The organism is Corynebacterium riegelii, assembly GCF_001263755.1.
In the GTDB taxonomy this organism is placed as follows: domain Bacteria; phylum Actinomycetota; class Actinomycetes; order Mycobacteriales; family Mycobacteriaceae; genus Corynebacterium; species Corynebacterium riegelii.
The window spans coordinates 1,915,274-1,972,944 of the sequence record NZ_CP012342.1; the positions used below are offsets into that span (position 1 = coordinate 1,915,274).

The window sequence follows — 57,671 nt, forward strand, 5'->3', positions numbered from 1 at the left end:
TGAAACCGTGGGGAGACCCTATTTCTGTTTACCCGCGTAGTAGCGGCCCAAGAACTCGTCGCGGAAGGCCTCATAGTTGCCGTTATCAATGGCAGCGCGGATGTTGTCCACCAGTCGGACCATGAACTCAACGTTGTGCATGGTGCACAGCGTGCCTGCCAAAAACTCCTTCGCTTTGAGCAGGTGGTGGATGTAGGCGCGCGAGTAGTTCTCAGACACATAGCCGCCGAACTCCTCGTCCACACCGGAAAAGTCACGCTTGAAGCGCGCACCCATCAGGTTCAGGCGCCCATCTAGCGTGTAGACGCCGCCGCGGCGACCCAGGCGGGTCGGCGCCACGCAGTCAAAGGTGTCCGCACCGGCCTCGACGGCGGTAAAGATGTCATCCGGCTCAGAAATCCCCAGCAGGTGGCGCGGTTTGTCCGCCGGAAGCTCATCAGTCACCCAGCCGACAATCGTGCCCAGGTTTTCCTTTTCCAGTGCACCGCCAATGCCGAAGCCGCCGAAGCCACGACGGCCGGCCTCACGCGCCTCGCGGTCTAGCTCCAGAAGGCCACGCGTTGCGTGCCTGCGCAGATCCTCATACTGCGCACCCTGCACCACGCCCCACAACGACTGCTTTGGGCGGTGTGTACGCAGCTCAGTGAGTCGGTGATGTTCATCAAGACAGCGCTTCGCCCAACGACGGGTTCGCTCCACGGAGTGCTCCTGGTACTCGCGGGTGTCCACCAGGGTGGTCAGCTCATCGAAGGCGAACATGATGTCCGCGCCCAGCTGGTGCTGGATCTGCATGCTCACCTCGGGCGTGAAGCGGTGGGAGGAGCCGTCGATGAAAGACTTGAAATCCACCCCGTCATCATCCACACGCGCCATGCGGTCCTTGTTTGCTGCGCGAATGTCGCCCTCCACAAGACCTGCGGTATCCATGGCAAGGACCTTCTTAAACCCAACGCCCAAGCTCATCACCTGGAAGCCACCCGAATCCGTGTAAGTCGGCCCGTGCCAGTTCTCAAAGGCAGCCACGCCACCGGCCTCATCCACAATCTCCGGACCCGGCTGCAAATACAGGTGGTAGGCGTTGGACAGGATCGCCTGCGCGCCGGTGGAGCGGATCTGCTCCGGCGTCAACGTCTTCACCGTTGCCTTCGTGGCAACCGGAATGAACGCCGGCGTTTGAATATCACCGTGCGGGGTATGAATTACGCCCGTGCGGCCATGCTTGCCCGGCTCGTTGTACAGCTCCGTAGTCAGGTCGAATTCTTTCATCGCGCAGCTCCTTCCAGCTCAGGCTCCAGCCCCTCCAGCTCAGTGCCCTCCACGTCTACTTCCGGCAAGACCTTGTCCAGCCACTTCGGTATCCACCACGTGGACGGGCCCATCAAGAACATCGTCGCCGGCACCAACGCCATACGCACAAAGAAGGCATCAAACAAAACGGCGGCACCCAGAGCGAAGCCGAAAATCTGAATAAACGGCAACGGCTGGTTGATGAATGCCACGAAGACCGCGATCATAATAATCGCCGCCGCGGTAACCACGCGCGCGCCCTGGGCGAAGCCTTCGACGGTGGAGTGGACTACGGCGCGTCGATAAGCATGAGGCTCCTTGTCGCGCAAGAGGTGCAAATAATGCTCCCGCATGCGGGTGACTAGGAAAACCTGGTAATCCATGGCCAGGCCGAAGGTGACACCGATGAGGAAGATGGGCAAGAACGACAAGATCGGCGTCGGCGTGTTTACCAGACCCCACAGCCCGTCCTGCCACACCAAGACCGTCAGGCCGAACGCAGCGCCGACGGAGAGCAAGAAACCCAGACCAGCAACCAGCGGAACCAAGATGGAGCGGAACACCACCATCAGCAACACAATGGCCAAACCAACCACAATGGCCAGGTAAAGCGGCATCGCCTTGGCAAGCTCCTCAGTGATGTCCATCTGCACCGCAGTCAGACCCGTCAAGCCGATGTCAACGCCGGTAGCGTCCTCAACCTGCTGGTTGTTCTCCCGCAGACCATGCGCCACCTTCAGCGTGTACTCCTCCTCAGGGCCGCCGTCAGGAGTGGCCATGATCTGCGCGGCAGTGAAATCCTCATTCACATTCACCAACTGCGCATGCACCACGCCACTGACGCTGTTCGCCTCCTGCGCGGCGTAGAGGAAACTAGCCAGCGCCGCCTTCTGCGCGCGGCCACCCGCCTCATCCGGCATCGCCGCCATGTACGGCTGCAGGATCTCCGCATCCGGGTTCACCCCGTGGGCGTCCACCACCAGCAGCAGCGGCGCATTCACGCCAGGGCCGAAGCCTTCCGCCATCAAATCCGCGGACTTACGCTGCGTGGTGTCCAAGTTGGAGGTGGAGTCAGACGGCAACGCCATCTGCAGCCCCAACACCGGGGCGGACATGGCGCCAAGCGCCACAATCACCACGGCCATCACCAACGCCGGGAAGCGGCGCACAAAGTTCACCCAGTTGCGGCCCATGGATCGCTCATTGAGGTGCTCGCCAGCAATCTTGGGAATGCGCCCGGCGAACGCCTTGTTGCCCCACGCGCCAAGCAGCGCCGGCAGCATGGTCAACGCCACCAGCACAGACACGAACACCGTAAAGGCCGCGGCCACACCCATCCAAGACAAAAACTCAATGCCGGCAAGCACCAGCGCAACCAGCGCGACAAACACTGTGGCGCCGGCGAACACCACGGAACTACCTGCCGTGCCCACCGCCATACCGGCCGCATCCGGGCCACTGCGGGTCTTGCGCTCCTGGCGGTAACGCGACAAGATAAACAGCGAGTAATCAATACCCACCGCAAGACCAATCATCACCGCCAAAACCGGGGTGACGTCATTGAGCTCCACCCAATGCGTGGTGCTCAAAATGGCTAGCGCGCCGATGCCCACGCCCACAATCGCGGACACGATGGGCATGGTGGACGCCGCAAACGAGCCGAACGTGACCAGCAGCACCAAAAACGCCACGCCGATACCGATCAGCTCTGAGGTGGTGTTGACCTCAATCGGCTCGCCGTAACCGGCACCGCCCGCCTCCACTTGGAGGCCAGCCGCGCGGCCAATGTCCATCGCATCAGCCACAACCTGGCGGTCCTCTTCCGTGACCTCAAAGTTGGACTCTGCATCAAACTCAAAGGTGGTGTAGCCAATCCTGCCGTCATCAGACAAAAGGCGCACGTTGTACGCATCTTTTTGGGCCGCCTCCTCCGGCAGACCCATCTGCGTCATCTGGCCAACAATGGTCTCCTGCAGCTGCTGATTCACCAGCACCGGGTTGCCAAAGCGCTCCGTGCCGCGCACTTCAAGGTGCTCATCAATATGGGCGATCACCTCATCCATCGCAGTCATATACGACGGATCCGTCAGCTGCTGGCCTTCAGGGGCAGCAAACACCAAGTTCACACCAGGTGCCGTGGCCACGTTGCCGCCGCCAGGGAAGTTGCGCTCCATCGTGTCCAGCGCGTCAATCGCCGGGGTGCCATCAATGGCAAAGTTTGAGGTAAACGGCTTTGAAAGCGAAAACGCCGCACCGGCAGAAGCAGCCAAGATCAGCAGCCAGGCGATGATCACCTTCCACTTATTCAGGTAGGACCAGCGTCCCAGCTTGTACAGCAGCTTCGCCAATGGGTTTCCATCCTCGGACTAGGAGTGCGAACGTTGGATTCTGTTTAAAAAACCGGCACCGCCTGCCTTGCAGGTGATGCCGGTTTAAAAGTTTAGTGGCGGTAGCGGCGGGATTTGAACCCGCGGAGGTTTTACCCTCACTCGCTTTCGAGGCGAGTACCTTCGGCCGCTCGGACACGCTACCGCAAGCTAGCGTAACGGTTGCGTGCCCGCGTGGCCAAATTCACCACGCCAAGCAGGCACTAGTTGTTCTCTGCCTCGCGCTCCTCGCGCTTGTCTTCTACCTTCGCGGCAACCTCGTTAGCCTTGTCCTCCACCTTCTCGGCGACCTCGCTGGCCTTGTCCTTAATAGCGTCGCCAGCGTTAGCCACGCTCTCCTTGACGTTGCCAATCAGGCTGTCGGCCTTGCCCTCGTTCTGCAGCTTCTCGTTGTCGGTCAGCTCGCCGAGGCCTTCCTTGATGTTGCCCTTGATCTGGTCGCCCTTGCCTTCCAAAGCCATGGTGTGCTCCTTTTCGTTTTATTGGTTAATAACATCTCCAACCATAGGCGCACTACCAGCTGCGGCGCCATAACAATTCAGTCACGTAAACCGTTGAAAAAGGTGCTCATCAGCTGGCTAGTTGCTGCCTCCAGCACCCCGCCGCGCACCTCCACGGTGTGCAGGTGCCGCGGGTCCCTCAGCGCATCCAGCACGCTGCCCACCGCCCCAGTCTTCGGTTCAAAAGCACCAAACACCAGCGAGGACACCCGGGCACCTAGGATCGCCCCGGCACACATCGTGCACGGCTCCAGCGTGACCACCAGCTCGCACCCATCCAGCCGCCACGTCCCCAGGTTCTTGGCAGCTTGGCGGATCGCCTCCACCTCCGCATGAGCCGTTGGATCGCAGTTTGCTAATCGACGATTCGTCCCCACCCCAACCACCTCCCCACCCGGCCCGTAGACAATTGCCCCCACGGGCACATCCCCGGGCGGGGTTGTTCGGGCAATGGCGATAGCCTCACGCATCCGCTCTTCTGCTCTACTTTTTGGAAGCACGGAGGAACTCGTCTGCAAAGTCCAGGTCCTCGGCGATAGTGAGCGCGAGGTCGTGGGGCGCCGGATCGCTGTCAAGCAAAATGCTCATCACCTGCTCTGAAAGACCCAGGTCAGCGAGGATGTCAAAGTTGCCGTCGGCCCACGCGTCCGTGTTATCGAGCTGGTCCAGGTCAATGTCCGGGATCTCAAAACCGGCCTCTTCCAGGGCGTCTGCGGCGAAGTCGTCGTCGACGGCCATTGTGGCGTCGCTAATCAGGACCCGCACGCTGCTCGGGCCGGGGCGGACGATGAGCAGGTACTCATCCTCCACATTCAACATCGCGAACGCCGGACCCTCACTGCGCAGGGCGCGCACCGCGTCAATGGAAGTTGATATGTCCTCAAAATCATCCCTGAACCGGCGCACTGACCAGCCAGAATCCGTCCTTGCGACGGTAAGGGCATACCCCTCACTGTAAGAGTGGCTCATGGTTTCAACAGCGTAGTCGGCACGCGGCAGTTACAACAGGGGGTTAAACTCATGGTCCATGACCAAACTGCGACCTGTGTGCATTCTTGGCAATGGCCTCATCGGCGGCTCCCTGATGCGCGACCTTGCCGCGCACAACCACCCCACCTTTGGATACACGCACTCCAACGCAGGCGCACGCCAAGCAGCCGCAGACGGATTCGACGTGATCGTGGACCTTGAGGCCGTCTTGCGGCGTGCCGAGGATCTGGGCGCCCTCATCGTGATCGCCGTGCCGTTCGACGTGGTCGCTGAAATGCTCGATGCCATCGCCCAGTGGGCGCCCAGCTGCGGCATTACCGACGTTGTGTCTGTAAAAGCGCCGGTCTACGCCCTTGTGCATGAGCGCGGCATGCTTGAGCGCTACGTTGGCGGCCACCCGATGGCGGGGACGGAAGCGTCCGGTTGGGCGGCCTCCCAAACCGGGCTGTTCGCGCGCGCGGCGTGGGTGGTCACGTATGACTACGCCGTGGAGTGCTCGGAGGGATCGGAGCGCTTGCCGCAGGAGTGGGCGGATCTTTTTGCCGATGTGTGCCGCATGGTTGCCCTCGTTGGCGCGGAGGCCGTGCCAGTTTCTGCGGAAGCGCACGACGAGGCCGTGGCGCGTGTGTCCCACCTGCCGCACGTGATGGCAGAAGCCCTGTCCATTGTTGGGGATCACGGCTACACGCTGGCGCAGTCGCTTGCCGCTGGTTCGTTTAAGGGCGCCACGCGCGTGGCCGGCACGCAGCCGTCCTTGGTGCGCAACATGTGTGAAACCAATGCGGAGCCGCTTGTCAAGGTACTTGATGAATACATTGACCTGCTGGTTCGCGCCCGCGAGGGTCTTGCTTCCGAGAACCCGACGATGGAGTGGCTGGCCGAGTCCGGCTACCGCGCGCACGTGCGCATGAACGCGCGCTCGGGTGCGCGCCGCGAGTCCGTCTCGCCAGTGGCCATTTCCTCGCGTCCGGTGATGCGCGTACACCCGGGCGGGCCTGGCTGGGTGAAGCAGCTGAAGCAGATCGAGTCCCTCGGCGGGCGCGTCGAGGTGTTCTAGTCACGTCGGCGGCTGCCCGCCCCCTACCAAACGCAAATATGCAGGGGAAGATATGCAGGTTCCCTGGTCAGAGCGTTTTTTCAATAAGGGGCCCGTTAATGAAAACGGTCCGTGACCTGCAGACCTGCATATCTTCCCCTGCATATTTGTTGAACCCGGAGCAGCCCTTAGGCGACCGGGTGCAGGGGTTTCGGGGGCTTATGCTTCCCGACGCCTACCCATCGCCACATACGCCCCACCAATGAGCATCGCGAGGATACCCAGCGTGATGACCGTGGTCATCGGGGTACCGGTATCCGCCAGATCACCGTCGCGGGTGCTGGTGGTGCTCTTGGAGGTGGACTTCGAGGTCGACTTGGACGTGGACTTCGCGCTGTTCTTCGACGTCGACTTCGCCGCAGTGGTGGAACGGCCCGTGGACACCTTGCCGTTAAGCGTGGTCGAACGCGCCGACGTAGTGGTCTTCGTGGTGGTACCACGGTTAGCCAAACCAGCACCCAACGCAGCCGGACCAGCAAGCGCAGCCACCAGCGGCTCAACCTGCTTGATCACGTCCAAGATCTGCTCCGGCGTGTTCTTGGTCGTGCTAGTGGTGGTCTTCTTGCTCTTCGGGAGCACGAGCTCCGCACCGTCGTCCTTACGGGAGACGTTCTTGCGCACCGTGTCAAAGCCCGACGGAGCCGTACGAACACCGAGCATGACGTGATCGCCGTTGCCGACGTTGCCCGGGATCGTCACCATGACCAGGCCTTCCGAATCGGTCAGGCCATCAACTTCAATTGCTAGACCATGCACGCTGTACACCTCAGCGTTCTGTACCGGATCGCCGTTCTCAGTCCTCACGGTGATACCGATGGTCACAGTCTTGCGCTCAGCGGTCGTTTTAGTAGTCGAAGTAGTGGTCGGCGTGTAGGTGAACGGAAGCGTGACCTCTTCAATATGGCCCGTGGACTTGGACAGGGTCAGCGTCTTCACATGAGAGTCATAGGTGACGTAGAAAAGACGTTGCTCGCCCACCAGAGAACGCGGAATCGACACAACACCACTGCTATTCGTCTTCAGCTGAATGGGATTTCCATCCGTGGTAATGGTCGCGCCTTCAACATTCTTGCCCTTCTCGTCCTGCACGAGCAGTCGAATGTTTTCGCTCTGGGTACCCTCAGCAGGCTTCGGGTTAGCCTCCGGCTGCTTGTCTTCCGGCTTCGGCTCAGCTGCCGGGTCCTTCGGATCAGCAGGGTCCTCCGCAGGCTTGTCCTCGGCTACCGGATCGTCGGCCTTCTTGTCTTCCGGCTTATCGGCCGGCTTCTCTTCCCGCTTGTCCTCGACCGGCTTCTCTTCCTGCTTGTCCTCGACAGCGGTGTCCTCCAGGACGGTCACGCGCATGCGGGTTTCGCCAGCGTCGACAACGTAGGGCTCGTCCTGAATGTAGGCAATGACGTCCTCGCCCGGAATGGTCAGGGACTTCTGGCCGTTCTTGTCCGTCTTGCCGGAAATGTCCGTACCCGCGATCTCAATCTCGGCGTTGCGCACGGCGTAGCCGTCCGGGCTCACCACAGAGAACAACACGTTACGGGTCTCAGCAGGGGTAACCGTGCTGGAGACTGCAACCGGACCGGTCTCAGAGGGAGTCTCGGAGGGGGTTTCGGGGGCGTCGGAGGAGAGCACGTTGGCGTCGTTACGCAAGGGCTCAGCCTCAGCCTGGGTTTCGGACGGGGTCGGCTCTGCGGTCTCACCAACAACCGTCGGGGCAGTTGGGTTAACCTTGTCAACAGCATTAGCCAGATTGCCCGCGGCGTTACCAATGCGCTCTAGGTCACGCACGACCTCAGCAGCGTTGACCTGCGAAGACGGCTTCACCGCATCACGTGCGTACTCGCCCGGCAGCGGATCCGGCTTCACAAACTGCGTCACCGGCTTGTAGCCCGCGCCAACCGGCAGGTACGCCAGCTCACGGAAGTTATCCACCACAGTGTTGCCAAAGTAGGACGCCACCAGGTCAGTGCCGCGCAGCTCGACGCTCTTCGCAGCGTCATCGGCGAACACAAACGTGCCGTCGCCCTTGGTGTAGGCGTAGTTCAGATCCCCAATGCCGTCCAGGCTAAAGCCCGGGCGGATGGTCACCGGATCAACCGTAACCTTGCCGGTCTTGGTATCCAAGGTCCACTTGTACATGCGGTCACGGTCACGAGAGATGGCGTAGAGCTCATGGGTCTTCTCCGGGTCCATGCCGGAAGCCCACGCGCTAGGAATGCCAATGTCACCCACGTTTGACGGCATGGTGATCTTGCCGGACTTCACGGCCAGCGCTCGAGCGTCCGTGATCTTGTCCGACAGCAGCGAATTGGTCAGATCGTCCTTAGACAGATCAATCGTGCGGAACTCCGCGCCCGAGAACAGCACCAACGTACCCGCCGGGGTGATGGACGCAGAGGCAACGTCCTTCGTATTAATACCGCGCAGGTCGAGCGGGCCAAGGTCCGCCAGCTCATGAATATCCGGCTTGATACGCAGCAGGTGGCCGGCCGGCTTGCCGTCCTCACCAGTAGAGATACCGTAAATACGGTCAGCGCCCGGGTTGTAGGCAACAGCCGTGTACGTCCAGCCGCCCGAAGAGTAACGAGCACCCGCAGAACCACTGCCAGGGCGAACACGCTGTGTCACTGCCGCGCCGACCTGGTCAAGATTGCGGCCCAGCATGGAATTCAGCTGGTTCAGACCACGTGCAATGTCATTCGGCTTGATCGCAGCCTGTGACTGCACTGGGGTCAGCGCAAACGTTCCGGCAACGGCAGCTGCCAGCGCAATACCCGCGACACGGGTGTTCCTGGAGTTTTTCATGGGTACCTCTCGTAGATTTTGGGCGCGCTCGAGCACGGCCCAGAAAGCCACGTCTCAATGTACTTGTGTCACAGAGGTATCTCAATACGGCAAACGCAGGTGTTGCCCAAAACACCCAGGAAAAAGAAAAAACCCTGGTCTCCCAGGGTTTTTGGTTGGTGCGCCCGGAGGGATTCGAACCCCCAACCTTCTGATCCGTAGTCAGATGCTCTATCCGTTGAGCTACGGGCGCTTGCAACGTGCTAAAACATTACACCCGTTGCAAGAAAGCACCAAAACCCCAGCTCAAAGGCGAAAGCGGCTACAGCCCCAGCACGGCTTTCGCGATGAGGAAATAAATAATCAGGCCCGTGGCGTCACAGAACGTGGAGATGAACGGGTTGGAAAACACCGCCGGGTCCGCGCCAATGGTCTTGGCCAGGATCGGCATGACGCCGCCCACGGTTGCGGACATGGTGCAGATACTCAGCAGGGTTGCGCCGATGATGATGCCAATGTCACTGCCAAAGACCACCCAGCCCAGCACCAGACCCAGCGTGCCCAGGACCAGGCCCAACATCAGGCCGACGCGGACTTCGCGCCACATGACGGGGAGGATGTCGCGCGTGCGGACGTCGTTAAGAGCCAAAGCCCTTGTAACCGTGGTGGCTGCCTGGTTGCCGGTGTTGCCGCCGGTGCCGGTGAGCAGGGGGATGAAGAGGGAAAGGACGGTGACCTGCGCGATTGTCCCTTCGAAGACGTCGAGCACCTGGACTGTCAGGATCGCGGAGACCGCCAGCACCAGCAGCCACACAATGCGGGAGCGGAACAACTCGCGCACCGGGGTGGACAGGTACGGGCGGCGCAGCGCCTCGGCACCACCTTGGCGGGCGGTGTCCTCACTGTCGGCGTCCTCGATCACATCGTGCGCCTCGTCATAGGTAAATACGCCGACAAGCCGCTTGTCCGCATCAACCACCGGCACCGCAATATTGGTGGTGGCCAGCAGCCAACGCGCCGTATCCTCCGCACTGTCGGTCGCCTCTGCCCACACAGGCTCGCGCATAACCTGGCCGATCGTGTCCGCGTGGGTGACAAACAGATCCTTCAGCTCAGCCACGCCGACCAGCATCAGATCATCATCCACAACAGGCAGCAGGTAGATCGTCTCCAGGTCCGCAGCCTGGGCTTTTAGCTTATCGACGACCACGCCAACCCCCTCCCCCGCCCCCACCGCCAGAACGTCCGGGGACATATGGCGACCAACGGTGCCCTTCTCATAGCCCAGCAGCGCGTTGGTGCTCTCGCGCTCCTCTTCATCCAGGCCGGACATAACCTGGTCCGCGATCTCCGCCGGCAGGTTATCCAGCAGCTGCACGCGGTCCTCCGCGCCAAGCGCAGCGAACAAGCTGGTCACGGACTCATCGGACAGGGCTTCAACCAGGTCGGCCTGGTGCGCCGGGTCGAGCGCGTCGAACACTGCGGTGGCGCGCTGCGGGGGCAACAGGCGCAGGAGCACGGCACCGCGAGGAGACGACTGGCGCTCGATCAGCTCGATGATTTGGCGCAGGGGGACGTCATCTAACGCGGCTTGCATACGCTCAAGCTTGGCCGCATCCAGGTCAGTGCTCAGGTTCTTACCCAGCGCCTTTTCCAGCTCGTAGATCGCCTCATCGGCGTCGACTGCCATACTCACCCTCTCCTTACCCCCGTTAAGCCCCCTGTATTAATACTTTTAACTTTTGCGATACTACCTAGTAGTTTTCTCGTAGCTTTATGCGTTACGTACGTTATCCCAGTCACCGAAGGGTTTACATATGGCTCATCCGATTCGCTCGCGCCGCGTCACAATTGCCGCTGGCGTCCTGTCTGTCGCACTCGTGGCACCCCTGGTGGTTGCCCCCGAGAGCACCACCCCGTTCGTCTCCGTTGCACAGGCGCAGACCGCCGATGCGTTTAATGAGCGCTTCACCACCTCCAACTTCTGGGAAGTGGACGAGGCTGTCGTTGAAGGCCTGGAGCTGGAGCCGGGGACAACGGTTGCACAGACCACCAACACCATCTGGAGCTGGCAGTTCCGCAATGAGGACGGCAAGCTGATCATTGGCCGCCCAAGGTCCGGCTTTGGCGCTGGCGATAAGGACATTCGCGTCAAGGTGACGCCGGCAACCGGCTCGGCGTACACCACCACCTTGAAGCTGACCGTGGTTGATGCAGAGCCGGAGGCGGTTGACAAGGACAAGTTCAACGAAAGCTACACCACCGCCAACTTCTGGGGCGTGCAGGAAGCAGTTGTTGAGGGTCTTGAACTGGATCCGGAGACCAAGGTTTCCCCGACCACCAGCACTGTTTTTAACTGGAACTTCCGTAATGACGACGGCACCTTGACCCTCATCCGCCCCTCGAATCCCGGCTCCTTCAAAGCTGGTGAGCAGGAAATCAACGTTTCCGTTTCTGAACCCAACGGTGTGAAGTACAGGACCACGCTGAAGGTCAACGTGGTTGACCAGGCGCCGGAATCCGTCGAAAAGCCGAAGCTCGAGCAGCGCTACGACACAGCAAACTTCTGGAATGTGAACGAGGCCGCAATTGAGGGCCTTGAGCTGGACCCGGAGACCAAGATCTCCACGACTGCAAACGCCATCTGGAACTGGACTCTGCGCAATGACGGCGGCAAGCTCACCCTCGTCCGTCCGACGTCCAGCGCTTCCTACTCCACCGGGGAGAAGGACATCAACGTTGCTGTTGCTGAGGCCAACGGCTTGAACTACACGGCAACGCTGAAGGTCAACGTGGTTGAGCAAGCGCCGGAGCCAGTTGAGCAGCCGAAGCTTGAGCAGCGCTACCCCACTGCGAACTTCTGGAACGCGAATGAGGCTGTTGTTGAGGACCTTGAGCTGGAGCCAGGCACCACGATTGCGCCGCGCGCGAACACCGCGTTCAACTGGGGCTTCCGTAACGACGACGGCAAGCTCACCCTCATCCGTCCATCCTCCGCCGCAGCGTTTAACACCGGCGACCAGGACATCCCTGTCACGGTGACTGAGGAGAACGGCCTGAATTACCCGGCCACCCTGAAGGTGAAGGTGCTTGATCAGCGCACCGCCAAGGAGTGGGAGGAGCAGCTGCAGAAGACCTACGACATGGACTTTGAAAAGTCTGCTGCTCCGAAGCCGCTGACTGAGATCACGCTTCCGGAGGGCGTCGAGCTGTCCAAGAAGGAGATCATCCACCCATCCGGTTGGGGCGTGAGCGTTGAAAACGGCGTTGTAAACGTGAAGCCCGCCGCAACCTTCATCGAAGGCTTCTTCGAGCTTCCGGTGACGGTAAATGACGGCACCGACACCTTCGAGGCGAAGCTGCGCATCAACGCACGTAACCCGCAGTCTTCCGCCACCGACGTAGCCGGCGGTGTTGCTGGCACGCTTGGCAAACTCCTCGGCGGCCTCCTCGGCGTACCTAACCTGGGCAACCTGCTCGGCGGTCTGCTGGGCGGCGGCGGTTCCGGTGATGGTTCCGGGAACGGCTCTGGCGGCGGCTCTGGCCGTTTGATCAACATCGTGGTCACGAACAACGCCAACAACAACGGCAGCCCCAACGTCAACGTTGTGGTCACGGGTAACGCGAACAACAACGGTTCCAACAATGGCTCCAACAACAGCGTGGTGATTACGGACAACGCCAACCCGCGCGACAACTTCTCCAACAACGGCAACCCGGTAATCACGAATAACGGCAACCCAGTGATCACCGGCAACGCAAATAACAACGGTTCCAATAACGGTTCCAACAACACCGTGACGGACAACGGCAACCCGTCCGTGATCATCACGGACAACGCGAACCCACGCGATAACTTCTCCAACAACGGCTCGAACAACAGCGCCATTGTGACCGGTAACGCCAACCCGGTCATCACCGGCAACGCGAACAACAACGGCTCGAACAACAGCGCCATTGTGACCGGCAACGCGAACCCGACGGTGGACATCCGCGACAACGGTTCCAACAACAGCGCCATTGTGACCGGTAACGCCAACCCGTCTGTGATTGTCACTGGAAACGCCAACCCGCAGATCGGCGGTGGTCTTGGCAGCGCACTCGGCGGCTCCTCCAAGCGTGGCGAGCAGGGCGGCGAAGGCGGCCAGGACGCCGGTAAGGGCGGTTCCAGCAATGTCGGCTCCAGCGGTAACGGCTCCAGCATCGGCGCAGACGTTGAAACCACCGGTGGTCTTTCTGACCCGCGCTGCATCGCTTCCCTGGCCGGCCTGGGTGTTCCGCTGCTGCTGGCTATCCCGGTAGCGCTTGCACAGAGCGTTGGTGCTCCGGGCGCCTCCGGTCTGGCGCCGCAGCTGCAGCGCACGCTTGAAGACGCAGCCCGCAACTTCGGCGTACAACCCAGCGACCTGACCGCAGTCGCTGGTGGCGTCATTGGCGCCATCCTCACCGTCGCGGCAATCGGTGCAGCGACCACCTGCATCCCGAAGGTTCGCAACGTCGGCGTAGAGATTCGCGGCCCACAGAAGCCGGGTCTCTCCACCGCTGCACTGCCGGCAGTAGAGCCGAAGGCTGTCTAGTCTGGCCCTCTCCGCTGTGACGTAGAGCGTTCAAGGCACCGAAAGGCACCGCCCCTCTGTTTTGGGCGGTGCCTTTTGCGTTGATGGGGTTTGTGAGAGGGGCCGAAGTGAGACAATGGCGACATGTCTGATGAGCTTGCCGCGGTCATTGCCTCCCGCCCCCAATGCGAACTACATCTCGCCACAGCTGTCCATCCCATCACCCAGCAGATGCTCGGCGATGGTTACTCGATTCTGGACCCAAGCCGAAAGATTTGGGTCAGCGAGGTTGCTGACGAACTCCGCCGTCGTATTGAGGACAACCCCATCCGTGGGAAGAGTCAAACGCAATGGGAAAAGCTTCGTGAACAATTAACCGGCGCCGCGCCCGAAGTCATCCTCTTGGCCGCCGAGATTGTCATCTTGCGTGAACATCCGATAAACGGATCCCAAGCTGTGACTCGACGTCAGCACCTCGAAGACGTCTTGGCAATCTTGGATCATCCGATTGAGATTCCAAAAGATGTCGTCTCGTGGATGTCTACTACCTCCACTTGTGGTTTCAAGCCCGGGCAAAGCTACTACGGGTCCTTGTGGCGCCAGATCATCTGGGTATCGAATTTCATCAAAGCTTGGGATTCACAAACACCAGAACAAAAAGTTACATCACGGCAAGACCCCTGGACCTTAGAGAGATGCATGCTTGACTCAGGTGAGGACCGATCAGACATCAGGAACGCTTTCCAGTTCCTCATCTTTCCTGAGTACTTTGAGCCAATCTCCAGCCAAGATATGAAGGTGCGCATTCGTGACGCCTTCGCAGGCCGACTGGGCTCCGCTTCATCCGACTCTCCACTCGATGTGGACCAAGACCTTCTTAGGGTTCGGCGTCTACTCAGCCAAGAGATCAGTGAGCCCTTCCACTTCTGGAGCTCAAACGTTCGTCCGCTGTGGGATAGAGATGCCGTCCAAGTTGAACCTGATGTGGAACCTCGGGGCATCCACTACTGGCTGTTCGCTCCTGGACAAGGCGGCGATAACTGGGAAGTGCAATACGCCGACGGTGTCATGGCCATCGGCTGGGAGGAAGTCGGAGACTTGTCTCAATACGGTTCCCGCGAACAGATTCGCCAGGCTCTCCCTACCGACCAGAATGGCCCCAACAACACACTCGCCCTGTGGGAGTTTCAAAACTCGATACAGCCTGGCGATATCGTCTTCGCCAAGCGTGGGCGCAGGGAAATCATTGGAAGAGGGCGGGTAACCTCCGGACCACGACACGAACCAGAGCGAATTGGTTTCCCCAACGTCCGGGACGTTGAGTGGACGGACACTGGTAGTTGGGAACATCCCGGTGATGCCGTTGTAAAAACACTGACTGACATCACTCGCTACACGGACTACGTGAAGGATCTTGAGAACCTATTTGGGGATGATCCATCGGAGAGCATCCCAGCGACTGAATTCGCTTCCTACAGCAAAGAACAATTCCTCAAAGAAGTTTATCTTCCAGAAGAGAAGTACGACCGCCTGCGTTCCTTGCTCATGCGGAAAAAGAATGTCATTCTTGCTGGCCCTCCGGGTGTAGGAAAGACATTCTCTGCGAAGCGACTCGCTTACTCAATCATGGGCGAGATGGATAAAAACCGAATCCGTACGGTTCAGTTTCACCAGAGCTTTAGCTACGAAGATTTCATGATGGGATATCGCCCGACGGAATCGGGTGGTTTCAAACTGGAAAACGGCCCTTTTTATGACTTTTGCCTCGAAGCGCAAAAGGACGAAACCGGACAGCCGTATTTCTTCATCATCGATGAAATCAACCGAGGAAATATCTCAAAGATTTTCGGTGAACTTCTCATGCTGATCGAAGCCGATAAGCGTGGACAAAGTCTCCGACTCCTCTACAGGAATGAAAAGTTCTCAGTACCAGAAAATCTGCACATCATCGGGATGATGAACACTGCAGACCGAAGTATTGCTGTTCTGGACTATGCGCTACGCCGACGCTTCGGATTCTTCGAAATGAGACCAGCATTCGACTCATCCCAGTTCAAAAGGCAAATGGAAGCCCAAGAGAGTGAAGCTTTCGATGCTCTTGTCGCAACGATCCAAGATCTCAACCTTGAGATCGAAAACGACCCGACGTTAGGCCGCGGCGTTGCCATCGGGCACAGCTATCTCACTCTCCCCGAAGGTGCCGCACCTGATGAGGCATGGCTTTCTTCCATTGTTGAGGATGAGCTAATCCCGCTACTCGACGAGTACTGGTTCGATGAACAAAGCCGAGTCGAAGAATGGGGATTCAAGCTCAGGACCGCGATCGATGTCTGAAACCTCTGTCCTGATCGGCAATGTTTACGTCATGATGGCGTATGCATTTAGATCTGTCCATCACCGAGAAGCCGCACTTCGCGGTGAAATCGAGTTCGATCATCTTCATGAGCTCTTAGCTCATCTCATTGGATCCGAAACCAGCCGCCAGGTACGACGAGGCCTTCACAAGCAGTATGTCCTCCACGAAGAAGAGCTCACCACTGTTCGAGGAAAAATCGATGTCAATCGGTCGGTGATGCGTAACGCGACTTCACGGGGACGATTGGTCTGCCTGTTTGATGAGTTCAGCGAGGACACGCAACACAATCGTGCAGTGAAGTCAGCATTGAACACCCTTATCCAACACGGTTCAGTTACTCAGGAACGCAAACGTTTCCTTAAACGCCTAATCAGCCACTTTGCCGGTGTATCGGATGTCCCGTTGCGCATAGTCGACTGGAATTCATTGCCCTACCAGCGCACTAACTCCTCGTACCGAGCATTGATCCAGTACTGCCAGTTCTTGGCGGAGGGTCTATTGCCTTCAGACGAACCGGGCGAATCGCTGTTGACATGGGCAACAGATGACTCGTTGAACGATCTTTTCGAACGCTTCGTCCGTGAGTACTTCGCTGTTCACTATCCTCAGCTCAACAGTCGCGCCTCAAACGTCGTGTGGTCTGTCGATGATGGCCTTGAGTTGCCATCACAGCTACCAGCGATGCGCACCGACGTCACGCTCACTGACCGACAACGAACACTGATCATTGACACGAAGCTCTACAGCAGCCCCCTCCAACTCGGACGCTGGGGAAAAGCTTCACTCCATTCTGGGAACCTGTATCAGCTATTCACCTATGTGAAGAATGCCGACACGATGCAGGATGGTTCAGTAAGTGGCCTGCTCCTCTACGCGAAAACAACTGCGCAGGAGCATCCCGATTTAGACACCCGGATCCAGGGAAACAGAATTCGAGCGACCACGCTCGATCTCACCCTGCCATGGCCTGAAGTCCGCCAAACTCTCGATGCCATAGTAGATCTCTGGTGACTAGTTAGTTGTTGGAATCCGGTGTCACGCCCTGGCAGTCACGCCCTGGCCCCGCGCGATACGACTTGCAGCGACTACTCCCTATTTTTTCAAGAAATTCTTCGACCTCGGTCACAATTACGCACCGGAAAAATGGCCTGTTTTTTGAATCGGTCCACCTGGATCCTCTTACTCGGGTCGGGTGTCAACTAGTTCTTCTGGGTCGTAGTCTTCCACCCATCCGTAGGCATCTTCTGGATCCGGGAAGGGTGGTTCACAAAAATCGGGTTCTTTTGGCAACGGCTCCGGCAACACCGCCTTGATCGGGAAAATCAGGCCGTATTCTTCCTCCAAGGCTGCGATCTGGGCGTCGGCCTGTTCGAGGTTGTGGTGGTTATCAAAATCATCCAGTATTTTGTGGCCTTTGGCGTAAAACTGCGCCACTCGGCTGCGACGAGCACATACTTGCTCAAGGTTTGACTTCCACCGTGGTGCCGCGGCGTGCGTGTTGTGTGCGATCAGACTGTCTGGGGCGCAGGTTTCATACGTGCCGTTGGCAAAAAGCCACAAGATTTCACCCGTATCCGGATCCGGGACGTAGAAACCACGCTTATCGGTTTTCAAGTTGTGGTGCTTTTGACACAACGGGTACAGGTTTCCTGGTGTGGTTTTGCCACCCTGGCCAAACGGGATCCGGTGATCCAACTGACACCTCAGTGACGGGACGTTGCATCCTGGGAACACACAGTGCGTGTGGCGTGCGCAGACGACTCGGCGCATTGCTTCTGTTGGTGTGTAGCTATCCGTGTGGGCTTGAAGTTCTGCCTCCATATCCACTTCGGTGACCTTCGCTGTGGCTAGCAGGTCATCCAGTGCCGCGGTGGCTTCCGGAGTCAGTGCCCCAACCCCTGGCACGAAGGCCGGCCCGCCAATCTCACGACCCTTCGGCACAAACACGTGCAGCGTCGTTTTTGTTGGGGTGATCTCCCCGGAAAGTAGTTTCACCATCGCATCTGCCATGGAGGTTTTGTGTTCACGTGCAGTCGCTAACACGTGCTCGCATACGACCTGTGCCGTCAACGGGTTGGTCGCCAACGTGACCAGTGTTTTGACTGTGCCGGACTGTGCAGACACCTCAAAGGTCACCGCATCATCAGCCGCATGTGCCTGCGCCACTCGCTGTTGGCGTCGCTTCGGCTGATAAGCACAGGTTGGGTCGATCCGTTTAATCATCTCCCGGATACGACGAGTAATCGTCGTGGTTTGTGGAGTGTGTTGCCCAGGCCGTGTTGGGGTAAACGTAGTAGTCAACATCTCGTCGAACTCGGCATACGCTTCCTCGGTAATCTCTGGGCCAAGCTCGGCAAGCACGGTATCGATGGCGCGTAAATGCTGCAGATCCATCACACGCGTCTTGGCCTGCAATGCTCGCAGCTTCGGTAAGTGTTGCAGGCGTGCATGGGAGAAGATCGCTTGCTCAACCGAGCCTTTAGTCCAGCCGGTTGCTTCCCTCATGGCCACTACTTCCAGGTCGACGTCATCAACACTTGCCCCAGGTATGGCGAAGTGACCGAAGGCATTCCAGTAAATATCACGAATACCTTGACTAAACATGCTCAGTGGATCTTCTGGTCGCTGTGTGCGGAAGTATGGTTCGCCCACGGTCTACCCCCAGTGTTGTGTTCCCTGTTTTCCCGTTGTTTTGTACCCCTAATTATACCCGCCTACCTGTTCTATGCGCAAGTGGTAAACCTGCATTTATTGCACTATTTCCGCATGCACATTCACCACACATGCTGGCGGTTGCATTCAGTATAGACTGCCACCCCTACACGCCCTGTCCGTCGATAAGAAAATGCCAAACAACCGTTCGAACCACACCGCCAAGCGGTACCTGACTGAGGCCAACTGGAGTCAACCTCAAAACAGTCCAGCGTTCTTTACATCAACCTTGCGGCCGTCAGGCGCGGGTGAAATGTGGTTTCCCAACACGAACAAACACCCAGGAAACAGAAAAACCCTGGTTTCCCAGGGTTTTTGTTTGGTGCGCCCGGAGGGATTCGAACCCCCAACCTTCTGATCCGTAGTCAGATGCTCTATCCGTTGAGCTACGGGCGCGTGGCGGAGACGACAGGATTTGAACCTGCGGCCCTCCGCAAAGAGGGCAACTCCTTAGCAGGGAGCCCCATTCGGCCGCTCTGGCACGTCTCCAGACCTCGAACCAGTGTAATGCACCACCAACCCCCGACCAAATAACGCGCAATTTTAACCGCCGGAACCCGCAACACCCCATGTCACGGGCTTATCCAACCCACCCAAAAAATTTGGCGGAGACGGGGGGATTTGAACCCCCGGAGGTGTGACCCTCGCCGGTTTTCAAGACCGGTGCATTCGGCCGCTCTGCCACGTCTCCAACAGTCCGTAACTGTACACGCCGCCCCCGCGATCGCAGTATTCTGGGCTGGCATGAACGCACCCATGAACGCACCAGCAAATACAACCATGCAAGCTATCCAGCTCACGGACGCGGAAAGCCCGCGCTCCCTTGAACTTTGCAACACCCCCACCCCGCAGCTCCAAGAGGGCGAGGTGCTGGTCAAGGTCACGGCCGCCGGCGTGAACCGCGCTGACCTGGTCCAGGCGGCCGGCAAGTACCCGGCGCCGAAGGGTGAATCCGAGATCATCGGCCTTGAGTGCGCGGGTGTCATCGTGGACCCAGGCACCACCGGCCGCAAAGAGGGCGAAGAGGTCGGCTGCCTGCTGGCTGGCGGCGGTTACGCCGAATACGTCGCGGTGCCGGAAGGCCAGCTCACGCCAAAGCCAGAAAATCTCACGTTGGAGGAACTGGCGGGGGTTGTAGAGGTCGCTTGTACGGTGTGGTCGAATTTGGGGATGCTCGTGGGCGTCGATAAGCCGCATGCGGACGGCACACCAAAGAGGGTGCTGATCCACGGCGGTTCGGGAGGCATCGGCTCTTTTGCCATCCAGCTGTGCAAGGCGCTGGGGTGTGAGGTGGCCACCACCGCCGGCAGTGCGGAGAAGGTGGAATACTGCCGTGAGCTGGGCGCGGACCACGTGATCAACTACCGCGAGCAGAACTTTGACGAGGAGCTCAAGGGCTGGGCCGACGCCATCCTCGACGTGGTCGGCGGGCCTTACCTGGAGCCGAACGTGAAGGCGCTGGCGATGGATGGGCAGCTGGTGGTCATTGCGCTGCAGGGCGGGGCGAAGGGCGAGATCAGCCTGGGTCGGATGATGCCGCGCCGCCAATCGCTGCACGCCACCACGCTGCGCGCCCGCCCGCGTCCGATGAAGGCGGAGATTGTGGCCTCCACCGTGGAAACCGTGTGGCCGCTGATTGAAGCTGGCAGCATCAAGCCGAATATCACCGCCACCTTCCCGCTTGCAGACGCCGCAAAGGCCCACGACCTGCTCGATTCCGGCGACAGCACTGGCAAAATCATCCTGAAGGTCTAGCCGCCCTAAGCCAGGCTGGCCACGGTGCGCGTCAGCTGCACCACATCCGCCTGCGTGTTGAACGGGCTGAGGCTCACCGTCACAGCCCCACCCATCTCGTCCACACCCATGTCAGAGAGCAGCTTGCTTGTCGACGCCAACGTGGCCACCATCCCATTCGCCACCAATCGCTGATACACCGTCTCCGCCGGGACGTCCCTCACACCGAACGTCAGCCGTGGGATGCGGTCGAGGTGGGTGTGCTCAGCAGCCTCACCAGACACGCCCACGATGTGGACCTTGGGCAGCGTCCCCAGGAACGTGTAGAGATCCTCGCGCAGGTGCTCCATATAATCCGCAGCTTCCTGCATAGAGGAGGCCAAACGAGCCCGGCGCGTCACCTTCCGCGGATGCCCGCCACGCGGCTCCGCCAGCTGCGCGTAGTGCTCCACAATCGCCGACACACCACCGGCAAGGCCCGGGGCGACCGGCAAATCCAACATGTCGCGGTCCAGGCGGTTGAGCATCGCCTCATCACGGAACACCAACGCAGCCACCTGCGGTCCGCCCATCGCAGCCACGTCAACGGCAACAATGTCAGCACCGAACTCGTCGAAGCTAAGGGGGCGGTATGGGAGGTACGACGAAGCGTCGACAAGCAGCCAAGCCCTCGAACGTCCCCTGACCGCCTCCGCAACCTGTGGCACCGCAACCACCGTGCCAAGCTGCGCATGCGCCGCCGGAATGGACACCAAGCGCGTGGAACCATCCACCAACTTCTCAAACTGCCACGGCGGCAACTCCCCCGTAGCCAGATCGGCCTGGGCCCAGCGCACCTGCGCATCCGCGAGCTGGATGGTGGACGTCAGGCGCGGATCATCCAGGCCCGAAACCACAACCGAAGAATTGTGACGGAACAACGGACGCATCGCCGCCGAAAGCGCCAGGTACAACGCCTGCACACTCGGACCGAGAATCACCCGTTCAGGAGTAGCGCCGGTGAGATCCGCAACCGCCGCCCGCGCATCCGCAACCAACGTCTCCCCCTCCGGACACCCCGGCGTAAACCGCGCATGCGACCCACGCACCGGCTCCGGCGGAGCAACCGTAAACGCCGCACGAAAACTCCTCGCCACTGCCGACGCCACCCGCTCCGGCACCTGCGGCACATCATGCGCATTCAAATACGTCCAACCGCTGGACAACGAAGTGTAGAGGCCACGCACACTAGCAACGTCATACGCCACGGCCTCACACCCCTTTCTAAGAAAACATTGGCCTTTATTATGCCCCGCGGAGCCACCTACTGCATACCGGCAGCGTGCAGCGGCTAGGGTGATGTAGGTGCGAGACATCGAACAACTGCGTGCAGACGTTGCCCGCATGACCAGCGAGCCGGCAAGCGACACCCCGGCGTCACAATCCAAGACCCTGGCCATGTCATGGCGCGACCTCACCCGCGGGTGGGGCCAACACGAACTCTGGCTACAACTGGGCTGGCAGGACATCAAACAGCGCTACAGAAGATCGACGCTTGGCCCGCTGTGGATCACCATCGCCACCGGCGTCATGTCACTGGCGCTCGGCCTGTTGTACTCGATGCTGTTCCAAATCTCCGTCGCCGAATTCCTGCCGCACGTCACCGTCGGCTTCATCGTCTGGGGATTCATCTCCGGCTGCATCAAAGACGGCGCCAACGTCTTCATTGAAAACGAAGGCCTGATCAAACAGCTCCCCTCGGCGTTGTCGGTGCACGTCTACCGCCTGGTGTGGCGCCAACTGCTGTTTTTGGCACACAACATGGTCATCTGGCTCATTCTCGTGGTGGCGTTCCGCATTGACCTCGGCTTCAACGTGCTGTGGGCTGTGCCGGGGTTGGCACTTCTGGTGCTCAACGGTGTGTGGGTGACCATGCTGTTCGGCATCATCGCCACCCGCTTCCGCGACGTCGCCCCGCTCCTTGAGGCAATGGTGCAGCTTTTGTTCTACGTCACCCCAATCGTGTGGACCACCAAAACCCTGCGCGAACAGGGCGGCGAAGTAGCCTCACGCGCCCGCATCGCCGAGCTCAACCCGCTCTACCACTACCTAGAAATCGTTCGCGCCCCCCTGATCGGGCAAGAAGTAGCCGCCTACCACTGGTGGATCGTCCTCGCCTGCACCGCCGTCGGCCTGCTGATCACACTGTTTGCCATGAAGCAGATGCGCTTCCGCGTGCCTTACTGGGTGTGACGCTCGCTGCCGCGTCACAGAAAGGACCCGAGATGGTTTCCATTGACACCTATAACGCCTGCGTCGACTTCCCCATTTTCGACGCCAAATCACGCTCCCTAAAAAAGGCCGTCATGTCGTCCGCCGGCGGCAAGATTGGCAAGAACGCCTCCAACACTGTCGTCGTTGAGGCACTGCGCGATATCAACCTTCACCTGCGGGAAGGCGACCGCGTAGGCCTCGTCGGCCACAACGGCGCAGGCAAATCCACCCTGCTTCGCCTGCTATCCGGCATCTACGAACCCACGCGTGGCTCCGCCATCGTCCGTGGGCGCGTCGCCCCCGTCTTCGACCTCGGCGTAGGCATGGACCCGGAGATCTCCGGCTACGAAAACATCATCATCCGCGGCCTGTTTTTGGGGCAGACCCGCAAACAGATGAAAGCGAAAATAGACGACATCGCCGAATTCTCCGAGCTTGGCGACTACCTCAACATGCCCCTTCGCACCTACTCCACCGGCATGCGCGTGCGCCTCGCCCTCGGCGTGGTCACCTCCATCGAGCCGGAGATTCTGCTTCTCGACGAGGGCATCGGCGCCGTCGACGCCGCCTTCATGGCCAAAGCACGCGTCCGTTTGGCCGAGATGGTCGAGCGCTCCGGCATCCTGGTCTTCGCCTCGCACTCCAACGACTTCCTCGCCCAGCTGTGCAACACCGCCCTGTGGGTGGACAAGGGCGAGATCCGGCAGGCGGGTCTCGTCTCGGACGTGGTGGGTGCCTACGAGGGGCCGGAAACCGGCGAGTACGTCGCGGAGCTGGTGGAGCGTTTCCACGGGGAAGAAGCCTAGACGCTGCCCTCTGCGTCGTTGCCATAGTGTGCGTCGATCATCCACGTTCCACGCTGTCGGAATGCCGGGATGGTGCCCCTCGCCGCCTTATTTGAGGCTGCAGAGCCAGAAACCCCATTCGCTTTTGCCCACTCCGATAGGCGAATCACCTTCGGCGCGGTGATGAGCGTAATACGTTTGTTCAGGGACTCGATGAGTTGCCGCGCGATGAGCGTGCTCAGCGCTGAATAATCACCACTTACTGGATAGCCGCGGAACACTGGGTAGTAGTGGCGCTCTTTTCCTTTGTTCGGAATGATGATGGGCGGCGCCCCTAACTCCAAGAGTTGTTGATTGATAATGACGCGCCCTACGCGTCCATTGCCGTCTGAGAATGGGTGGATGGTTTCAAATTCTGCGTGGAACCGCGCGACGCGATCGATGAAATAGTTCTCATCCTCGTAGTACTCAGTGATGATGGTCTCTACCAGCCGGTCTACGTACTCAGGATTAGCACCCATATGTGCCCCTACTCGTACCCATTCTCCCCGCCGACGGAACCGACCAGCCCAGTCATCGTTGATACCGCGAAGCAACATGCCATGCAGTCGCAGAATGAGGTTTGCATCGAGCTTACCGACGCCTCGAATTAGTTCCTCAGTCACCTCAGCCAGGTTCTTAGCCTCAAAGATTTCCCGCACATCGTGCGCTCTAGCGGTGAACCCCGCCAGGATGTTCTCGGTGTCTTCCAAAGTCAAAGTGGAATTCTCAATGGCGTTCGAGTTATACACCGACTCCGCCACCTCTGCGCGTGCGATCTCCGCGATGGCCTCGGGGTTGTCTTCCCGTAACGCGGCATACCTATCAAGAAGACCGTCGATTTTTGAGGTGGTCCGTGCGTTCAGCATGTCAATATTCTACAAGTATCCGTGAAAAGTCACGGAATATAAACTGTTTTCACGGAAACTTGCCAATCCAGAGCCGCCGACTGACTCTCATTGCTGGATTTTTAAAATTCATAGTCCTATGCGACCATATCCCCAGCGCACAGCATCACAATATGGGGGTATAGAATCCCATTCCACTTCCGCTGCCCCCCGAAGTTTCCTAATCTAATAAGGAACCTGAACAACAGGCCTCATTCTCTCTCAAAGGAGTCGCTCATGAAGCGCTTTGCTGCCGGCGTTGTTGCCGCTGCTACTGCACTGTCCCTGTCCACTGGCGTTGCCTCTGCACAGACCGAAGGTGATTGGGAAGATCTTGGCACACTGATCGGCGCTGCGGTGATCGGAGAGGTAAACGGTTACTCCCAGCCTCACAAGGCTTCCACCGAGACCAGCTCGGATGCCATGAATAATATGGACTCTGACGCAGCTCGCGGCTCCGCTAAAGCCCATGTTGACTTCAACACGTCTTCGTGGCAGAACGACGCAAAAAATGGCTACGCTTTGGGCACCACCGCTGACATCCTCTGGGGCCTTGGCATCGCCGCCGCCATCCTCGGCGCTGCGTACACCGCAGTTCAGAACGGCCTCGTCCCGGGCGTTTCCCTTCCGTTCTAACCTGAGCGTCTAAAGCTTGTTGCTTTAAACTCTTCTAGCTCCAGTCCTTTATGGGCTGGAGCTTTTGCGTTATTGAGCAAGCTTTACCCCCCTTAGGCCCGTTCGGGCTTGCAGGCAAGCGCGTGACGCTCGCGGCAATATTCACATTTTGTTTCCCCTTCTGTGGAGTGCGGTAGATTCACTTTCAATACTTTTACTCATCTCTCAAGGAGCTTTCCATAAAGCGATTCCCCGCTGCAGCTGTGGCAGCCGCCACCGCACTGTCCCTGTCCGTTGCACCTGCCACTGCTGCTGAGAAGGGGTCTTCAGAGGTCTCCGAAGCTGAGGTGTTCGGCTACATCGTGAAGCAAGGATGAGGAGGGCAGCAGCAGCGACTCCAGCAAGGAAGGACAGGAAAAGGAGAAGAGTTCCGTTGAGGATTTTCAGAGGAACCTTGAGACTGCTGCGTCCGTCAAGGACTTCGCTATCCCCTCGTTGAAGAATGACACTGCCAAAGAGTACCCGATGGGGACCACCGCTGAGATCCTCGTTGGTGCCTCCATCGCTGCTGCTGTGCTCGGTCTCATTGCCGCTGTGGTCAACCGCGTGAACTCCGGTTTCCTCAAGATTCCAGGCTTCAACGCCTTAACCTTCGCCACCTCCATCTCACACACCTCAGTTCGGTAGTTGAGTGGCAGAATGGAAGGCATGACTGCCACCCTGTCTCCGGCCGGAGAAACGGCCGCTGTAATCGTCACCCACCAGCGCGTGGATCTGCTCCGCCATTCCCTGGAGCAGGTGGTGCGCCAGACGCACCCGGTGCAGTGGGTGATCGTGGTGGATAACGGCGCAGAGGACCAGGTCAAGGAACTGCTGGAAGAGCTCGCGGGGGAGCGCGCCGTCTACCTACCCAGCCACACGAACTTGGGCGGCGCGGGCGGCTTCGCCTACGGCTTTCTCCACGCGCTCGCGCTCGGCGCGGACGCGATCTGGTGCGCGGATGACGACGGCCGCCCCGCCGACGAGCACGTCCTCGCCGAGCTCTACCGGGTAGCTCAAGCACACGAACTGCACGAGGTGAGCCCGATCGTGGCGAATATCGACGCCCCCGAAAAGCTCGCCTTCCCACTGCGTCAGGGCACGGTGTGGCACCGGCGCGTCGATGAGCTGGAGGGCGACTTCCTCCCCCAGTACGCCTCGCTGTTTAACGGCGCGCTCATCTCCGCCCGCGCAATGGAGCGCATCGGCGTGCCGGACTACCGCCTGTTTATCCGCGGCGACGAGGTGGAGTACCACCGCCGCCTCGCACAGTCGGGCTTGAAGTACGGCACGGCGCTAACCACCAGCTACCTGCACCCGGACGGCTCCGGCGAGTTCCATCCGATTATGGGCGGGCGCGCACACGCACAGTGGCCGGATAACGAATCGAAGCGGTACTTCACGTACCGCAACCGCGGCTACATCATCAACCAGCAAGGCATGAAGCGGATGAAGCTGCAGGAAGTGGTGCGTTTCGGGTGGTTCTTCCTGCTACAGAAGCGCGACCCGAAGGGGTTTATTCAGTGGCTGAAGCTTTTGCGGATGGGGGCACGGGAGGATTTCCGCCGGCCGTAGGCTCGGCCGCGTAGCTAGTCGGATCGGCGACCTCGATCATCTTCGTCTCATGACGGAAGATCACGCGACGCTGCAGCACAAAGTTGGTCACCGTGGCAACGCCCTGGGCGATGACAAAGGCGATGAGGTCCTTAAACGGGTCCCCAATCCCCAACGCCAGAAGCGGCGGCTCGGACCAGCGGTACAGCAGCAGCTGCACGGCGAACGTGCAGGCGTAAAGCAGGACCACGGCACCGGCTTTCTTGGCGTTGACCTCGGCCTTAAACGCAAAGCGGGAGTTGAGCAGGTATGCCACCAGGGTGCCTACGCACCAGCCGAGCGCCTTGGATGCGTCACGCGACAAGGGCGACAGCTTGGTCAGCGAATAGGTCACGCCGAAGTCCAGCACGGCGCAGCCGATGCCGATGATGATGAACGGCACCAGCTGCTTTTTCAGCGCTGATTTCGCGGCCGAAGTAGCGGCCGATTTACTCGGGGATGAACTCACGCCGGGGTAGTCTACCCGCGCGACCAGCCAAAAGCGTTAAACGCCAGACAGTGCCAGCAGTTGCGCATTCACCGCGCGGATGTCAAAGGGGTGCGGGCCAAACTCGCCGGCGCCCGCCACGCACATGGCGGCTGCATCGTCGCTTTCGCCGAGGTGGATCTCAGCCAGTTGCATTTGAAACTCCCACAGGCCCCAGTGGAAGTGGAGGGTGTCGCCGGGGAAGCGCAGCAGCTCCCCAATCGTAAGGGCCCCGTCGGTATCGGAGCCGACCTCGCCGTCGATGTCGAAGACGGTTGCCACGATGCGCCGGCATTCGGCAACGGTTGTGTGTTGGGGGAGGCCGATCCAGCGGTAGACGGTGTCGTCGCTAAGCAAGAAGCTCCGGACCATCAGCATGCGTGACATGCGCCCAGGCTACCTATTTTTTGATCTGCTTCACCGCCAGGTAGGTCGCGGCCAGTGCCCCAGCCACCCAGGGCTTCGGCTTATCGACGCCACGCTTACCCAACCCAGCCACCACCCCATCAACCAGGCGAGATGCAAGAGTAAACGCGCCGAACGCGCCCACGGCAACGGCGCCGATCACGCCCCAGGACAACGCGACAGAATCCTCTTCACCCTGCTCATCGTCCACAACGGCGGTCAGGTCATTACGCGGGTCCTCATCAAACGCGTTGAACACCGCGATCGTGCCAGCGTTTAGCGCAAGCAGCGGCAGGCGCGCCGCCGGGAACGCAACAAGCGCGGCGATGAAACCCGCCTGGATGCACTGGCCAGCGAACGTGTTGTCCAGCGCGTTGTAATCAATCCACTCTTCGGTGATCTGATCGGTGATCTGCTCGGTCTGCATACGGCAAATCGTACCGGCTGGGGCCCACATAGCTAGGGTTGTCCGGTATGGAACAACCGTTGAACCATTTCATGCAACAGCTGATGGCGCAGGAGCTGCCGGTGCAGGACAGCGCCAGCCGCGCGCTGATTTTGAAGATTTTGCGTGAGTATGAGGGCCCGCAGATCACCTCGCAGGAGGAGCTGCCGAAGGAGATCCGAGAGATTTTGGAGCTCTGACCTGCTACGCCTTGGGATAAACGTCACACCTTTTGTTACGGGTGCGTTACGTTCGCGTGAGTAAGGTTGGAAGACATGCAGATTCACACCGACTTGAAGTCCCTCCACGGCTGGGGACGCACCGCTCCAAGTACCGCTCACGTACTTTCCACCCCTGACGTTGATGTGATCAAGGCAGCCGTGGCACGCGTGGCAGATGAGAACGCTTCCCTGCCGGAATCCCAGCGTCGCGGCGTGATTGCCCGCGGCCTCGGCCGTTCCTACGGCGACCCGGCGCAAAACGGCGGCGGCCTGGTGGTTGACATGACCGTGCTCAACCAAATCCACTCCATTGATCCGGAAAGCGGCATTGTGGACGTGGACGCGGGCGTGAGCCTTGACCAGCTGATGAAGGCGGCACTGCCCTACGGCCTGTGGGTGCCGGTGCTGCCCGGTACGCGCCAGGTAACCATCGGCGGCGCTATCGGCCCGGACATCCACGGCAAGAACCACCACTCCGCAGGCTCCTTCGGTGACCATGTGGTGTCCATGGAGCTTCTGGTTGCAGACGGGCGTGTGCTCCACCTTGAGCCGGAAGGCTCCGCGGATGACCCGGACGGCACACTGTTCTGGGCAACCGTGGGCGGCATGGGCCTGACCGGCATCATCCTGCGCGCACGCATCCAGATGACGTTTACGGAAACCGCGTACTTCATCTCTGACACGGACCGCACGGACACACTGGATGAGACCATTGCCATCCACTCCGACGGCTCCGAGGTCAACTACACCTACTCTTCCGCCTGGTTCGACGCGATCTCCGCGCCGCCGAAGACGGGCCGCTCCACCATTTCCCGCGGCTCTTTGGCAACGCTTGCGCAGCTGGAGGAGTACGCGCCGAAGCTGGCGAAAGACCCGTTGCGTTTCAAGGCCCCGCAGTTGATGACGGTGCCGGATATCTTCCCGTCTTGGACCATGAACAAGCTTTCGCTCATGGCTATCGGTGAGGCCTATTACATGATGGGCGCGCCTTCGAAGAACGACATCAAGAACCTGACGCAGTTCTACCAGCCGCTAGACCTGATCGGCGAGTGGAACCGTGGCTACGGTTCGAAGGGTTTCTTGCAGTACCAGTTCGTGGTGCCCACCGATGCGGTTGAGCCGTTCAAGGACATCATTTACCAAATCCAGTCCTCCGGCCACTACACGGCGCTCAACGTGTTCAAGCTGTTCGGCGAGGGTAACCGCGCGCCGCTGTCCTACCCAATGAAGGGTTGGAACGTGTGCGTTGACTTCCCCATCCGCCCGGGCTTGGGTGAGTTCCTGGACCGTCTGGATGAGCAGGTGATGGAGTTCGGCGGCCGCCTCTACCTGGCCAAGGAGTCGCGTACGTCCGCGGAGAACTTCCACGCCATGTACCCGGGTTTGGACGGCTGGTTGAAGACCCGCCGCGACATCGACCCGACCGGCGTTTTCGCCTCTGACCTGTCCCGCCGACTTGAGCTGAACTAGAAAAGGAACCTGAAATGTTGAATGCAGTAGGCCAAGCCCAGCACATCCTGCTTCTCGGCGGCACCAGCGACATCGGCCTTGCCATTGTCAGCGAGCTCGCCTCCCGCGGCGGCTCCCCCACCGTCACCCTTTGTGCCCGCGAGGGCTCCCCGCGTATCGACGCCGCCGTGAACACCCTCACCGCCTCCGGCGCCGGCGAAATCCGCATCGTTGACTTCGACGCCCTGGATTTCGACTCCCACCCTGCAGTGATTGACGCCGCGTTTGCCGAGGGCGAGGTAGACATTGCCGTCGTTGCCTTTGGCACGCTGGGCGACCAGGAGGAGCTGTGGCAGGACCAGGCGAAAGCCGTGGCGTCCGCGCAGACCAACTACACCGCGTATGTTTCCGTGGGCGTGCTGTTGGGCCAGGCGATGAAGCGCCAGGGCCACGGCAACATCATCGCGCTGAGCTCCGTTGCGGGCCAGAAGGTGCGCCGCTCCAACTTTGTGTACGGCTCCGCCAAGGCGGGTATGGACGGCTTCTACCTGCAGCTGGGTGAGGCGCTTCGCTCCAGCGGCGTCAAGGTCACCGTTGTCCGCCCGGGCCAGGTGCGCACGAAGATGACCGAAGGCCTCGACGAGGCACCGCTGACCGTAAACAAGGAAGACGTTGCCGAGGCAGCCGTCGACGCCGCTTTGGCTGGCAAGCCCGCCGTGTTCGTGCACAAGCTGTTCGGCCCGATCTCCCTTGTGCTGCAGCACATTCCGGCGGCGATCATGCGTCGCCTGAGCTTCTAGCTTTGGCTGGCTGACAAAGTTGACAACCGACCCCAACCCCAGTTCCTAAAACAGCAGGTCACAGGGTAGGGGCGAAATCGCGTTGTCACATTTGTCAGCCGGATGGCGGGGATCCTGACAAATGTGACATGGCGCCCTCTCTGTCAGGCTGGTTGTGAACAACGAACCAGAGGAGGTTTTGTTCATGACCTTGCACAATATTCCGTGTCTTACTCCTGACCCGCCGCAGTGGCCAAGGCCTACGGATCAGACGGTGGTGTCGGATCCGGCACGGCGGCGGCCGCGTGGTCGACTTGCCCGCGCCCAGGATGTTCTCGCGTTGCCGTTAACGGTACTGGAACCTGGGGCGGTGCTTGATGATGAAGACGTGGTGATGCCGTATGCCGGGGCTGTAGTGTTCGTCCCGGATGAGCCATTTCGAAATAGATTGAACTTCAATAAGGCCCAGCAGCGCCAGATGTTTGTTATCTATTGCCAACTGCCACATGGGACAAAAGGGCTATGGCGCAATCGCCATGGCATCTGTCAGTCCAAAATCCATAGATGGGGAAAGCGTCTTGGGTTTGCTTCGGTTACCCAGCAAAAACGCAATGCTGTACAAACCGGGGGCAATGCCCCAGTGCCTACAGTGCTTGATGGTTTCGACATTGTCTCGTTGGTCCACCAGTACGTTGAACGTCCCTATGGTGAAAAGCAGGCATTTTTGGAAAAACACGGCATCGAACGCGTGACCATGATGCGCTGGATACGCAGGATCGAAGATGGGACGCTGGCACGTTATCTGCACCAGGAAGGCTTTGGTAATGACCGAAAACGATGAACTTGCAGCACTGCGTAAAAAAGTCGCAGCACATGAACGTGAAATCACCCGTATACGCAAACAAGCAGATCGGGAAATCGCACACGTGCGTCAACAAGCACAACGCCAAGTTGCCCGCGTGCAAAAGGAAGCTGATAAGTGGAAAGCCACCAGTGATGTCTTGGGAAAAGCTATAGCGTCTCTGCCACAGAATCCTGGCGGGGACTGCGACGCGGCGGACGAATACTCACCGACGAGGAAACATCGCGCTACCAGCAAGGAATAGAACACGAAGAAGCCCTTCTTAGCGCGTTGTGCAGCATTGGACACAGTAAGTACAGTGCCTGCACACTGCTGCGGATCAGCCGCAGCAGACGCTACTACCAACAACACCCACGTCCGAAAACACCTGCCCCGATCGCGCATACAGACCGCAACATCACGCGCTTATCGGACGAGCAAATTGCACAGATTCTTGCCCTGCTTGATGCCAACCCACAGTCCAGTGTGGATGATGTCTTCTACAACGCCTACAACCACGGGAAATATATCGCCAGCTTAAGCAGCTTTTATCGTGTTGCCCGCAGACACGGCAAGCTACTGCGCCAACGCTATAAAACACGGGCCAAACGCCGCCGGGGTCCAACACATCGCCAACCACCGTGCGTACAAGCCACCGGACCCGCCCAAGTACTGTGCTGGGACATCACCTACCTGCCAGGGCCATACGTCAACGAAACCTATGCCTGCCACACTGCAATGGACCTGTACTCACGAGCCATTGTCGGCAAAGTCATCACCCACCACGAAGATTCCCGCGCAGCCAGCCACATGTTTGCCGCCATCTTCGAAAAATACCCAACGGTGCACACCGTCCACTCCGATAATGGCAGTGCTATGACCAGCAAGAAACTCGCGAAACTTTTTGCCGACCACTGTGTAGCCACCTCGTTTAGCCGGCCAGGGATCAGCAACGACAACCCGCAGATGGAATCACTATTCCACACTATGAAGGGCGTGCCGTACTACCCACACCACTTCGACGACATCCACCACGCCACAGACTGGGTCGAGCAATTTAGCCACTACTACAACCACAGGCCCCACAGCGGCATCAACGGCTACACACCACAAAGCGTCCTCGACGGCACCTGGCACACCTTCAAAAACAACCGCTCAACAGCCATCGACAACGCACTCGCCGAAGGATGGATCACCACCCGACCAACCCCACCCACAGACCTACCCAAACACGTCACCATCATCCGCACCAGCACAACACCCACACCCCAACCCCACACCATCAAATACCAACCGAAAATTGTTCACAACCACTTGACATAAAGCGGCGGTTTGTGTTTGCGCAGGTCGCTAACCGCCCAGCGGCGCCGCATTGTCACATTTGTCAGCGCCACCTAAACCGGCCAGCTCCAAACCGCCGAAAACGCCCTAAAGTCTTAACCTTCTCTTGAGGTTTGCGCCGTTGCTACTAGGGCGTGTGGGGGCCATGTGACAAACTATTACGCATGACCACCACTTCCACCCGCGAATTGCGGGTTACTTCCTATGCGCCGGATGAGATCTCTGACGCACAGGCTACGTCTCGGGCGGTCAGCTTCTTTTTCCTCGGTGGCGCGCTGGCGCTTGCCGGCTGGTTTGTCTTAAAGACGCTGTCCTTGCCCGCGTTTAATACCTCGATGATGCCGCGTGCGCTGTCGGCTGCGGCGTCGTTTACCTTGATTGCCATTGGCACATGGTGCTGCTGGCTGTGGGTGCGTGGGCGGAAGAACATCCTGATTGAGACCGTGGTGTCTCTGGTGCCTGCGGGCATTGTGCTGACCGCGTTGGGCATCCCGCTGACGGCTACCAACTTGTGGCTGGACGGTATCCAGGTTGACCAGGGTTTCCGTACGCAGTTCCTGTCTCGTATGGCGCTGGGTCCGTCGCTTGCGGATATGAACTACGTGGATCTGCCCACGTTTTACCCGGCTGGTTGGTTCTGGTTGGGTGGGCGCTTAGCTAATGCGTTGAATATGCCTGGTTGGTTGGTGTATCAGCCGTGGGCGTTGGTGTCGCTAGCCGCGGTTGCGGCGATGTTGACGCCGATTTGGCATCGGCTGACTGCGTCTCTGCCGGTGGCGGGTGCCCTGGCGTTGGCGAATGTTGCGGTGGTGCTGACGGAGGTGCCAGATGAACCGTATGCGGCGATTGTGGCGATGTTGTTCCCGGCTGCTGTGGTGGGCGCGCACCGCGCACTGAGTGGTTCGTGGTGGGCCACGAGTGCGCTTGCGCTCTACCTTGGCGTTTCGGCCACTATGTACACGCTGTTTACTGCCTTGATGGCGTTGACGGTGGTGGTGTTGGCCGTGATCATGTTCTTCAACCGCGGCAATTCGCTGACGCCGGTGCGCCACCTGTTGGTGATCGGGTTCAGCTCTATGGCGATTGCCCTGATCACGTGGGGCCCGTACCTGCTGCGCCTGGTCACTGGTGATGAGGAGGCGATGTCTACGGCTAACCACTTCCTGCCGGAAGAGGGCACGTACTTCCCCATGCCGTTCTTCTCTTTGTCCGCCATTGGTTTCCTCAGCCTGATTGGCCTGTTCTTCTTGGTTGTGCGCCTGAGCGAGCCTGAGGTGGCAGCGCTGGGCTTGGCCATTTTGGTGTGCTACTTCTGGGCGATGGCCTCTATGGCGGTCACCTTGTTTGGTACGTCGCTATTGGGCTTCCGCGTTGAGGTGCTGCTGATTTTGTTGTTCACCACCGCGGGTGTGTTGGGCTTTGCGGAGATCCGTCTGGTGGGTGTGGATTTCTGGTTCTCGTACCGTTTCTCCGATGCGACGAACCGGGCGATCACCACGGCTATGTTTTTGCTTGTTGCTGCGGGCAGCGTGTTTTATGTGCAGCAAATTCCGGTGGAAAACCGTGATCACATTGACCAGGCCTATGCGGATACTGATGGTTTTGGTGAGCGCGCTGACCGCTTCCCGGCGGATGCTGGCCGCTACTACGGCGAGATTGTGGAGTTCATGTCGGAGCACGGTCGCCGCCCAGGCGAGGCTGTGATTTATACCGATGAGATCAACTTCATGGCGTTCAACCCCTACTACGGGTTCAACGCGTTTACCAGCCACTATGCCAACCCGTTGGGTGAGTTCAACCGGCGTAATGAGGAGTTGGTGCAGTGGGCGGAGCTGTCCAATACTGCGCCGGCGGAGCTGACGGCTGCCATTGATAATTCGCAGTGGCGTGGTCCGGAGGGGTTCATTTTCCGCGGCAACGTGGATAAGAAGACGCCGCTTAAGACGCATGTGGCGTATGACATTTATCCGAGCCATCCGAATGTGCGTTATGAGGGCTTGTTCTTCAACGCGGAAGCGTTTGATTCTGCCGATTGGGCTATGAAGCAGATCGGCCCGTTTGTTGTTGTGGTTCGCAAGGAGCAGTAAACCGTGGGTCAACACATTGAAACTTTTCCGGAAGCCACCACACGTCGTGTGCGGGTGAAGCGCGCGCCGCGTTCCTTGGTCACTACCGCCACGGTGAGTGGCTTGTTGGCGTTTGTGCTGTTGGTGCTGGTGCCGTTTTTGCCGGTGAACCAGGTGCAGTCTTCGGTGTCGTGGCCGCAGAACAATTCGGTGCAGGCGGTGAATGCGCCGTTGATTTCGCTTGCGCCGCAGGAAGTGGATATCCAGATCCCAATTGAGGCGGTGGATCACGTCCGCCCGGGCCAGTCTTTGGTGTTGGGTACGTTGCCGGAGTCTTCGCAGGAGGCGTTTGATCGCGGCCTGTTTGTTACCGCGCCTGGTGGTGGGCTTGTGGTGTCTGCGATCAATGAGGTGCTTTTTGATCTCACCCCTGAGGAGGTTGCGGCGCTGCCTCGTGATGCGGTGTTGAGCATCCAGCAGACCGATGAGGAGACCACGGTTGCTATCAACGGCACGTCCTACTCCGAGGAGGTTGAGGATGATTACCGCGCCCAGTTCACCGGTTTCTACTCGGAGCTTGAGCCGGATGCAGGGCAGCTGCTTATCGACGCTGGCCTGACCGCCCACATCGACATCAATTCCCGCTTCACGTCTTCGCCAACTGCGGTGAAGGTGTTCGCGATGATCGCGGGCCTGATTTCCGCAGTGGTTTCTTTGGTGGCGTTGGGCCGTATGGATCGTTGTGACCGCCGCCGTGTGCCGCTGTTCGACCGGGAGTGGCGCACGTTTAAGCCGCTAGATGGCATCGTGCTTGCCGTGTTGGGTTTCTGGCACGTCTTTGGTGCCAACACCTCTGATGATGGCTTCTTGCTCACCATGGCTCGCGTGGCCAATGACTCGGACTACATGGCCAACTACTACCGTTGGTACGGCGTGCCGGAGGCACCGTTTGGCTCCCCGTTCTATGACGTGTTGGCGCTGCTTGCGCGCGTAACTACGGCATCGATGTGGATGCGTCTGCCCACGCTTCTGGCCGGCATTGGGATCTGGTGGGTGCTGTCGCGCTCGATCTTGCCGCGCTTGGGTGAGGCGGTTGCGGGGCGCCGGGTGGCGTACTGGACTGCGGCGTTTGTGTTCCTGGCGTTCTGGCTGCCGTATGACAACGGCACCCGCCCGGAGCCGATCATTGCCGCTGGCATCTTGATCACCTGGGCACTGTTTGAGCGTGCCATTGCCTATGACCGCCTGCTGCCTGCAGCGTTGGGCACGATCACGGCTGCGCTGACCTTGGCGTGTGGCCCGACGGGCTTAAGTGCAGTGGGCGTGTTCCTGATTTGTTTGCCGGCGGTGTTTAGGACGATGAGGCGTCGGCAAGCAATGGCTCCGATGCTCGCCTACATTGCTGCCTTCCTGGGTGCCGGCATGGCCGTGATGGTGCCTGTGTTTAAGGACCAGACCCTGGCCACCGTGCTGGAGGCAACCGCCGTGCGCTCCGAGGTGGGCCCGGCGCTGCACTGGTACGAGGAGTGGGTGCGCTACGCAACGCTGTTCCAGCAAACGGTGGACGCCTCGCTGGAGCGCCGCTTCCCCGTGTTCACCCTGGTGCTGTGCATGGTGCTGATCCTGTGGGGCATGGCGCGCTGGGGTCGCATCCCGGGCACGAACAAGGCAACGACGCAGCGGATGGTGCTCATTGTTGCCCTGACCGTGTTCTTCATGATGTTCACGCCAACGAAGTGGACCCACCACTTCGGCATCTACGCGGGCGTCGGCGCTGCCGTTGCCGCACTCGGCTCGGTGGTGCTGTCCCACTTCGCGCTGCAGTCCGCCCGCAACCGCACCATCGCGTTCGCCGCGACGCTGTTCCTGCTGGCCCTGACCCTGGCCGGCTGGAACGCCTGGTGGTACGTCTCCTCCTTCGGCGTGCCGTGGTGGGACCGTACCGTGCAGTACAAGGCGGTGGAGGCCAACACCATCGTGCTGGCGCTGGCCGGTGTGGTGTTTTTGGTTGGCATTGTCCAGTCGCTGATTCACAACAACCGGCGTGCCGAAGCCGCTAAGGCTGGCAAAGCGCATGAGTTTGATCAGGCGGCTCGTGTAGACGCTGGCCGCTGGGCCGGCATCATGGGCGCCCCGATCGCGGTGCTTGCGGTGCTGATTGTGGCGTTTTCGTGCTTGACGTTTGTGAAGTCCTTTGTGTCCCAGGCGCCGTCCTATTCCGTGGGCATGGGCAACGTGCGCAGCTTCACGGGTGATGTCTGCGCGCTGGCATCGGACGTGATGCTGGAGACGGATACGAATGACTCCTTCCTCACGCCGATTGACGGGGTGCCGTTGGGCAAGTCCCTTGACGCGGGCACCAACGTTGGTTTCCACCCAGATGGCGTGCCTGCCTACATCGCTTCTGAAAACGCCAACACCACTGATGTGTTGTCTTCGGCGCAGTCGGATGCGCAGACGGCGGATGCGCCGCAGGATGCGTTGAGTGAGCAGGCGCAGTCCACTTCCAGTGTGAATACGCAGGGTAACCGGCCGGAGTCTCTACGCGGCGTGAACAACTCCACGGTGCGTTTGCCGTTTGGGCTGGACTACCAGCGCGTGCCGGTGGTGGGCACGTTTGAGGATGACCCGAGCCGCAAGGCCGTGCTGGAAACCGTGTGGTTTGAGCTGCCGGAGCACAACCCGGATGCGCCGCTTCTGGTGACCTCGGTTGCGGGCAAGATTGCGCACCATGACATCAACGGTGTGGAGCAGGAAGGCACCACGCTTGAGCTTGAGTTTGGGCAGCTGCGTGACGACGGCAGCGTAAAAACCCTCGACAGCGTAGAAATGCTGGACCAGGGTCCGACTGGTGATTGGCGTAACCTGCGCTACCCGCTGGAAGACCTGCCGGAGAAGGCGGACGTTGTGCGCCTGGTGGCGGAGGACGCCTCCTTTGGTGAGAAGGATTGGCTGGCGGTAACCCCGCTGCGTAACCCGACGCTTGCGGCGATGACGGAGCTTGTGGACCGCGACACCCCGGGCCTGTTGGACTGGACGGTGGCCTTCCAGTTCCCGTGCCAGCGCACCTTTACGCACTACGCTGGCGTAACCGAGATCCCGCAGTTCCGCGTGATGCCGGACGCGCCTGGTAAGAAGCAGCTGTCTGGTTTCCAGGACTTCCTTGGCGGCGGTGCGCTGGCGACAGCCGAGGCGGTGAATTATTCTTACGACGTTCCTGGCTACCTGCGAGGTGACTGGCAGCGTGACTGGGGCTCATTTGCCAAGTATGAGCTGCGCACGGACTCCACGGGCGCGGCCCCGGTTGAGGCGAACATTGACTACGAAACCCACACCAGGTGGGGTTGGTGGACGCCAGGCCCGATGAAGATCAGGAACCCGAACGAGTAGGAGTTGGAGAAAACGATGAGGTTTACGCGCATCGCTGCCACGGTAACTAGCACAGTGGCTGCTGCCGTTACCGCTGCCATGGCTTTGGTAGCGCCAGTTGCCTCCGCGCAGGGGGTTGGTGGTCAGATGATGTCCTCCGACAACACGATGGGGATGCTGGAGCAGCAGGGCTGCAAGCCGCATTACCTCATTGCTGTGCCGGGTGGCGCGAACACGGTGGCGGGTGTGCCAACGTTTGTGCCGCACGGCGGGCACGTGTTCAGCACCGGCCTGTTAACGCAGATGCGTACCAACGGTGCGATTGAGCCGCTGTGGATTTCTTACAACTCCGGCGCGTTTGCGCAGCGTCCGTACTATGCGGCGTCCAAGGCGGCGTATGACACCACCTATGGCACCGTTGCAAAGTTGGCAAACGCCTGCCCTGACGCCACCTTCAGCTTCACCGGCTTCTCCCTGGGTGCGGACGTCACGGCGCGTCTAACGCGCGACATTGCTAACGGCCACGGCCCGATTGCGCAGGAGCGCGTGGATGCGGTTGCGGTGATTGCAAACCCGTACCAGGGTCCGAACGGGGCGACGCTGTCGCCGGGCACCTCGCCGGATTCAGTTGGCGCCCTTGGTGCGCTGGAGGGCGGCTACGGTGTGCTGGCGGGTCGCGTGCTTGAGATCTGCCGCCCGGATGACATCGTGTGCTCCATGCGTGAAGAGCACCGCGCGTTGGTAGCACCGGCGATGCGTACCCACATGAGCGCGGGCCGCATTCCGTGGAATGAGTACCAGGCGATTTTGCAGAAACTCGGCCCGAGTGCCGGCGCTGTTGTGGCCGGCATGGCCGCCCACGGCGGGTACGCCACGTTTGGCCCACAACAGGCATCGGATTGGATTGTGCAGCACACCATGTAGTGGCTTGCCACTACAGTTGTGGGCATGCATGACCTCTTTGCGTTAGTAAATGGCAACTGGGTGCGTGACCACGTCATCCCCGCGGACCGCGGGATTGACGGCGCGTTTTACGCACTGCGCGACAAATCCGAAGAAGACGTTCACGCGCTGCTGAAGGAAAGCGACAGCCGCGCGGGCGTGCTGTACCGCGCCTTCATGGACACCGACGCGGTAAACGCCGCCGGTGTTGCGCCGCTGAAGGCGGACTTAGACCGCATTGTGGTGGCGGACGTGGAAGAGTTCGCCCACAACCTGGGCCTTTTGGAGCGTGACGGCGTTGGCGCGCCGCTGAGCTACTGGGTGGAGAAGGATTCCCAGGGCGAAGACGCGGTGGCCTACCTGGTGCAGTCCGGCCTGGGGCTGCCGGATGAGGCATACTACCGCGAACCGCAGCACGCTGAGACCTTGGAGAAGTACCAGGGCCATGTAGCGCGCATGCTGGGCTTTTTGGACGGCACGTACCTGATGGGCCTCAGCCCCGAGCAGGCGGCGGCGCGCATCGTTGCGTTGGAAACCCAGCTGGCGTCCAGCCACTGGGATGTGGTCAAGGCCCGTGATGCGGTGGCCACCTACAACCCGACCACGCTGGAAGAACTCCCGGCGATTATCCGCACCATGCTGGCTGCCTCCGGGTTGCCGTCCGGCCGCGTGATCAACATGATGCCGTCTTTCACCGAGGACCTGGCAGCGATGCTGCGCCCGGAGGCACTGGCGGACTGGCAGCTGTGGGCCGTGTGGAACGTTCTGCGTTCCCGCGCGGGCCAGCTCACCGAGGAAATTGCAAAGGCCAACTTCGAGTTCTACGGCACCCACCTTTCCGGTGCTACCCAGCAGCGTGACCGCTGGAAGCGCGGCGTTGCCTTGGCGGAAAGCCTGGTTGGTGAGGAGATTGGTCGGGAGTACGTTGAGGGGCACTTCTCGGCGGCGTCGAAAAGCGAAATGCTCCGGCTTGTTGACTATCTGATTCAGGCCTACCGCGAGCGCATTGCCAAGCTGGATTGGATGGGCGAGGCCACGCGCGAGCGCGCGCAGGAGAAGCTGGGGCAATTCACCGCCAAGATTGGCTACCCGGAGCGTTGGCGCAGCTTCGACGGCCTTGAGTTTGTTGAGGACGGCGCGCAGCTTCTGGCGAACGTGCGTGCGGGTGCCGCCTTTGAGCACAACTACCAGCTGGCCAAGATTGGCAAGCCGAGCGATCGCGCGGAGTGGGTGACCACCCCGCAGACCGTCAACGCGTTCTACAACCCGGTGGTCAACGACATCACCTTCCCCGCCGCCATCCTGCAGCCGCCGTTCTTCGACCCGGAGGCCGATGCGGCGGAGAACTTCGGCGCGATCGGTGCCGTGATTGGCCACGAGATCGGCCATGGTTTTGATGATCAGGGCTCGCGTTACGACGGCCACGGTAACCTCAACTCCTGGTGGACCCAGGAGGACCGCGAACGCTTCGAAGCGCTCACATCCCAGCTGGTCAACCAATTCAACGGCCTGGTGCCATCCGTGCTGGCGGACCAGGAATGCAGCGGTGTGAACGGCGAGTTCACTCTTGGCGAAAACATCGGTGACCTGGGCGGACTTGGCATCGCCGTGGAGGCGTACAAGCTCTACCTGGCAGATCAGGGCCTAGAGGATTGCCCATCGCGCCCATTCGGCGATTTGGACGGCACCTACACCGGCTTCCAGCGCCTGTTTTTGGCGTGGGCGCGCGTGTGGCGCTCCAAGGCACGCCCGGAGATGGCGGCACAACTTCTGGCGATTGACCCGCACTCCCCCAACGAGTTCCGCTGCAACGTCATCGCCTCCAACGTGGACGAATTCTATGAAGCGTTTCACGTGGAACCAGACTCCCCAATGTGGATCGATCCGGATAAGCGGGTGAAGATTTGGTAGAGCGTGTTGGGTCTGAGCCTGTTGGATCTGAGCCTGTTGGATCTGAGCCTGTTGGGTCTGAGCCTGTGAATGAGCAGCTCAGCGAGGACTTCCATGTTGGCGGCCGTGACCGCGAGATGCCACCAGAGCTGCAACTTGAGCAACTGGTGACCTACATCGAGGCCACCTATGACCAGGACGCAGCGCAGTATTTGGCATTGCTGCCGGATCGCATCACGCACGCCGCGATGCTCATGCTCGGCAGCGCCGTGGACCACGCGATGCCCGCGGTAGCGTTTGCCGACGGTGTGACGGTGGAGTCCGTTGAACTGGGCGAAGTGTTCGTGCCCAGCTCCCCCACCGGCGCCTGGGCGGTCTCGCTTAATAATGAGGGAACTGCTCACCGCGACCACGCTTGGCGACCCGACGTTGCCGCCGCCGCGGAACTCTCCGGCGTAACAATCTTGGACGTCAACGACGTTGCCGACGCCGAAGCCGCCCTGGCGTACGCCCGCGAGCGTGCTGGTGGTGCTGGTGGCGCTTGTGCTGGTGCTTGTTCGGTGTGGGCGTTTGGTTCCGCCGCCGCCTCGGTCCCTTCGGGTGCGGACGCCTACGCGCTGACCTTCCCAGTTGAGGTGACGCCGGATACGTTTGCCGCCGTTGGTTCGGCGCCCGTGCTGGTCCAGGTCGCCTCTCGTGATAAGGTTGCGGCGCCGTTGCCAGCCGATCTACCTGGTTCTTTTACACGGTCGGAGTACTTCTCAACGCACTTCATTGCTACGCCGGCGGAGATGCGCCGCCGGGTTCGCGACGTCGCAGAGTTCCTCGCCGCGCTCTGATATTCGGCCCTGGCCGGGCCTCTGACAAATCGTGCAGCGGGCCCTTAGTAGTTTGCCAAAAGCCCAGGTCGGCAAAATGACGTCGTCGGATTTGTCAGGATCCGCGGTTCCCCTCTGACAAATCGTGCAGCGGGCCCTTAGCGCTTCGGCAACACCCCAGGTCGGCAAAATGGCGTCGTCGGATTTGTCAGAGCTGACAGAAAACTAGCAGAAAACGAGCAGCAAACTAGCGGCGCTTAGACTTCGTCGGCTTCGCCGCGGCCGACTCTGTAGCTGAAACCTTGTTTTTCGCCGGGGTGTCCTCCACCTGGTTGATGCCGTGGCGGACATCCACGGTGTTTTCGTAGGCGGTGCCGTAGGTCAGGGCGGCGACGGCCCAGGTTTCGTCGCCAATCTCACCCCAAGAGACGCTGCCGGTGGCGCTGGCGCGGTCATCAGTCCAGCCCATCTTGGAGCCTTTGACGTTGTCCATGCGGGCGGTGCCGAAGCCTTGGATGAAGCCGTCGGCAGCCACGGCGCTTTGGTCCTTCATGCCGGCGAACAGGGGTTTCGCCTTCGGGTCCCACACGATGGAGGAAATGAACGTGGCAACGTCGCGTGCAGAGGTCTGCGTCTGTCCCCAATAGCCACTGCGCACGGTGGCTTTCAGGTCGAAGTCTTCCGCGATCTGCTCAATGGCCTCGGGGTATTTCCGGTCAAGCTGGCTGGCAATGAGGTCTGAGGAGGTGGCCACCATCTCTGGGATCTGGGACTTTTCCTCGGCAGTGCCGTTGTACAGCACGTAGTACGCCAGGTACAACTTGGCCAGGCTCAACGCCGGGCGCGGCTCCTCTGCATTGGCGGACATGGAAATCCGCCCGTCGGGGTGCACCACGGCCAGGGCCGTGCGATCACGCAAGTACGACGGATCAACGTGATACGCCTGTGCAGGCGCAGCAACGACAGACGACAACGCCAGCGCGCACGCAAGCGTCCCCGCAACAACCCGCAGTTTCATCTCGTATGCCTCAGGTTCCTACGTTTCAAAGTCCTACGCTTCGGGGTCCAGGTGCAGGATTGAATCGGACTCGGAGGCCTCTTCAAACACCGGTGTTTCTACCTCGCAGAAGAACACGCCGGCGCCCGTAGCATCCTCCTGCAGGCTGACCAGACCAAAAGGTGTGAGCTCTGGTTCCGAGAGGTATTTCGCCCCGAACATCTCTGCAGCGCGTACCGCCGCGGACATGTTCTCCACACCGAAGTAGATCTGCCACGCCGCATGTGTATGCGCAGGGCCGATCTCCATGCTCAAGAATGGTGCGCCGTCTTGGAGGGCGATGTATTCGTCCCCAACCTTCTGCACTTCCCAATCGAAAAGCTCGGCGTAGAAATCAACTGCCGCAACCTCGGGTCCGCCGTAGTTGTACCACACCGGTACACCCGGCTCACCGGCGGCAACGAAGCGGTCTTCGCCTGCCGGCTGGATCAGACCAAAGTAGCCGTCAAACGGGTCGGCGCAAACGGTAAGGGTGCCCAGGTCCACCTCTGCGGTGGCAAGCACCCGGCCGCCAAGCTTCTCCACACGCTTCGCGTCCGCAGCCACATCAACGCTGAGGAAGTACGGCACCCATTCGTTCAGCGCCTCTTTTGCGCCGGTGCTGACAATGCCGGCCACCGGCAGGCCGTGCATGCGGGCCACGCGGTAGTCGCCGCCCGAAACGTCCCAGCCCAGCACCTTGGTGTAAAAGTAGGCGGACTTTTGGGGCTCGCTGGTCACCAGGTCCTGCCAGTACGGCATGCCGGGAACGGCTTCAAATGCGGGCATTAGAGATTCCTCCACTTCTCCGGATCGAAATCATCGTTGGCGGTGCGCTCATCAAAGTAGTCGTCGTCACCGTCACCGTCGGTGGTGACGGTTGCGGTGGCGTGGGGGGTGGAGATGACGTCAGCGTCGTGAAGCAGAAAGCCCCTGCTTGTGACCACCTCACCGTTGACTGTCACCTCCCCGGCCTCAATCATTTCTTTGGCATGGCCGCCGGATTCCGCCAGGTTAGCCAGCTTGAGCAGCTGGCCCAGTTTGATCGTGTCGCCGCTGATAGGCACCTCAACATGCATGCGGCCAAGCATAAGCCAGATTGGTGCGGAGTTTAGAAAAGCGCGGGCAGGCCGGCGAGCCCCTCGATGAGCATCCACACTGCGATGACTATGAAAATCAGGCCTGTGACCAGATCAATTGCCCAGCCATGCCGCTGGATCGGCCTCGCCAGGGCGCGCACTGCCAGCGCAAACCCAACGAACCACAAAAGCCCGGTGATAATCAGTGTCGCCGCAATCGCCACCATCCACTGCCAGCCCATGCCGGGGCGGATGAACTGGGCGAAGATCGCGCCAAAGAACAAGATGGCCTTCGGGTTGGACAGGTTCGTGGCCACACCCACACCGAACGCCTTGGCGGTGCTCATGGCTCGCGCGGCAGGTTCAACCGCATCAGGGCTTTTTTGCTTATCGACGCGCGCCTTCACCCCACCCCGCAACGCCCCAAGACCCATGTACAGCAAGTAGCCGCCGCCGACGATCTGCAGCACGGTCAGGATCTGCGGCACCGTCTGCACCAGCGCAGACAGGCCCAGAAGCGACCCGATGATCCAAACGGCGTTGCCAAGCGTGATGCCCGCGGCAGCCCACACGCCGGCGGCGCGGTCGCGCGAGCCGATGCGGATGATCTGAAATGTGTCCGGACCAGGGCTGACAATCGCGGCAAACCACACACCGAGCAGCGCCGCGAACGCCGACCCGGTCACCTAACGTTCCGCCTGATCAGCAGGCATGATGCTCATCGTGTCAATGTTCACGTGCGCTGGCAGCGACGCCACCCAACGGATCGCCTCAGCGATGTCTTCCGCGGTGAGGTTGAGTTTGCCCTCGTACACCTGGGCGGCACGCTGCGCATCGCCGTGGAAACGGTTGAGCGAGAAGTCCGTTTTCACGCGGCCCGGGTCGATCTCGCAGATGCGGATGTCGGGCGCTTCTTCTCTGCGAAACGCCCGAGTCAACCCCCGCAACCCGAACTTCGCCGCGTTGTAGCCGCTGCCGCCCTTGTACGCATCCGTCGCCGCCACGGAACCAATGTTGATAACCAAGCCCTTTGCGGCCTTGAGCTGCGGGTACAGCGCCTGGGTGACGCGCATGGTGCCCATGACGTTGGTGTCGAACATCCACTGCCAGTCGTTCGCGTTAGCGTCGCGAAGCAGGTCAAGCTCCTTCGCCCCACCAGCATTGTTGACCAGCAGGTCCACTCGTGGGAGCTTCGCAAGCTTATCGACGCTAACCTCATCCGTCACGTCCAACTCCAATGCCTCCCCGCCAATTTCATCAGCGATGGCCTGACAACGCTCCACCCGGCGCGCCGCCACAATCACGTGCCAACCATCGGCCGCCAACGCACGACACGCGGCCTCACCAATACCCGCCGAGCCGCCAGTAACTACAGCAACTTTTTTGTCCATGTGCACAGGTTACCGGTGTACTTGGCGCATTGTGATGTTTATCCGCCCCTCTTTCAGACCCGTGGTTTCGGGCCCAGTGGCTTCGCGCGGCGCCTTCACCCCGTGATATGCCCTCCTTGCCGGACCGCCAAACACCAGCGCGTCCCCGGACATCAGCAGCAGGTCTTTGCTTTCGGTGTTTTCGGGGTTTTGAATGCGAAAGATCGTTTCCTCCCCGATGGAGAGGCTGACCACCGCGTTGTCGGATTCCTCCTCCGCGTCAACGTGCAGGCCCATGCCTGCGCCCGGCGGGTAGAAGTTCACCAGTGCGGTCTCCACTGTCGGCGTGGGACCCACCAACGGGTCGATTTCGCGTGCTTGGTTCATGATGTTGTTGGCTATGACCTGGTAGTTTTCGGGTACTTCAGGCACCGTGTGGCCGTCCACCTCCCGCACAAGCCGGTAGGGCTGCGTCTGCCAAAACCACCCCAACGACAACAACCACGCCGCCATCTGCCCCTGCCCCACACGCGGGCGCCGCATCGCCACCGGCGTACCTTTCACCCGGTGAGCAATGTCCCGCGCCTGGGTGACCAGTGCGGCTTGCTCTTCGACGTTGAGGAAGCTCGGCAGGTGCACCACTCCTGGGAGTGGGTTGGAAGGGGTGCGCGGGAGGGCGTCGAAAAGCATGGGTCTAATTAGGGTTCAGTTAACCAAGAAGCCACCGTAGTTCCGAAATGCGCTGCCATACGCCCTGCTCAGTGGGTGATAAATCGTACGAGTGGGCGCGCTCCTCGAACTCGTCGATACCACCTTCCACCTGCTGCTCGAGATTACGTAACTCCTGCTTAGCCTCCTCAACCGTGAGTCGGCGAATAATCGGCGTAGACATAATCCCTCCTTGGAAATGTTCCTGTTGGTTCGTTGTGCCCATTGTTCCACACTGGGGTAACACGCCAGCGGATGTTCGAAATTGTTGTTCGAGCTGAAGGCTGGCGATCAATCGTAATCCTGTAAACGAGGGGGCCTCGTTTACAAAAGCCCAGGTCGGGTTTGTCACATCCGCAACAAATCGCTTTGTTTGCAATGAGGCTGGTGGGGTGCGTGGGGTTAGCGCAGGTCAGGGGGTAGAACCCCTACGAGGCCTCGCGGCGCGCGGGTCCGCGCAGGTAGAAGGTGTCCACGATGTCGTACTTCGGCCCGCCGGAGCGGCCTTTGCCCAGGTGGGATTCCATGAGGTGGATTTCATCCACGTGCCAGCGGGGGCCGGAGTAGATGGAGAGGGCGTGGGCGTGGTCGTCGAGAAGCCAGAAGTCCCTGGTGCGAGTGCCGGTGCGGGCGACGGTGAGGTGCGCGCGCTGGCGGCCGCGGGCGTCGGGTTCCAGAAGGCAGTCCGCCATAAGGGTTTTCAGCAAGGCTTTGTCGCCGCCGACGCCGATCCACAGGGTGCGGCGGTCGAAGCAGCCGGCGCCGCGAAGCCGCAGCTCTAATGGCGGAGCCCATGCAGTTGCCTGGGCGAGGATATCGGTGACTTCGGCGGCGTCGTTGGGCTGGGAGCCGTAGAAGGCCAGCGTGATGTGCCAGTTGTCTGGGTCGGTCCAGCGGGTTTCGGTGCCGAATGTGTCGCGGATCGGGCGCAGGGCGGTGATGAGGTGCTCGCGGACCTCGGTTGGTGGGACGATTGCGGCGAACAGGCGTCTCATGGCCTCAAAGGTACCCTGGAAAACAATGTTTGACTTGGAGAAAATCGGGCGCGGCCTGCCGGTGGCGGGGGTGCTGGGCCAGTTGCCTGAGGCTGGCCCGCTGGTGGTTGAGGCGCCGCCGGGTACGGGTAAGACGACGCTGATCCCGCCGGCGGTTGCGAATGCGCATGGAAAGACGCTGGTCACCGCCCCGCGCAGGGTTGCGGTTCGTGCAGCGTTTCGGCGCCTTTCGCTTCTCGACGCCCCGTCGCTTTCCGGCTACGCCATCCGCGGCGAAGCCAAGCGCGGCGAGTTGGTGGAGTTTGTCACCCCCGGCGTGCTGCTGAACCGCCTGCTGAAGGACCCGGAGCTTCACGGTGTGAACGCGGTGATTCTGGATGAGGTGCATGAGCGTCAGCTGGATACGGATCTGGCGTTGGCGATGTGCATGGAGGTTGCGATTCTTCGCGACGACTTCTTTCTCACCGCCATGTCCGCCACCCTGGACGCGGCGGCGTTTGCGCAGCATATGGGTGCGCACGTGGTGTCCACGCAGGCGGAAACGCACCCGCTGGAGGTGCAGTACGCGCCGCATGCGGGACGTGCGTCGGGGTCGCGGGAGTTTTATGAGCATGTGGCGTCGCTGGCAGCTAAACCGGCGTCAACAGCACAAGCGGAGGGCCGCACGTTGGTGTTTGTGCCGGGTGTGCGTGAGGTGGAGTTGGTGTGCGAGGCGCTGCACAAACACGGCGTTGCAGCAGCACCGCTGCACGGTCGGCTGAGCAGCGAGCAGCAGGACCAGGCGCTATACGGGGATGCGCCGGTGGTGGTATCGACGGCCGTGGCAGAGTCATCAGTAACCGTGCCGGGCGTGCGCAAGGTTGTGGACGCGGGCCTCTCAAGGGAGCCGCGCAGGGATGCCCGCGGCATGACTGGCCTGGTTACGGTGTCTGCGTCCAAGGCGAGTGCGAACCAGCGCGCGGGTCGTGCGGCGCGTTTGGGACCGGGCACGGTGGTACGCGCGTACTCGGAGGCTGATTACCAGCACTTTCGTGAAGACATCGCCGCAGAAATCACCACGAGTGACCTGACGGGTGCGGTGTTGATAATGAAGGCGTGGGGCTCCCCAGACCTGCCGCTGTTGACCCCACCACCAGCTGCAGCACGTGAGGAAGCAGAGGAAACGCTGAAGGCACTCGGCGCCCTTGACAGCCGCGGCGAGATCACAAACTTCGGCCGCACACTGGCCACGCTGCCGGTGGACCCGCGCTTAGGCGCCGCGCTGCTGAAGCTGGGCAACGGTGCGGCGCCCACGGTCGCGGCGATTGCGGAGGGCCTCAGCGGTGACCTAAGCCGCGTCGATCCCCCGCGCAACCAGGTCAACCGCCTGGCAAAGCTCGCGCCGAAAGGCCCGCCGGTTGCGGCGGGTGAGGTGGTCAGCACCGCCTTTCCACAGTGGGTGGCCAAGCGCGTGGGTGAGGAATACCTGCTGGCCAGCGGCACGCGCGCCACGTTGGATCCGAAAATCAACCTGACCGGCGCGGAGTGGATCGCGGCGGCTGAGGTGCAGCGCACCACACACAATGCCGTGATCCGCGCGGCCGCCGCCACGGAGCTTCCCACCGAGCGCGTCACGGAGGGCTACCGCGCGCACGTAACCAAGGACAAGGTGCAGCTTCGTAAAGTCAAAGCCATCGGCGCAATCGAACTCAGCGCCACGCCGGTCGCCCTCGACACCTCGGCCAACCCTGCTGCCAGCGAAGCACTGGAAGAGGCCGCCGCCTCCTTCCGGTTTGAGGACTTTCTGCTTGATAGCGCCGAACGCCACCTCCTTGACCGCCTCACCTTCCTCCACGAACAAGCTGGCTGGCCAGATGTTTCGCGTGGGGATTACTCGGTTGAGGTTGGGGAGGTGTTACGCGGGGCGTCGATAAGCAAATGCGACATGCGGGCCGCAATGATGCGCAACCTGCCGTGGGAGCTGGCCGGCAAGCTGGAGCAAAGCGCGCCGGAGCGGCTGGCGGTGCCGAGTGGGTCGCGGCCCAAGATTTCGTACGAGACCGGCCGGCCCGTGGTGCGCGTGAAACTGCAGGAATGCTTCGGGCTGGCCACCTCACCGGAAATTTCCGGGGTGCGCGTGCTGTTTCACCTGCTCTCACCTGCCGGACGCGAGCTTGCGGTGACCGATGATCTGCGCAGTTTCTGGGACGGGCCCTACCAGCAAGTGCGCAAAGAAATGCGTGGCCGCTACCCCAAGCACCCCTGGCCGGAGGACCCCTGGAGCGCCAAAGCCACGGCGAAGACCAAGAACAAAATGTAAACCGCTACATTATCGGCATGACAACTGCGCATACGACGCACACCGAGGGCCACTCCCGGGCACACACTGTGTCCATGTGGACGCTGGTGTCGCTGATCATCGGCTCCACGGTGGGCTCCGGCATTTTCGCGCTGCCGCAAAACATCGGCTCCGTTGCGGGCCCAGGCGCGATGCTCACCGGCTGGCTGATCGCCGGCGTGGGCATGCTCTCCATTGCCTTCGTCTTCCAGATCCTCGCGCGGCGCAAACCGCACCTGGACTCCGGCGTGTACTCCTACGTGCGCGCAGGCCTGGGTGACTTCATCGGCTTCGCCTCCGGCCTGGGCTACTGGCTTGGTTCCGTCATGGCGCAGGTGGGGTATGCCACCTTGTTCTTCGGCACCATCGGCTACTACTTCCCCGTCTTCCGCAACCAGTGGGTGCTGGCCCTTGCGGTGTCGGTGCTGACCTGGTCGATCTTCTTCATGCTCACCCGCGGCATCAAGCAGGCAGCGGTGATGAACGTGGTGGTCACCGTTGCCAAGATCGTGCCCATCCTGGCCTTCATTGTGCTGGTTGCGTTCCTTGGTTTTAGTTGGGGCAAGTTCACGTTCGACTTCTGGGGCGAAAGCTCTGGCCTGCCATTTTCCAAGCAGCTGCAGGGCATCATGCTCTACACCGTGTGGGTCTTCATTGGCATTGAGGGCGCATCCGTCTACTCCAAGCAGGCATCCAAGCGTACGGACGTTGGCCGCGCCACCATCATCGGCTTCCTCTCCGTCTTAGGCCTGCTGGTTGCCGTGTCCACGTTGAGCTACGGCGTGCTCACCCAGCAGGAACTGGCCGCGCTGCCGGACAACTCCATGGCCGCCGTCCTTGAGGCGGTTGTGGGCCCGTGGGGTGGCGTGTTCATCTCCATCGGCCTGTGCCTGAGCGTGCTCGGCGCGTACGTGTCCTGGCAGATGCTGTGTGCTGAACCCATCGTGCTCATGGCCAATGACGGCCTGCTGCCGAAGCGCCTGGGCCGCGCCAACAACGCCGGCGCACCGTTTACCGCGCAGCTGATCTCCACGGTGGTCATCCAGTTCTTTGTCATCATCTTCTTTGCCAACCAGACCTCCTACAACGCCATGGTCCAGCTGGCAACGATCATGTACCTGCTGCCCTACATCTTCTCCGCGCTGTATCTGGTGCTGCTTGCGCTGCGTGCGGACAAGAACCCAGCCACTGATGAGGTCCGCCCAGACCGCGCAACCAACTCCAAGCACCTGGTTGTTGCCGCCGTGGCGTTTATTTACTCGCTGTGGCTGATCTACGCCGCCGACCTGGTGTACGTCCTCTTCGGCGCACTCGCGGTGCTGCCGGGCATCATCCCGTACGTGCTGACCAAGCGCGCACGTGGAGAGCGCCTGTTTAACGCCTTCGAGTGGGTCGTTGTCACCATCGTTGTCATCGGCGCGGTGTTTGCCGTGGTTGGGCTGGTTAACGGATCGCTGGTGCTGTAGGGGTTTTAACCAGGATTAGTCAGCCAAGGCTCTGATGGCGTCGAGGAAGTTGGGCATTGCTGTCGATGGATTCGGTCCAGCCTGCCCTGACTTCACCTTTCCCAGCTGAAGTGCCGCAGCTTTAGCCTCCTCATAGCGACCAAAAGGGAAGTCAGTTTTCAGCGTCTTGCCGCGCATGAGACCAGCGGATGCGCAGCGCTTGTCTAACTCTGCACTAGGGCGTGTCTCCCATATGTATCGTGAGGTTCGCGTCAGTCTGGTGGGGTGAGGTCGACGGGTTCTCGATATCGGGTGTTTACGGATGCGCAGTGGAAGCGGATCGCTCCGCCGTTGCCGTCCAATGCCGGGCGGCGTGGTCACCCGTTCGGTGACGACCGGCGGGTTGTGGAGGGCATCGCGTACCGGTTCCGCACCGGGATCCCGTGGCGTGACTTGCCCCGCGAGCAGTTCGGCCCGTGGCAGACGGTGTGGAAGCGGCATCGCCGTTACGCCGGTGACGGGACGTGGGATCGGGTGCTGGCGCAGATCCTTGCCGAGGCCGACGCGGCCGGGAAGATCGACTGGGCGGTGTCGATCGATGCGACAATCGCGCGTGCGCATCAGCATGCCACGAACACCACCCGCCCCGAGCAGGACACAGGGGGGCAGGATCGAATCACAAGAATCTGCCCTGGCACGAGATTGAACCGCCCGGTCACGGTATCGGTCGCTCCCGCGGCGGTCTGACCACGAAGATCCACGAGGCCGTCGATGGGCAGGGCCGCCCGCTCGCGATGATCGTGACCGGCGGGCAGCGCAACGACGGAGCGATGCTCATCCACGTGCTCGGCGAGATCCAGGTTCCCCGGCTTGGCCCGGGTCGCCCACGAACCCGACCCGACGCCGTGATCGCCAACCGTGCCTACGCGACCGGAGTCATCCGCAGCGAGCTGCGCCGCCGCAAGGTCAAGGCCGTCATTCCCGACAAGCGCGACCAGATCATCGCACGAAAACGGCGCGGGAGTCGCGGCGGTCGCCCGCCTGGGTTCGACGCCACCGCCTACCGCGGTCGCAACGTGATCGAGCGATTCTTCGCACTCGCGAAGCAGTGGCGCGGCATCGCGACCCGCTTCGACAAACTCGCCATCACGTACCGCGCCGGCGTCACCCTCTGCGCCATCCTCACCTGGGTCCGACTATTGGGAGACACGACCTAGTCGTTTTCTCTGGTGTTGATTGAGACATAGTCCCATTACGTTGTTAGCACTTCCGCTTGAAGGAGCCCAGGATTCGTACTCCTAGCCCCATGCTGGGGCAGGCTATGTTTATCTGCGTTCCTTCTGCCTTGTGACAGTGGAACTAGTCGCTGGCTTCGGTATGGCTTGTTTTTCGTCCCCGTCTGAAAATGATCCGGGGGGGTGATGCCGCCGAAGGCAGTGACATACTCCAGACTGCTAATAGGAACCTGACCCGCACAGTATGCGCGAGGTCTCAAAGTAATGTGGATACCAGCGTGAAGTATGTCCGACCACCAGCGACGAAATAAGTCTCATACTCGTTCAATTCGCTAGGAGGTCTGGCATGACCTACGACTATGTCATCGGCATGGACGTTGGCAAATACTTTCACCACGCTTGCGTCTTAGATATCGACGGCGCCCAAGTACTATCAAAGCACATCAACCAAAACGAAAAATCCCTGCGCACACTCTTTTCAACATTCAGCGCAAACAACCACAAGGTCCTTGTCGTCGTGGACCAGCCCAATAACATTGGGCGACTAACTGTCGCGGTTGCCCAAGATATCGGAATCGACGTGCGCTACCTTCCAGGTTGGGCTATGCGCCAACTCTCTCGCATCTGTCCACGCTGGTAATGTCAAAGCTGATATCCGGGATGCATATATCATCGCCCACGCTGCAAAGAACCTTCCGGAATCCCTCCGCAGTGTCGACCGTGTCGAAGAAGCCTTCCTCCAGTTGAAAGTCCTCAACGGCATCGACGAAGACTTAGCACGCTCCTACACCAGGCTCATCAATCAGATTCGAAGTGCACTCGTTGGCTGCTACCCGCAATTCGAACAAGCCCTTCGCGGCCAGATAATCCACCCCGCAAGTGGGTTCTGCCCCTACTTGCACGCTACGGCGGGCCCACCAAAATAAAGCGCCTCGGAAAGCCAAAGCAGCTGCCTTTGCTCGACGCTATAAGGCACGCAATCCCGAGCCCGTCATCGATGCCATATTCGCTGCCATCTCTGAGCAAACAGTCGCCATTGCTGGTGCACAATATGCCGAAATGGGCGTAGCAATGTCGGCGAAGGACGCGCTTTTAAAGCTCGAGCACTGTGTTGCGACCGGCTATTTGGTAGCAGTGTCGTGACTATCTGGTAGCACTTCAGTGAGTATCTGGTAGCAGCTCAGGGGGCTCGGGGTGATACTTCCGGTAGCCGCACCACTCGGGTGCGGCGTGTGACTGGAAGGAGTCCGCTGATGACGGATTACCGTGCGGTGATGACGCTGCTGATTAGGAAGCGCTCTTACCGCCAGATTGAAGACCAGCTCGGGTGCTCGCACCGCGCGATTTCCCGAGCGAACCAAGCGCTACGAAGCCTCGGCCTGACCACTGCCCAGCAGGTCGCGGCGTTGACCGATGACGAGTTGGCCGAGATATTCGTTGACAAACGCACCAGTGGGCAAGGCGGGTTCGTCCCGATTGACTTTGACGCGGTCGTCAAAGCACGCACAGGGCGTACGAAGCAAACACTGCAAGTATTGTGGGCTCGCTACACCACCACCCCAGCCCAGCCGGGTCAGCGTCACTACAGCTACGACCGGTTCCGCCAGCTAGTTGCCTCCCATGTCGATGTTGCCGGGCTTAGCGCGCGGATCACCCATGCACCAGGGCATACGATGCAGGTGGATTGGGCAGGTACCAAGATGTGCCTGTACGACCCTGCGGGCACGCCGGGTGCGAAAGTCAGTATTTTCGTCGCTTCGTTGCCGTATTCAGGGATGTTGTTTGCGTGTGCGTGTGTTGACCAGCGTCAACAGTCCTGGCTTGATGCCCATCGTCAAGCGTTTGACTACTTCGGTGGGGTCTGTCAGGTTGTTGTCCCCGATAACGCGTCAACAGCATCAAACGCGATTAGTACTGCCGATAGGAATCGGAAGGTCAACGACACCTACCAGCAGTTCTTGGAGCACTACAACACAGCAGCACTTCCCACACGCGCGCGCCGACCGAAGGATAAAGCAAATGTGGAAGCTGCGGTAAAGATCGTCACCCACAAAGTCATCCACACCCTTGAAGGCCACCAGTGCGTTGACGTAGACGAGCTCAACGAAAAGATTGTGGACTTAGTCGACGCGATCAACACCTCCGTGCCGTTTCGCAGCCAGCAGTCAAGCCGCAGGGATCTCTTTGAACAACACGAGCAGCATCTGCTTGCTGATCTGCCGCAAACCCCGTGGCAGCACACCGAGTGGAAGCGTGCGAAAGTAGCCCCAGATTTCCATATCACGGTTGCAACGGTGCGCTACTCCGTTCCGCATCAGCTTGTTGGCCGCACTGTCGATGTGCGCATCACCGGCCAAGTCTTGACCGTCTTTGATCAAGGCACGACCGTGGCAACCCACCAAGTTTCGCATAAACGTGGGGCCTATGTCACTGACTATGAGCACATTCCATCTGGCATGGACTCCACTCGTGGGCTGTGGACAAGCGACTACTTTTATCGCGAAGCCAGCAAAACCGGCCCGGCAACACGCAAAGTCATCGAAGAACTCATCGCGGCGAAAGCCATCCCGGCCCAGGCGTACCAGTCCTGTAGAAACGTGCTGTCGATGGGCAAACACGGCAACAAACCAATCCTGGAAGAGGCATGCCAGCGCTTAATGGCCAACGACGGCAGCCGACGTGCAGTGTCATATACCGCAGTCAAAAACATGATGGCCGCCATACGCAAAGAACACGCCACCCGGCCCCGCGGGTTAGACCAGGCCCCGCGCAGCACCACAACCAACCAGCCCACCGCCCCTGCAGTCACCGACCGGGATACCACCGGCGCGTTTCTCGGCGGTGCAGACCAGTTCAGCATCGAAAACCTCACCAAGAAAGGACACTAAGCCCATGTCATCACCAACCCCACCAACAGATCGCTTCCTTGACGAGTCCGTCCTGCCCGACTTCACCGCGCTGCGGATGACTGCCTTTGGACAAAGCGTCATCGAGATTGCCAACGATCCCGCATTCGACGCATGGACGTTTTCCCAAAAGGTGCTCTACGCACTCGATAAAGAAGTCGCGGCCAGGCGCGAACGACGCATCAACAAACTACTGAAAGCATCCCGATCGCCAAACCTTGATGCTTGCCTTGAAAACGTGGTCTGCACGCCTGACCGCAACATCAACCCCGAGCAAGTCAGCAGACTCGCTCACGGACAATGGTGCCACCTGGGCCAAAACATTGTCATCCTGGGCAAATCCTCAGTCGGCAAAACCTACCTCGCCCAAGCCTTGATCACAGCAGCATGCCGCAAGGACTACTCCGCACGCTTCTACCGCACCGACATGCTCGCCGCCGAACTAGCAGTCCTCCAACCCGATGACCCCGCACGGTTAAAGTTCATCCAGTACCTCCACGACGTCGACGTCTTAGTCCTCGATGACTTCCTGACCACACCAGTAGATGCCGCAACCGCGCACCAACTTCTCAACATCCTCGCCGCGCGTGAAAGCAAAGTCTCAACGATTGTGACCTCACAATTCACCCCACTGGAGTGGTACAAATCCATCCCCGATGCCGTGATCTCCGAGTCAATCCTCAACCGACTCGTCTCCGGTGCGGAGATCATCACACTCGAAGGACCAAACATGCGCCTGACCACCAACGCATAACCACCAACAACGCCTGAGTGGGGACACCGCTACCGGATACTCACTCAGGCGCTACCAGATACTCACCACACCGCTACCATTTCAGTCTTCTGAACACACTGCAAACAATTCGAGCAGGAAGTCATCGAGCTCATCAACGGCATTCCCCACACTCAAATCCTGCTATCCATGCCGGGAATCGGGCCGAAGACGGCTGCCCAAATTCTCATGACCGCGGGCGACATGTCTGACTTCCCGACAGCTAGGCACCTAGCTTCTTACGCTGGCTTATCACCCCGAACGAATCAGTCCGGAACCTCGATCATGTCGAACTCACTGAACAGAGCTGGCAATAAGAAATTAAAGAACGCCCTATGGCAATCATCTTTTGCATCCATCAGATTCCACGAGCGTTCACGGCAGTTCTATGAACGAAAGCGCCGTGAAGGCAAGAGACACAACGCCGCAGTAGTAGCGCTAGCCCGCAGACGGCTCAACGTCCTATACGCCATGATGAGCAACCACGAGTACTACCGCAACCCCGACCAATCACAGGAAGTCAAAGCAGCCTAGACACCAAGAACCAAAATGGCCGACTGGGTAAAATCCCAGTCGGCTAACAGCCATACCAGAAAACAACACGCCCAAACAACCCCGGTTGAAAAATCAACCCCGGCTATTCCACCCGCGAGGTTGACAAACTATATAGGAACACGCCCCAAATGTGGGTTTCCGTGGTATTGATTTTGAGCATGTTTGTTTCCCGCGTCGCCCCGCCCCACCTGGAGTCCAACGAGCAGCCGTCCCTCGCCATCCGCACCAACAACGAAGCCTTCAATGCCTTGAACGGCTACCTATCCGGAGGCGAAGACTTCAACCGCTCGCTCGACCAAGAGCTCGCAACCCTGCGCCCGAATTCACAGCGAGAGAATGTCCTCATGGCGTGCGCCGAGCGCGAGGGCACCGTCCACGCCCAAAAGGACGAGACCGACCTGAAGTTCTGCGGCTTCGCGCAGCTGTCCTTCCCCCTTCTTAGCGATACCCACGTGGCACACGCCGTCTTCAACTACGTCGATGACTTCGCCCCGGAGGTCTTCGATTCCCTCCTCACTGCGACAAAAGACGAGATGTCGCAGCGCCAGCGGACCACGCTCTATGTGCAGATGAACATCGCTCTCGACGGGTTAGAGACCGATCCGCGGTGCGAACTTCTCCGTGGCGCAGGCTTCGAGCTCGGCGTGGTGGAGCAGGCCTCCGAGCTGGACCTCGCGCTCGCCCAGGATCCAGAGATCCCCGCCGGACTGCGCCCCGTGTATTTCGCCGGTTGGATGCCACCAGAGGAGCACATCGAATCTTTCCTCCGCATCATGGAGATGTCTTGGGAAGACGTGCCCGCCACCGACGAGGCCGAGCCGCAGGTGTGGACCCGCGAGATGATTGAGGAGCTTCACGCCGAGAACGCGCGCTCAACCAAGGACATCGCCAACGCGCTGCTTGTCGACGCCGAGGGCATCGCCGCCTACTCCTGCGCCACCATCGATCCCGACCACCCCGAGGCCGCGAGCCAGCAGATTACCTTCGTCCACCGCCGCGCCCGCGGCCAGGGCTTGGGGATGCTCATCAAGCAGGTACTCTACCGAGAGGTCAAGGACCGATTCCCTGATGCGCGGCGCATCGTGACGTTTAACGCGCTCGATAACGAACGCATGTTGGCAATCAATGAGAAGTTGGGCCTGCGGCCGAAGTTCCGCGAGACGTCCTGGAAGCTGGTCATCAACGGCTAAGTGGTTTCTGAATGAGGCGGAGCAGCCCAGCCGCGACGCAGCAGGGCGAGCAGCGCGGTTGATTCTCCCCCGTTCTCTGCGGCCCACGACATCCCGAGCGTCGCGAGGTAGAGCTCGCGTGCGTCAACCCCCGCGCGTGCGGCCCCCGTCCGCTGCGCATTCGCAGCGAGCTGCGCCGCCGCAAGGTCAAGGCCGTCATTCCCGACAAGCGCGACCAGATCATCGCACGAAAACGGCGCGGGAGTCGCGGCGGTCGCCCGCCCGGGTTCGACGCCACCGCCTACCGCGGTCGCAACGTGATCGAGCGATTCTTCGCACTCGCGAAGCAGTGGCGCGGCATCGCGACCCGCTTCGACAAACTCGCCATCACGTACCGCGCCGGCGTCACCCTCTGCGCCATCCT

The 57,671-nt window shown here is 60.3% G+C and carries 51 protein-coding genes, 5 tRNA genes and 3 pseudogenes (2 of these 59 running past the window's edge); 31 read left to right on the plus strand and 28 right to left on the minus strand.

Annotation, left to right across the window (positions count from 1 at the left end; genetic code table 11):
* Positions 1–18: 18 nt before the first annotated feature.
* The 6 genes from tgt to AK829_RS09310 all read right to left on the minus strand — a co-directional run bounded on the left by tgt (position 19) and on the right by AK829_RS09310 (position 5,143).
* Positions 19–1,266, minus strand: a complete 1,248-nt coding sequence (tgt, locus tag AK829_RS09285) for a tRNA guanosine(34) transglycosylase Tgt (protein ID WP_052205594.1) — start codon at positions 1,264–1,266, stop codon at positions 19–21.
* Complete coding sequence (locus AK829_RS09290; protein WP_052205595.1) at positions 1,263–3,635, minus strand: MMPL family transporter; 2,373 nt, start codon at positions 3,633–3,635, stop codon at positions 1,263–1,265. Before AK829_RS09290 ends, tgt begins: the two co-directional genes overlap by 4 nt.
* 96 nt (positions 3,636–3,731) lie before the next feature.
* Positions 3,732–3,819: transfer RNA gene (locus AK829_RS09295), tRNA-Ser, on the minus strand.
* Positions 3,820–3,877: 58 nt separating this feature from the next.
* Positions 3,878–4,135: a CsbD family protein gene (locus AK829_RS09300; RefSeq protein ID WP_052205596.1), complete on the minus strand. Its 258-nt coding sequence runs from the start codon at positions 4,133–4,135 to the stop codon at positions 3,878–3,880.
* A gap of 77 nt (positions 4,136–4,212) precedes the next feature.
* Positions 4,213–4,692, minus strand: coding sequence for a nucleoside deaminase (locus tag AK829_RS09305; RefSeq protein WP_269745047.1), 480 nt, complete (start codon positions 4,690–4,692; stop codon positions 4,213–4,215).
* Positions 4,658–5,143 (minus strand): tRNA adenosine deaminase-associated protein, encoded by a 486-nt coding sequence (locus AK829_RS09310; protein WP_052205598.1) that lies wholly within the window; start codon positions 5,141–5,143, stop codon positions 4,658–4,660. The genes AK829_RS09305 and AK829_RS09310 overlap by 35 nt, the downstream gene beginning before the upstream one ends.
* 58 nt (positions 5,144–5,201) lie before the next feature.
* Here AK829_RS09310 and AK829_RS09315 point away from each other — a divergent pair, with 58 nt between their 5' ends.
* Positions 5,202–6,221 (plus strand): prephenate dehydrogenase, encoded by a 1,020-nt coding sequence (locus AK829_RS09315; RefSeq protein WP_052205599.1) that lies wholly within the window; start codon positions 5,202–5,204, stop codon positions 6,219–6,221.
* Between the two features lie 198 nt (positions 6,222–6,419).
* Here AK829_RS09315 and AK829_RS09320 read toward each other — a convergent pair whose 3' ends face one another.
* The 3 genes from AK829_RS09320 to mgtE form a co-directional block, all read right to left on the minus strand.
* Positions 6,420–9,059 carry a prolipoprotein diacylglyceryl transferase gene (locus tag AK829_RS09320; protein WP_052205600.1) on the minus strand — a complete coding sequence of 880 codons (2,640 nt, stop codon included), beginning with the start codon at positions 9,057–9,059 and terminating at the stop codon, positions 6,420–6,422.
* Positions 9,060–9,215: 156 nt separating this feature from the next.
* A tRNA-Arg gene (locus AK829_RS09325) sits at positions 9,216–9,291 on the minus strand.
* Between the two features lie 69 nt (positions 9,292–9,360).
* Positions 9,361–10,728 carry a magnesium transporter gene (gene mgtE, locus AK829_RS09330; RefSeq protein WP_052205601.1) on the minus strand — a complete coding sequence of 456 codons (1,368 nt, stop codon included), beginning with the start codon at positions 10,726–10,728 and terminating at the stop codon, positions 9,361–9,363.
* Positions 10,729–10,855: 127 nt separating this feature from the next.
* On the opposite strand from mgtE, the gene AK829_RS09335 reads away from it, so the two are divergent.
* The 3 genes from AK829_RS09335 to AK829_RS09345 all read left to right on the plus strand — a co-directional run bounded on the left by AK829_RS09335 (position 10,856) and on the right by AK829_RS09345 (position 16,961).
* Positions 10,856–13,615, plus strand: a complete 2,760-nt coding sequence (locus tag AK829_RS09335; protein ID WP_052205602.1) for a hypothetical protein — start codon at positions 10,856–10,858, stop codon at positions 13,613–13,615.
* A gap of 123 nt (positions 13,616–13,738) precedes the next feature.
* The gene (locus AK829_RS09340) at positions 13,739–15,928 is read left to right on the plus strand and encodes an AAA family ATPase (RefSeq protein WP_083439818.1); all 2,190 of its coding nucleotides are present in this window, start codon (positions 13,739–13,741) and stop codon (positions 15,926–15,928) included.
* On the plus strand, positions 15,921–16,961 hold the full coding sequence (locus tag AK829_RS09345; RefSeq protein WP_052205603.1) for a 5-methylcytosine restriction system specificity protein McrC: 1,041 nt from the start codon (positions 15,921–15,923) through the stop codon (positions 16,959–16,961). The genes AK829_RS09340 and AK829_RS09345 overlap by 8 nt, the downstream gene beginning before the upstream one ends.
* Before the next feature lie 168 nt (positions 16,962–17,129).
* Here the strand turns inward: AK829_RS09345 and AK829_RS09350 are convergent, their stop codons facing one another.
* The 4 genes from AK829_RS09350 to AK829_RS09365 all read right to left on the minus strand — a co-directional run bounded on the left by AK829_RS09350 (position 17,130) and on the right by AK829_RS09365 (position 19,353).
* Positions 17,130–18,602 carry an HNH endonuclease signature motif containing protein gene (locus AK829_RS09350; protein WP_157045341.1) on the minus strand — a complete coding sequence of 491 codons (1,473 nt, stop codon included), beginning with the start codon at positions 18,600–18,602 and terminating at the stop codon, positions 17,130–17,132.
* A 380-nt stretch (positions 18,603–18,982) separates the two neighbouring features.
* A tRNA-Arg gene (locus AK829_RS09355) sits at positions 18,983–19,058 on the minus strand.
* Between the two features lies 1 nt (position 19,059).
* A tRNA-Ser gene (locus AK829_RS09360) sits at positions 19,060–19,151 on the minus strand.
* Positions 19,152–19,265: 114 nt separating this feature from the next.
* A tRNA-Ser gene (locus tag AK829_RS09365) sits at positions 19,266–19,353 on the minus strand.
* Between the two features lie 89 nt (positions 19,354–19,442).
* Between AK829_RS09365 and AK829_RS09370 the strand changes: the two genes are divergently transcribed.
* Positions 19,443–20,417 (plus strand): NAD(P)H-quinone oxidoreductase, encoded by a 975-nt coding sequence (locus tag AK829_RS09370; protein ID WP_052205605.1) that lies wholly within the window; start codon positions 19,443–19,445, stop codon positions 20,415–20,417.
* Between the two features lie 5 nt (positions 20,418–20,422).
* On the opposite strand, the gene AK829_RS09375 is transcribed toward AK829_RS09370, so the two are convergent.
* Positions 20,423–21,643: an aminotransferase class V-fold PLP-dependent enzyme gene (locus tag AK829_RS09375; protein ID WP_052205606.1), complete on the minus strand. Its 1,221-nt coding sequence runs from the start codon at positions 21,641–21,643 to the stop codon at positions 20,423–20,425.
* 136 nt (positions 21,644–21,779) lie between these two features.
* On the opposite strand from AK829_RS09375, the gene wzm reads away from it, so the two are divergent.
* Both wzm and wzt read left to right on the plus strand, forming a co-directional pair.
* On the plus strand, positions 21,780–22,628 hold the full coding sequence (wzm, locus tag AK829_RS09380; RefSeq protein WP_052206489.1) for a galactan export ABC transporter permease subunit Wzm/RfbD: 849 nt from the start codon (positions 21,780–21,782) through the stop codon (positions 22,626–22,628).
* A 32-nt stretch (positions 22,629–22,660) separates the two neighbouring features.
* Positions 22,661–23,455 carry a galactan export ABC transporter ATP-binding subunit Wzt/RfbE gene (gene wzt / locus AK829_RS09385; protein WP_052205607.1) on the plus strand — a complete coding sequence of 265 codons (795 nt, stop codon included), beginning with the start codon at positions 22,661–22,663 and terminating at the stop codon, positions 23,453–23,455.
* Here wzt and AK829_RS09390 read toward each other — a convergent pair.
* Entirely contained in the window at positions 23,452–24,342 is an 891-nt protein-coding gene (locus AK829_RS09390) for a Fic family protein (protein WP_052205608.1), read from the minus strand. The two genes, wzt and AK829_RS09390, sit on opposite strands and share 4 nt — an antisense overlap.
* 255 nt (positions 24,343–24,597) lie before the next feature.
* Between AK829_RS09390 and AK829_RS09395 the strand changes: the two genes are divergently transcribed.
* The 3 genes from AK829_RS09395 (at position 24,598) to glfT1 (ending at position 26,589) form a co-directional block, all read left to right on the plus strand.
* On the plus strand, positions 24,598–24,996 hold the full coding sequence (locus AK829_RS09395; protein ID WP_052205609.1) for a hypothetical protein: 399 nt from the start codon (positions 24,598–24,600) through the stop codon (positions 24,994–24,996).
* Between the two features lie 504 nt (positions 24,997–25,500).
* Positions 25,501–25,662, plus strand: coding sequence for a hypothetical protein (locus AK829_RS12285; RefSeq protein ID WP_198147813.1), 162 nt, complete (start codon positions 25,501–25,503; stop codon positions 25,660–25,662).
* A gap of 12 nt (positions 25,663–25,674) precedes the next feature.
* Entirely contained in the window at positions 25,675–26,589 is a 915-nt protein-coding gene (glfT1, locus tag AK829_RS09405; RefSeq protein ID WP_375713811.1) for a galactofuranosyltransferase GlfT1, read from the plus strand.
* Here the strand turns inward: glfT1 and AK829_RS09410 are convergent.
* The 3 genes from AK829_RS09410 to AK829_RS09420 are packed head-to-tail and all read right to left on the minus strand — an operon-like array spanning position 26,531 to position 27,926.
* Positions 26,531–27,076: a GtrA family protein gene (locus tag AK829_RS09410; RefSeq protein WP_232305716.1), complete on the minus strand. Its 546-nt coding sequence runs from the start codon at positions 27,074–27,076 to the stop codon at positions 26,531–26,533. The two genes, glfT1 and AK829_RS09410, sit on opposite strands and share 59 nt — an antisense overlap.
* A gap of 36 nt (positions 27,077–27,112) precedes the next feature.
* Entirely contained in the window at positions 27,113–27,481 is a 369-nt protein-coding gene (locus AK829_RS09415) for a hypothetical protein (RefSeq protein WP_157045342.1), read from the minus strand.
* Between the two features lie 13 nt (positions 27,482–27,494).
* A complete protein-coding gene (locus tag AK829_RS09420; RefSeq protein ID WP_052205612.1) occupies positions 27,495–27,926 on the minus strand; it encodes a hypothetical protein in 432 nt (143 codons plus the stop codon).
* 47 nt (positions 27,927–27,973) lie between these two features.
* Here AK829_RS09420 and AK829_RS12690 point away from each other — a divergent pair, with 47 nt between their 5' ends.
* The 11 genes from AK829_RS12690 to AK829_RS09465 all read left to right on the plus strand — a co-directional run bounded on the left by AK829_RS12690 (position 27,974) and on the right by AK829_RS09465 (position 41,681).
* Positions 27,974–28,144, plus strand: a complete 171-nt coding sequence (locus AK829_RS12690; protein ID WP_168156365.1) for a hypothetical protein — start codon at positions 27,974–27,976, stop codon at positions 28,142–28,144.
* Positions 28,145–28,219: 75 nt separating this feature from the next.
* Positions 28,220–29,635, plus strand: a complete 1,416-nt coding sequence (locus AK829_RS09425) for an FAD-binding oxidoreductase (RefSeq protein ID WP_052205613.1) — start codon at positions 28,220–28,222, stop codon at positions 29,633–29,635.
* Positions 29,636–29,649: 14 nt separating this feature from the next.
* A complete protein-coding gene (locus AK829_RS09430) occupies positions 29,650–30,414 on the plus strand; it encodes a decaprenylphospho-beta-D-erythro-pentofuranosid-2-ulose 2-reductase (RefSeq protein ID WP_052205614.1) in 765 nt (254 codons plus the stop codon).
* A gap of 184 nt (positions 30,415–30,598) precedes the next feature.
* Positions 30,599–31,234 (plus strand): hypothetical protein, encoded by a 636-nt coding sequence (locus AK829_RS12695; protein WP_180950506.1) that lies wholly within the window; start codon positions 30,599–30,601, stop codon positions 31,232–31,234.
* Entirely contained in the window at positions 31,218–31,499 is a 282-nt protein-coding gene (locus AK829_RS12540; protein WP_145989906.1) for a hypothetical protein, read from the plus strand. The genes AK829_RS12695 and AK829_RS12540 overlap by 17 nt, the downstream gene beginning before the upstream one ends.
* 26 nt (positions 31,500–31,525) lie before the next feature.
* Positions 31,526–32,557, plus strand: a complete 1,032-nt coding sequence (locus AK829_RS12295) for a DDE-type integrase/transposase/recombinase (protein ID WP_180950507.1) — start codon at positions 31,526–31,528, stop codon at positions 32,555–32,557.
* A 182-nt stretch (positions 32,558–32,739) separates the two neighbouring features.
* Positions 32,740–34,662, plus strand: a complete 1,923-nt coding sequence (locus AK829_RS09445; RefSeq protein ID WP_083439822.1) for a galactan 5-O-arabinofuranosyltransferase — start codon at positions 32,740–32,742, stop codon at positions 34,660–34,662.
* A 3-nt stretch (positions 34,663–34,665) separates the two neighbouring features.
* Positions 34,666–38,031, plus strand: coding sequence for an arabinosyltransferase domain-containing protein (locus AK829_RS09450; RefSeq protein WP_232305717.1), 3,366 nt, complete (start codon positions 34,666–34,668; stop codon positions 38,029–38,031).
* Between the two features lie 15 nt (positions 38,032–38,046).
* On the plus strand, positions 38,047–38,934 hold the full coding sequence (locus tag AK829_RS09455) for a cutinase family protein (RefSeq protein WP_052205615.1): 888 nt from the start codon (positions 38,047–38,049) through the stop codon (positions 38,932–38,934).
* Positions 38,935–38,958: 24 nt separating this feature from the next.
* Positions 38,959–40,863 (plus strand): M13 family metallopeptidase, encoded by a 1,905-nt coding sequence (locus AK829_RS09460; RefSeq protein ID WP_052205616.1) that lies wholly within the window; start codon positions 38,959–38,961, stop codon positions 40,861–40,863.
* 65 nt (positions 40,864–40,928) lie between these two features.
* Positions 40,929–41,681, plus strand: a complete 753-nt coding sequence (locus tag AK829_RS09465) for a hypothetical protein (protein ID WP_083439921.1) — start codon at positions 40,929–40,931, stop codon at positions 41,679–41,681.
* 226 nt (positions 41,682–41,907) lie between these two features.
* Here AK829_RS09465 and AK829_RS09470 read toward each other — a convergent pair whose 3' ends face one another.
* The 8 genes from AK829_RS09470 to thpR all read right to left on the minus strand — a co-directional run bounded on the left by AK829_RS09470 (position 41,908) and on the right by thpR (position 46,848).
* A complete protein-coding gene (locus AK829_RS09470) occupies positions 41,908–42,678 on the minus strand; it encodes a hypothetical protein (protein WP_052205618.1) in 771 nt (256 codons plus the stop codon).
* A gap of 33 nt (positions 42,679–42,711) precedes the next feature.
* Positions 42,712–43,485: a VOC family protein gene (locus tag AK829_RS09475; RefSeq protein WP_052205619.1), complete on the minus strand. Its 774-nt coding sequence runs from the start codon at positions 43,483–43,485 to the stop codon at positions 42,712–42,714.
* On the minus strand, positions 43,485–43,775 hold the full coding sequence (locus tag AK829_RS09480) for an RNA-binding S4 domain-containing protein (protein WP_052205620.1): 291 nt from the start codon (positions 43,773–43,775) through the stop codon (positions 43,485–43,487). Before AK829_RS09480 ends, AK829_RS09475 begins: the two co-directional genes overlap by 1 nt.
* Positions 43,776–43,807: 32 nt before the next feature.
* Complete coding sequence (locus tag AK829_RS09485) at positions 43,808–44,461, minus strand: LysE family translocator (protein WP_052205621.1); 654 nt, start codon at positions 44,459–44,461, stop codon at positions 43,808–43,810.
* Positions 44,462–45,166, minus strand: a complete 705-nt coding sequence (locus AK829_RS12545) for an SDR family NAD(P)-dependent oxidoreductase (protein ID WP_052205622.1) — start codon at positions 45,164–45,166, stop codon at positions 44,462–44,464.
* A gap of 9 nt (positions 45,167–45,175) precedes the next feature.
* Positions 45,176–45,835, minus strand: coding sequence for an alpha-ketoglutarate-dependent dioxygenase AlkB (locus tag AK829_RS12550; RefSeq protein WP_052205623.1), 660 nt, complete (start codon positions 45,833–45,835; stop codon positions 45,176–45,178).
* A 19-nt stretch (positions 45,836–45,854) separates the two neighbouring features.
* The gene (locus AK829_RS09500) at positions 45,855–46,037 is read right to left on the minus strand and encodes a hypothetical protein (protein ID WP_052205624.1); all 183 of its coding nucleotides are present in this window, start codon (positions 46,035–46,037) and stop codon (positions 45,855–45,857) included.
* 244 nt (positions 46,038–46,281) lie between these two features.
* Positions 46,282–46,848: an RNA 2',3'-cyclic phosphodiesterase gene (gene thpR / locus AK829_RS09505; RefSeq protein ID WP_052205625.1), complete on the minus strand. Its 567-nt coding sequence runs from the start codon at positions 46,846–46,848 to the stop codon at positions 46,282–46,284.
* A gap of 25 nt (positions 46,849–46,873) precedes the next feature.
* Here thpR and AK829_RS09510 point away from each other — a divergent pair, with 25 nt between their 5' ends.
* Both AK829_RS09510 and AK829_RS09515 read left to right on the plus strand, forming a co-directional pair.
* Positions 46,874–49,147 (plus strand): ATP-dependent RNA helicase, encoded by a 2,274-nt coding sequence (locus AK829_RS09510; protein WP_052205626.1) that lies wholly within the window; start codon positions 46,874–46,876, stop codon positions 49,145–49,147.
* Positions 49,148–49,164: 17 nt separating this feature from the next.
* On the plus strand, positions 49,165–50,631 hold the full coding sequence (locus tag AK829_RS09515) for an amino acid permease (RefSeq protein WP_052205627.1): 1,467 nt from the start codon (positions 49,165–49,167) through the stop codon (positions 50,629–50,631).
* A gap of 15 nt (positions 50,632–50,646) precedes the next feature.
* On the opposite strand, the gene AK829_RS12555 is transcribed toward AK829_RS09515, so the two are convergent.
* A complete protein-coding gene (locus AK829_RS12555) occupies positions 50,647–50,808 on the minus strand; it encodes a hypothetical protein (RefSeq protein ID WP_157045343.1) in 162 nt (53 codons plus the stop codon).
* Positions 50,809–50,922: 114 nt separating this feature from the next.
* Between AK829_RS12555 and AK829_RS12870 the strand changes: the two are divergent.
* From AK829_RS12870 to AK829_RS12315, 8 genes and pseudogenes are all read left to right on the plus strand, one after another.
* Positions 50,923–51,147, plus strand: a pseudogene (locus tag AK829_RS12870) (transposase); the annotation flags it as partial.
* The gene (locus tag AK829_RS12305; protein ID WP_269745048.1) at positions 51,135–51,827 is read left to right on the plus strand and encodes an IS5 family transposase; all 693 of its coding nucleotides are present in this window, start codon (positions 51,135–51,137) and stop codon (positions 51,825–51,827) included. The pseudogene AK829_RS12870 and the gene AK829_RS12305, both read left to right, overlap by 13 nt.
* Positions 51,828–52,191: 364 nt before the next feature.
* Positions 52,192–52,952: pseudogene (locus AK829_RS09530) on the plus strand (IS110 family transposase); the annotation flags it as partial.
* Between the two features lie 146 nt (positions 52,953–53,098).
* Positions 53,099–54,733 carry an IS21 family transposase gene (istA, locus tag AK829_RS09535; protein ID WP_052205628.1) on the plus strand — a complete coding sequence of 545 codons (1,635 nt, stop codon included), beginning with the start codon at positions 53,099–53,101 and terminating at the stop codon, positions 54,731–54,733.
* 4 nt (positions 54,734–54,737) lie between these two features.
* Positions 54,738–55,505 (plus strand): ATP-binding protein, encoded by a 768-nt coding sequence (locus AK829_RS09540; RefSeq protein ID WP_052203473.1) that lies wholly within the window; start codon positions 54,738–54,740, stop codon positions 55,503–55,505.
* A gap of 96 nt (positions 55,506–55,601) precedes the next feature.
* Positions 55,602–56,057: pseudogene (locus tag AK829_RS12310) on the plus strand (transposase); the annotation flags it as partial.
* 179 nt (positions 56,058–56,236) lie between these two features.
* A complete protein-coding gene (locus AK829_RS09545) occupies positions 56,237–57,268 on the plus strand; it encodes a GNAT family N-acetyltransferase (RefSeq protein ID WP_198147760.1) in 1,032 nt (343 codons plus the stop codon).
* A 170-nt stretch (positions 57,269–57,438) separates the two neighbouring features.
* On the plus strand, positions 57,439–57,671 hold the 5' portion of the coding sequence (locus AK829_RS12315) for a transposase (protein WP_332307947.1). It continues 34 nt past the right edge of the window; only the first 233 of its 267 coding nucleotides appear in the window; the start codon lies at positions 57,439–57,441; its stop codon lies off the right edge, out of view.
* Position 57,671 carries a 1-nt sliver of an RloB family protein gene (locus AK829_RS09550; RefSeq protein ID WP_052205630.1) on the minus strand. 416 nt of this gene lie beyond the right edge of the window, so only 1 of the gene's 417 nt is visible here; its start codon lies off the right edge, out of view — the gene reads right to left on this strand; only part of the stop codon is in view: it crosses the right edge, with 1 base visible at position 57,671. The genes AK829_RS12315 and AK829_RS09550 overlap by 35 nt on opposite strands.

Coding starts and splice junctions, on each gene's coding strand:
- tgt (WP_052205594.1), bottom strand. CDS start 1,266: ATGAAAGAATTCGACCTGACTACGGAGCTGTACAACGAGCCGGGCAAG.
- AK829_RS09300 (WP_052205596.1), bottom strand. CDS start 4,135: ATGGCTTTGGAAGGCAAGGGCGACCAGATCAAGGGCAACATCAAGGAA.
- AK829_RS09310 (WP_052205598.1), bottom strand. CDS start 5,143: ATGAGCCACTCTTACAGTGAGGGGTATGCCCTTACCGTCGCAAGGACG.
- AK829_RS09315 (WP_052205599.1), top strand. CDS start 5,202: ATGACCAAACTGCGACCTGTGTGCATTCTTGGCAATGGCCTCATCGGC.
- AK829_RS09320 (WP_052205600.1), bottom strand. CDS start 9,059: ATGAAAAACTCCAGGAACACCCGTGTCGCGGGTATTGCGCTGGCAGCT.
- mgtE (WP_052205601.1), bottom strand. CDS start 10,728: ATGGCAGTCGACGCCGATGAGGCGATCTACGAGCTGGAAAAGGCGCTG.
- AK829_RS09335 (WP_052205602.1), top strand. CDS start 10,856: ATGGCTCATCCGATTCGCTCGCGCCGCGTCACAATTGCCGCTGGCGTC.
- AK829_RS09340 (WP_083439818.1), top strand. CDS start 13,739: ATGTCTGATGAGCTTGCCGCGGTCATTGCCTCCCGCCCCCAATGCGAA.
- AK829_RS09345 (WP_052205603.1), top strand. CDS start 15,921: ATGTCTGAAACCTCTGTCCTGATCGGCAATGTTTACGTCATGATGGCG.
- AK829_RS09370 (WP_052205605.1), top strand. CDS start 19,443: ATGCAAGCTATCCAGCTCACGGACGCGGAAAGCCCGCGCTCCCTTGAA.
- wzm (WP_052206489.1), top strand. CDS start 21,780: ATGACCAGCGAGCCGGCAAGCGACACCCCGGCGTCACAATCCAAGACC.
- wzt (WP_052205607.1), top strand. CDS start 22,661: ATGGTTTCCATTGACACCTATAACGCCTGCGTCGACTTCCCCATTTTC.
- AK829_RS09390 (WP_052205608.1), bottom strand. CDS start 24,342: ATGCTGAACGCACGGACCACCTCAAAAATCGACGGTCTTCTTGATAGG.
- AK829_RS09395 (WP_052205609.1), top strand. CDS start 24,598: ATGAAGCGCTTTGCTGCCGGCGTTGTTGCCGCTGCTACTGCACTGTCC.
- AK829_RS12285 (WP_198147813.1), top strand. CDS start 25,501: ATGGGGACCACCGCTGAGATCCTCGTTGGTGCCTCCATCGCTGCTGCT.
- glfT1 (WP_375713811.1), top strand. CDS start 25,675: ATGGAAGGCATGACTGCCACCCTGTCTCCGGCCGGAGAAACGGCCGCT.
- AK829_RS09415 (WP_157045342.1), bottom strand. CDS start 27,481: ATGTCACGCATGCTGATGGTCCGGAGCTTCTTGCTTAGCGACGACACC.
- AK829_RS09420 (WP_052205612.1), bottom strand. CDS start 27,926: ATGCAGACCGAGCAGATCACCGATCAGATCACCGAAGAGTGGATTGAT.
- AK829_RS12690 (WP_168156365.1), top strand. CDS start 27,974: ATGGAACAACCGTTGAACCATTTCATGCAACAGCTGATGGCGCAGGAG.
- AK829_RS09425 (WP_052205613.1), top strand. CDS start 28,220: ATGCAGATTCACACCGACTTGAAGTCCCTCCACGGCTGGGGACGCACC.
- AK829_RS09430 (WP_052205614.1), top strand. CDS start 29,650: ATGTTGAATGCAGTAGGCCAAGCCCAGCACATCCTGCTTCTCGGCGGC.
- AK829_RS12695 (WP_180950506.1), top strand. CDS start 30,599: ATGACCTTGCACAATATTCCGTGTCTTACTCCTGACCCGCCGCAGTGG.
- AK829_RS12540 (WP_145989906.1), top strand. CDS start 31,218: ATGACCGAAAACGATGAACTTGCAGCACTGCGTAAAAAAGTCGCAGCA.
- AK829_RS09445 (WP_083439822.1), top strand. CDS start 32,740: ATGACCACCACTTCCACCCGCGAATTGCGGGTTACTTCCTATGCGCCG.
- AK829_RS09455 (WP_052205615.1), top strand. CDS start 38,047: ATGAGGTTTACGCGCATCGCTGCCACGGTAACTAGCACAGTGGCTGCT.
- AK829_RS09460 (WP_052205616.1), top strand. CDS start 38,959: ATGCATGACCTCTTTGCGTTAGTAAATGGCAACTGGGTGCGTGACCAC.
- AK829_RS09470 (WP_052205618.1), bottom strand. CDS start 42,678: ATGAAACTGCGGGTTGTTGCGGGGACGCTTGCGTGCGCGCTGGCGTTG.
- AK829_RS09475 (WP_052205619.1), bottom strand. CDS start 43,485: ATGCCCGCATTTGAAGCCGTTCCCGGCATGCCGTACTGGCAGGACCTG.
- AK829_RS09480 (WP_052205620.1), bottom strand. CDS start 43,775: ATGCATGTTGAGGTGCCTATCAGCGGCGACACGATCAAACTGGGCCAG.
- AK829_RS12545 (WP_052205622.1), bottom strand. CDS start 45,166: ATGGACAAAAAAGTTGCTGTAGTTACTGGCGGCTCGGCGGGTATTGGT.
- AK829_RS12550 (WP_052205623.1), bottom strand. CDS start 45,835: ATGCTTTTCGACGCCCTCCCGCGCACCCCTTCCAACCCACTCCCAGGA.
- AK829_RS09500 (WP_052205624.1), bottom strand. CDS start 46,037: ATGTCTACGCCGATTATTCGCCGACTCACGGTTGAGGAGGCTAAGCAG.
- thpR (WP_052205625.1), bottom strand. CDS start 46,848: ATGAGACGCCTGTTCGCCGCAATCGTCCCACCAACCGAGGTCCGCGAG.
- AK829_RS09510 (WP_052205626.1), top strand. CDS start 46,874: ATGTTTGACTTGGAGAAAATCGGGCGCGGCCTGCCGGTGGCGGGGGTG.
- AK829_RS09515 (WP_052205627.1), top strand. CDS start 49,165: ATGACAACTGCGCATACGACGCACACCGAGGGCCACTCCCGGGCACAC.
- AK829_RS12555 (WP_157045343.1), bottom strand. CDS start 50,808: ATGCGCGGCAAGACGCTGAAAACTGACTTCCCTTTTGGTCGCTATGAG.
- istA (WP_052205628.1), top strand. CDS start 53,099: ATGACGGATTACCGTGCGGTGATGACGCTGCTGATTAGGAAGCGCTCT.
- AK829_RS09540 (WP_052203473.1), top strand. CDS start 54,738: ATGTCATCACCAACCCCACCAACAGATCGCTTCCTTGACGAGTCCGTC.
- AK829_RS09545 (WP_198147760.1), top strand. CDS start 56,237: ATGTTTGTTTCCCGCGTCGCCCCGCCCCACCTGGAGTCCAACGAGCAG.